General features: G+C 57.6%; 51 protein-coding genes (1 of these 51 running past the window's edge). 23 read left to right on the top strand and 28 right to left on the bottom strand.

Annotation, left to right across the window (positions count from 1 at the left end; translation table 11 throughout):
* Window positions 1–331: 331 nt before the first annotated feature.
* A complete protein-coding gene (locus Q675_RS19535) occupies window positions 332–1,813 on the top strand; it encodes a Fic family protein (RefSeq protein ID WP_023010215.1) in 1,482 nt (493 codons plus the stop codon).
* A gap of 127 nt (window positions 1,814–1,940) precedes the next feature.
* A complete protein-coding gene (locus Q675_RS19540) occupies window positions 1,941–2,588 on the top strand; it encodes a metallophosphatase domain-containing protein (RefSeq protein WP_023010216.1) in 648 nt (215 codons plus the stop codon).
* A gap of 32 nt (window positions 2,589–2,620) precedes the next feature.
* On the opposite strand, the gene Q675_RS19545 is transcribed toward Q675_RS19540, so the two are convergent.
* Complete coding sequence (locus tag Q675_RS19545; protein WP_031210902.1) at window positions 2,621–4,348, bottom strand: putative bifunctional diguanylate cyclase/phosphodiesterase; 1,728 nt, start codon at window positions 4,346–4,348, stop codon at window positions 2,621–2,623.
* Between the two features lie 150 nt (window positions 4,349–4,498).
* Here Q675_RS19545 and Q675_RS19550 point away from each other — a divergent pair, with 150 nt between their 5' ends.
* On the top strand, window positions 4,499–5,350 hold the full coding sequence (locus tag Q675_RS19550) for a putative RNA methyltransferase (RefSeq protein WP_023010218.1): 852 nt from the start codon (window positions 4,499–4,501) through the stop codon (window positions 5,348–5,350).
* Here Q675_RS19550 and Q675_RS19555 read toward each other — a convergent pair.
* From Q675_RS19555 to Q675_RS19565, 3 genes are all read right to left on the bottom strand, one after another.
* Entirely contained in the window at window positions 5,332–6,078 is a 747-nt protein-coding gene (locus Q675_RS19555) for a DUF3581 family protein (RefSeq protein WP_014421662.1), read from the bottom strand. The two genes, Q675_RS19550 and Q675_RS19555, sit on opposite strands and share 19 nt — an antisense overlap.
* A 193-nt stretch (window positions 6,079–6,271) precedes the next feature.
* Entirely contained in the window at window positions 6,272–6,478 is a 207-nt protein-coding gene (locus Q675_RS19560; protein WP_011784828.1) for a cold-shock protein, read from the bottom strand.
* Window positions 6,479–6,724: 246 nt separating this feature from the next.
* Window positions 6,725–7,597, bottom strand: coding sequence for a LysR family transcriptional regulator ArgP (locus Q675_RS19565; protein ID WP_014421661.1), 873 nt, complete (start codon window positions 7,595–7,597; stop codon window positions 6,725–6,727).
* A gap of 89 nt (window positions 7,598–7,686) precedes the next feature.
* Here Q675_RS19565 and Q675_RS19570 point away from each other — a divergent pair, with 89 nt between their 5' ends.
* The 4 genes from Q675_RS19570 to Q675_RS19585 all read left to right on the top strand — a co-directional run bounded on the left by Q675_RS19570 (window position 7,687) and on the right by Q675_RS19585 (window position 12,941).
* Window positions 7,687–8,292: a LysE/ArgO family amino acid transporter gene (locus Q675_RS19570; RefSeq protein ID WP_014421660.1), complete on the top strand. Its 606-nt coding sequence runs from the start codon at window positions 7,687–7,689 to the stop codon at window positions 8,290–8,292.
* A gap of 125 nt (window positions 8,293–8,417) precedes the next feature.
* A complete protein-coding gene (locus tag Q675_RS19575) occupies window positions 8,418–9,572 on the top strand; it encodes an efflux RND transporter periplasmic adaptor subunit (protein WP_014421659.1) in 1,155 nt (384 codons plus the stop codon).
* Window positions 9,569–11,503 carry a MacB family efflux pump subunit gene (locus Q675_RS19580; protein WP_014421658.1) on the top strand — a complete coding sequence of 645 codons (1,935 nt, stop codon included), beginning with the start codon at window positions 9,569–9,571 and terminating at the stop codon, window positions 11,501–11,503. Before Q675_RS19575 ends, Q675_RS19580 begins: the two co-directional genes overlap by 4 nt.
* Window positions 11,504–11,507: 4 nt before the next feature.
* On the top strand, window positions 11,508–12,941 hold the full coding sequence (locus tag Q675_RS19585) for an efflux transporter outer membrane subunit (protein ID WP_023010219.1): 1,434 nt from the start codon (window positions 11,508–11,510) through the stop codon (window positions 12,939–12,941).
* On the opposite strand, the gene Q675_RS19590 is transcribed toward Q675_RS19585, so the two are convergent.
* From Q675_RS19590 to Q675_RS19620, 7 genes are all read right to left on the bottom strand, one after another.
* Window positions 12,889–13,683 carry an RES family NAD+ phosphorylase gene (locus Q675_RS19590; RefSeq protein ID WP_014421656.1) on the bottom strand — a complete coding sequence of 265 codons (795 nt, stop codon included), beginning with the start codon at window positions 13,681–13,683 and terminating at the stop codon, window positions 12,889–12,891. The two genes, Q675_RS19585 and Q675_RS19590, sit on opposite strands and share 53 nt — an antisense overlap.
* Window positions 13,680–14,045 carry an MbcA/ParS/Xre antitoxin family protein gene (locus Q675_RS19595; RefSeq protein ID WP_014421655.1) on the bottom strand — a complete coding sequence of 122 codons (366 nt, stop codon included), beginning with the start codon at window positions 14,043–14,045 and terminating at the stop codon, window positions 13,680–13,682. The genes Q675_RS19590 and Q675_RS19595 overlap by 4 nt, the downstream gene beginning before the upstream one ends.
* Window positions 14,046–14,111: 66 nt before the next feature.
* Complete coding sequence (locus Q675_RS19600; RefSeq protein ID WP_014421654.1) at window positions 14,112–15,671, bottom strand: FGGY-family carbohydrate kinase; 1,560 nt, start codon at window positions 15,669–15,671, stop codon at window positions 14,112–14,114.
* Entirely contained in the window at window positions 15,664–17,262 is a 1,599-nt protein-coding gene (locus Q675_RS19605) for a glycerol-3-phosphate dehydrogenase/oxidase (RefSeq protein ID WP_014421653.1), read from the bottom strand. The genes Q675_RS19600 and Q675_RS19605 overlap by 8 nt, the downstream gene beginning before the upstream one ends.
* A gap of 7 nt (window positions 17,263–17,269) precedes the next feature.
* Entirely contained in the window at window positions 17,270–18,874 is a 1,605-nt protein-coding gene (locus Q675_RS19610; RefSeq protein ID WP_023010220.1) for an FAD-binding oxidoreductase, read from the bottom strand.
* A gap of 123 nt (window positions 18,875–18,997) precedes the next feature.
* The gene (locus tag Q675_RS19615; RefSeq protein ID WP_023010221.1) at window positions 18,998–19,657 is read right to left on the bottom strand and encodes a transglutaminase-like cysteine peptidase; all 660 of its coding nucleotides are present in this window, start codon (window positions 19,655–19,657) and stop codon (window positions 18,998–19,000) included.
* Window positions 19,658–19,665: 8 nt separating this feature from the next.
* The gene (locus Q675_RS19620) at window positions 19,666–20,322 is read right to left on the bottom strand and encodes a type II secretion system protein N (RefSeq protein WP_023010222.1); all 657 of its coding nucleotides are present in this window, start codon (window positions 20,320–20,322) and stop codon (window positions 19,666–19,668) included.
* Between the two features lie 206 nt (window positions 20,323–20,528).
* Here Q675_RS19620 and gspE point away from each other — a divergent pair, with 206 nt between their 5' ends.
* From gspE to gorA, 11 genes are all read left to right on the top strand, one after another.
* Window positions 20,529–22,037 carry a type II secretion system ATPase GspE gene (gspE, locus tag Q675_RS19625; protein ID WP_023010223.1) on the top strand — a complete coding sequence of 503 codons (1,509 nt, stop codon included), beginning with the start codon at window positions 20,529–20,531 and terminating at the stop codon, window positions 22,035–22,037.
* Window positions 22,038–22,040: 3 nt separating this feature from the next.
* Window positions 22,041–23,252: a type II secretion system inner membrane protein GspF gene (gspF, locus tag Q675_RS19630; protein ID WP_014421648.1), complete on the top strand. Its 1,212-nt coding sequence runs from the start codon at window positions 22,041–22,043 to the stop codon at window positions 23,250–23,252.
* 88 nt (window positions 23,253–23,340) lie between these two features.
* The gene (gspG, locus tag Q675_RS19635) at window positions 23,341–23,787 is read left to right on the top strand and encodes a type II secretion system major pseudopilin GspG (protein ID WP_031210904.1); all 447 of its coding nucleotides are present in this window, start codon (window positions 23,341–23,343) and stop codon (window positions 23,785–23,787) included.
* Window positions 23,788–23,793: 6 nt separating this feature from the next.
* The gene (gene gspH, locus Q675_RS19640) at window positions 23,794–24,321 is read left to right on the top strand and encodes a type II secretion system minor pseudopilin GspH (RefSeq protein WP_014421646.1); all 528 of its coding nucleotides are present in this window, start codon (window positions 23,794–23,796) and stop codon (window positions 24,319–24,321) included.
* The gene (gene gspI / locus Q675_RS19645) at window positions 24,318–24,695 is read left to right on the top strand and encodes a type II secretion system minor pseudopilin GspI (RefSeq protein WP_011784845.1); all 378 of its coding nucleotides are present in this window, start codon (window positions 24,318–24,320) and stop codon (window positions 24,693–24,695) included. The genes gspH and gspI overlap by 4 nt, the downstream gene beginning before the upstream one ends.
* On the top strand, window positions 24,695–25,459 hold the full coding sequence (gspJ, locus tag Q675_RS19650; RefSeq protein ID WP_014421645.1) for a type II secretion system minor pseudopilin GspJ: 765 nt from the start codon (window positions 24,695–24,697) through the stop codon (window positions 25,457–25,459). Before gspI ends, gspJ begins: the two co-directional genes overlap by 1 nt.
* Complete coding sequence (gene gspK / locus Q675_RS19655; protein WP_014421644.1) at window positions 25,452–26,450, top strand: type II secretion system minor pseudopilin GspK; 999 nt, start codon at window positions 25,452–25,454, stop codon at window positions 26,448–26,450. Before gspJ ends, gspK begins: the two co-directional genes overlap by 8 nt.
* Before the next feature lie 2 nt (window positions 26,451–26,452).
* Complete coding sequence (gene gspL, locus Q675_RS19660) at window positions 26,453–27,760, top strand: type II secretion system protein GspL (RefSeq protein ID WP_014421643.1); 1,308 nt, start codon at window positions 26,453–26,455, stop codon at window positions 27,758–27,760.
* Between the two features lie 4 nt (window positions 27,761–27,764).
* A complete protein-coding gene (gene gspM, locus Q675_RS19665) occupies window positions 27,765–28,298 on the top strand; it encodes a type II secretion system protein GspM (RefSeq protein ID WP_011784849.1) in 534 nt (177 codons plus the stop codon).
* A gap of 39 nt (window positions 28,299–28,337) precedes the next feature.
* Window positions 28,338–29,009, top strand: a complete 672-nt coding sequence (locus tag Q675_RS19670) for a GNAT family N-acetyltransferase (RefSeq protein ID WP_023010224.1) — start codon at window positions 28,338–28,340, stop codon at window positions 29,007–29,009.
* 17 nt (window positions 29,010–29,026) lie between these two features.
* The gene (gene gorA, locus Q675_RS19675) at window positions 29,027–30,388 is read left to right on the top strand and encodes a glutathione-disulfide reductase (RefSeq protein ID WP_023010225.1); all 1,362 of its coding nucleotides are present in this window, start codon (window positions 29,027–29,029) and stop codon (window positions 30,386–30,388) included.
* 50 nt (window positions 30,389–30,438) lie between these two features.
* On the opposite strand, the gene Q675_RS19680 is transcribed toward gorA, so the two are convergent.
* The 3 genes from Q675_RS19680 to Q675_RS19690 all read right to left on the bottom strand — a co-directional run bounded on the left by Q675_RS19680 (window position 30,439) and on the right by Q675_RS19690 (window position 35,615).
* Complete coding sequence (locus Q675_RS19680; protein WP_023010226.1) at window positions 30,439–32,373, bottom strand: ATP-binding protein; 1,935 nt, start codon at window positions 32,371–32,373, stop codon at window positions 30,439–30,441.
* Window positions 32,370–33,284, bottom strand: coding sequence for an ABC transporter substrate-binding protein (locus Q675_RS19685; RefSeq protein WP_023010227.1), 915 nt, complete (start codon window positions 33,282–33,284; stop codon window positions 32,370–32,372). Before Q675_RS19685 ends, Q675_RS19680 begins: the two co-directional genes overlap by 4 nt.
* Before the next feature lie 117 nt (window positions 33,285–33,401).
* Window positions 33,402–35,615: a TonB-dependent receptor plug domain-containing protein gene (locus tag Q675_RS19690; protein WP_023010228.1), complete on the bottom strand. Its 2,214-nt coding sequence runs from the start codon at window positions 35,613–35,615 to the stop codon at window positions 33,402–33,404.
* Between the two features lie 123 nt (window positions 35,616–35,738).
* Here Q675_RS19690 and Q675_RS19695 point away from each other — a divergent pair, with 123 nt between their 5' ends.
* Entirely contained in the window at window positions 35,739–36,431 is a 693-nt protein-coding gene (locus Q675_RS19695) for a J domain-containing protein (protein WP_023010229.1), read from the top strand.
* On the opposite strand, the gene Q675_RS19700 is transcribed toward Q675_RS19695, so the two are convergent.
* From Q675_RS19700 to Q675_RS19715, 4 genes are all read right to left on the bottom strand, one after another.
* Window positions 36,387–37,409, bottom strand: a complete 1,023-nt coding sequence (locus tag Q675_RS19700) for a bile acid:sodium symporter family protein (protein ID WP_023010230.1) — start codon at window positions 37,407–37,409, stop codon at window positions 36,387–36,389. The two genes, Q675_RS19695 and Q675_RS19700, sit on opposite strands and share 45 nt — an antisense overlap.
* Window positions 37,410–37,412: 3 nt before the next feature.
* The gene (locus Q675_RS19705; RefSeq protein ID WP_023010231.1) at window positions 37,413–38,087 is read right to left on the bottom strand and encodes a FadR/GntR family transcriptional regulator; all 675 of its coding nucleotides are present in this window, start codon (window positions 38,085–38,087) and stop codon (window positions 37,413–37,415) included.
* Between the two features lie 113 nt (window positions 38,088–38,200).
* Entirely contained in the window at window positions 38,201–39,682 is a 1,482-nt protein-coding gene (locus tag Q675_RS19710) for a flavin-containing monooxygenase (protein ID WP_023010232.1), read from the bottom strand.
* A gap of 67 nt (window positions 39,683–39,749) precedes the next feature.
* Window positions 39,750–40,658: a LysR family transcriptional regulator gene (locus Q675_RS19715; RefSeq protein ID WP_011784859.1), complete on the bottom strand. Its 909-nt coding sequence runs from the start codon at window positions 40,656–40,658 to the stop codon at window positions 39,750–39,752.
* A gap of 107 nt (window positions 40,659–40,765) precedes the next feature.
* Here Q675_RS19715 and Q675_RS19720 point away from each other — a divergent pair, with 107 nt between their 5' ends.
* Window positions 40,766–42,379, top strand: coding sequence for an NADH-quinone oxidoreductase subunit L (locus tag Q675_RS19720; RefSeq protein ID WP_023010233.1), 1,614 nt, complete (start codon window positions 40,766–40,768; stop codon window positions 42,377–42,379).
* The gene (locus Q675_RS19725; protein WP_023010234.1) at window positions 42,376–44,781 is read left to right on the top strand and encodes a YbcC family protein; all 2,406 of its coding nucleotides are present in this window, start codon (window positions 42,376–42,378) and stop codon (window positions 44,779–44,781) included. Before Q675_RS19720 ends, Q675_RS19725 begins: the two co-directional genes overlap by 4 nt.
* 7 nt (window positions 44,782–44,788) lie before the next feature.
* Here the strand turns inward: Q675_RS19725 and Q675_RS19730 are convergent, their stop codons facing one another.
* The 6 genes from Q675_RS19730 to Q675_RS19755 all read right to left on the bottom strand — a co-directional run bounded on the left by Q675_RS19730 (window position 44,789) and on the right by Q675_RS19755 (window position 50,926).
* Window positions 44,789–45,910 (bottom strand): sulfate/molybdate ABC transporter ATP-binding protein, encoded by a 1,122-nt coding sequence (locus Q675_RS19730; RefSeq protein ID WP_023010235.1) that lies wholly within the window; start codon window positions 45,908–45,910, stop codon window positions 44,789–44,791.
* A gap of 1 nt (window position 45,911) precedes the next feature.
* Window positions 45,912–46,769 carry a sulfate ABC transporter permease subunit CysW gene (gene cysW / locus Q675_RS19735; RefSeq protein WP_023010236.1) on the bottom strand — a complete coding sequence of 286 codons (858 nt, stop codon included), beginning with the start codon at window positions 46,767–46,769 and terminating at the stop codon, window positions 45,912–45,914.
* Complete coding sequence (gene cysT / locus Q675_RS19740; protein WP_011784864.1) at window positions 46,770–47,642, bottom strand: sulfate/thiosulfate ABC transporter permease CysT; 873 nt, start codon at window positions 47,640–47,642, stop codon at window positions 46,770–46,772.
* Window positions 47,643–47,651: 9 nt separating this feature from the next.
* Window positions 47,652–48,656, bottom strand: coding sequence for a thiosulfate ABC transporter substrate-binding protein CysP (gene cysP, locus Q675_RS19745; RefSeq protein ID WP_014421628.1), 1,005 nt, complete (start codon window positions 48,654–48,656; stop codon window positions 47,652–47,654).
* Between the two features lie 117 nt (window positions 48,657–48,773).
* Window positions 48,774–49,742 carry a beta-ketoacyl-ACP synthase III gene (locus Q675_RS19750; RefSeq protein ID WP_014421627.1) on the bottom strand — a complete coding sequence of 323 codons (969 nt, stop codon included), beginning with the start codon at window positions 49,740–49,742 and terminating at the stop codon, window positions 48,774–48,776.
* Window positions 49,743–49,870: 128 nt separating this feature from the next.
* Window positions 49,871–50,926, bottom strand: a complete 1,056-nt coding sequence (locus tag Q675_RS19755; RefSeq protein WP_023010237.1) for an NAD(P)-dependent alcohol dehydrogenase — start codon at window positions 50,924–50,926, stop codon at window positions 49,871–49,873.
* Window positions 50,927–51,049: 123 nt separating this feature from the next.
* On the opposite strand from Q675_RS19755, the gene Q675_RS19760 reads away from it, so the two are divergent.
* Window positions 51,050–51,631 carry a hypothetical protein gene (locus tag Q675_RS19760; RefSeq protein ID WP_014421625.1) on the top strand — a complete coding sequence of 194 codons (582 nt, stop codon included), beginning with the start codon at window positions 51,050–51,052 and terminating at the stop codon, window positions 51,629–51,631.
* Window positions 51,632–51,648: 17 nt separating this feature from the next.
* On the opposite strand, the gene Q675_RS19765 is transcribed toward Q675_RS19760, so the two are convergent.
* Window positions 51,649–52,557 (bottom strand): peptidoglycan-binding domain-containing protein, encoded by a 909-nt coding sequence (locus tag Q675_RS19765; protein WP_031210908.1) that lies wholly within the window; start codon window positions 52,555–52,557, stop codon window positions 51,649–51,651.
* Between the two features lie 209 nt (window positions 52,558–52,766).
* Here Q675_RS19765 and Q675_RS19770 point away from each other — a divergent pair, with 209 nt between their 5' ends.
* Window positions 52,767–53,756 carry an XdhC family protein gene (locus tag Q675_RS19770; protein ID WP_023010239.1) on the top strand — a complete coding sequence of 330 codons (990 nt, stop codon included), beginning with the start codon at window positions 52,767–52,769 and terminating at the stop codon, window positions 53,754–53,756.
* Here the strand turns inward: Q675_RS19770 and Q675_RS19775 are convergent.
* The 3 genes in view from Q675_RS19775 to Q675_RS19785 are tightly spaced (at most 26 nt apart) and all read right to left on the bottom strand, a layout consistent with a single transcriptional unit that may run on beyond the window.
* Window positions 53,749–55,590 carry a protein kinase domain-containing protein gene (locus Q675_RS19775; protein WP_023010240.1) on the bottom strand — a complete coding sequence of 614 codons (1,842 nt, stop codon included), beginning with the start codon at window positions 55,588–55,590 and terminating at the stop codon, window positions 53,749–53,751. The genes Q675_RS19770 and Q675_RS19775 overlap by 8 nt on opposite strands.
* Before the next feature lie 9 nt (window positions 55,591–55,599).
* Complete coding sequence (locus Q675_RS19780) at window positions 55,600–57,186, bottom strand: dihydrolipoyllysine-residue acetyltransferase (RefSeq protein WP_023010241.1); 1,587 nt, start codon at window positions 57,184–57,186, stop codon at window positions 55,600–55,602.
* A 26-nt stretch (window positions 57,187–57,212) separates the two neighbouring features.
* Window positions 57,213–57,671: the final stretch of an alpha-ketoacid dehydrogenase subunit beta gene (locus tag Q675_RS19785; protein ID WP_022992373.1), read on the bottom strand. The gene runs 519 nt beyond the window's last position; only the last 459 of its 978 coding nucleotides appear in the window; its start codon lies off the right edge, out of view; it ends in the stop codon at window positions 57,213–57,215.

Consider the following 57,671-nt stretch of genomic DNA (forward strand, 5'->3'; position numbering starts at 1 on the left):
CATTTTAATTGGCCATTAACAGCGATCATTGTAAAAGTCTCTACTCAAAACCTCGATTATTTTCTGGGGGGATTACAGTTGAACTCATAACAATCGTTGGAGAATGGGTATGCAGAGCGGCGCGCGGACGGCCGCAGCCGTCCGGCTATGATTCGAATACCTTCAATTGGTTACATTTAAATATAAAATTTATGGGTTTGGACATACTGATGGTTCAGTCAATGTGAGCGCCCGGACCTTGCGTGTAAAAAATGTTGCCTATATTATCAAAAGTGTAAAAAAAGGGAGTTTCGTGTAAATAAAGTTCTGGCGAGGGGAAGAAAGGGAAAACATGCAGTACGCAGGTTATGCGCATCTCATCAATCAGGACAGTATCACGGCCATAGCGCCGGCAATAATTGTGGAAGTGCGCTCGGTCACCCGCAAGGAAACCATAGGCCAGACCATCGCCGTGCCCGCAAAGCTGGTCCCGGCCCCGGACGATCGACTGGGGCACGTCCTTTTCGCCATCAAACACGAAGGCATCAACCTGCAGGTATTAGCCCAGGCACTACCGGCTATCCCAGAACCTGAGATCCGGCAGGCCTTTGATGCCGCTCCAAACAGCCAATACCTGCGCAAGGCCTGTTTCCTGTGGGAGCACTTTACCGGTGAGACGATTCAACGCGCCACGGAGAACATCCGGCAGGCTTACGTGCCCTTGTTTAACACCAAAGCCTACATCACCGGCCAGGGACAAAAGAATCCCCGTTGGCGAGTGATATTTAATGGCCTGGGCACACTGGATTATTGCATCACAGTGCGGCGAACTGGAGAGCTTCAGGCGTTACTTGATGAGGATTTGCTGCAAAAAGCCACGGAGTTCACCGAGTCGCTGCCGAAAGACATTCTCAACCGCACGCTGGCTTGGGCCTACCTGCACGAAACCCGGGATTCCTACGCCATTGAAAACGAAGCGCCGTCGGAAGACAAAGCAACTCGCTTCGTAAATTTGCTGAAGCAGGCCCACAGCCCCCGTAAACTGGATGAAGACTACCTTGTAGATCTGCAAAACGCCGTTATCAGCAATGCGTTCTCCCAGGCGGTGTCTTTCCGAACGGAGCAGAACTATCTCAGTAACGGCCTGCGCGGTGCGCTGGGTGTTAGCTATGTGCCGCCGGCCCCGGAACTCTCGCGTTCCTTGATGGAGCATCTGATGGTGTTGGCAAACCAGCAGCCGGAAGATACGGACCCACTGGTATTGGCCAGCATCGTATCTTTTGGTTTTGTTTTTGTTCATCCCTTTATGGACGGCAATGGCCGCCTGTCCCGGTTTTTGTTTCACCAGATACTGTGCCAGCGTGGAGCCCTTCAGAATGGCCTGGTGCTTCCTGTATCCATAGTGTTACGCCAGAATGAATCCGAGTATCTAGGTGTGCTGCAAGCGTTTTCGGAACAAGCGAGGCAGTACTGGGATGTTACTTACATCGACGAAAACCAGTTTCAGTTCGAATTTAAGGGCCATGAAGCCCTCTACCGATACTGGGATGGCACCCACTGCGCAGAATTTATGGCCCGTGCAACCAAACAGGCTATTGAACAACACCTGAAAGAAGAAACCGTGTTCCTCACGCGGTACGACGAAATCTACCGCCGCATAGACCAGTCCTTCGATATACCCAACACCGATCTCTCCAGGCTGGTGATGTTCTGCCTGGACCAGAACGGCCGCATTTCGAATCACCGACGCAAGCAATATCAGTACAAGGTTCCAGAAGAGATCTTCGATGCGCTGGAACAGGCATATCGAATCCTGGTAAATGAAGACATCTAGCCTATGTAGCAGCGAGGTTTTCTACGCCTGATTGTCGAAAAAGGCTTACCGAAATTGCCAGCAGCTTGCTGTTATCTTGTATTCAGTGGAGTGAAATCTCTAACCCATTAAACACAGATTGAATGAAATGAAATTGGTCTGCATTTCCGACACCCACAGCCTGCATAGGCGCATTCCAGACATCCCGGACGGCGATGTGCTGATTCATGCCGGGGACTGCCTGGGGCAGGGTACGTTAGAAAACGTCAGAGATTTCAACGACTGGCTTGGGACTCTACCCCACAGGCACAAGATCGTTGTTGCCGGTAACCATGACTGGGCTTTCCAGGAAACGCCGGAACTCGCGCGGGAGGCATTAACCGAAGCCATTTACTTGGAAGACAGCGGTGTTGAGATCGAGGGAGTTCGATTCTGGGGCTCGCCCTGGACGCCTGCGTTCATGAATTGGGCGTTTATGTTGGACAGAGGTGAGCCGCTGTACAAAAAGTGGCTGCTCATCCCGGACAATACCGATGTGTTGATCACCCATGGACCGCCTAAAGGGATTGGTGATGAGGTTATGCTGGGATCCAATGCCTTGAATGTTGGCTGTGAGCAGCTGTTAGATCGAATCCAGCAACTTCTATTGAAGGCTCATGTCTTCGGGCACATTCATGAGGGCTATGGTGAGTACCTGCAGGGCGAAACCCGTCTCATTAATGCCAGTACCTGCAACGAACGTTATATGCCTGAGAATACTCCGGTGGTGTTAGATCTACCCCTTCAAAGAGGCTGAGCTTAAAAACGCCATGCTATGTTTGTTGCTCATTAACTGCGCGAAGCCAAGGGCGTCATAAACGCCTCAGCCACTTTCGCCGGCATCGGTTTGGCGTAAAGAAAGCCCTGGGCGAAATCGCATCCGAGATCCCGTATCAGCTTTGCCTGTTGCTCCGTCTCTACACCTTCTACAAGAATGCTCAAGCCGAGACTCTGGCCGACCGTAACCATGGCTTTCATGATGGCCATGTCGCTTTCGTTTTCCATGGCATAGTGAAGGAAGCTTCGATCGATCTTGATGCTGCATACTGGCAGCTTCCGAAGATAAACCAGGGAGGAGTATCCGGTGCCGAAGTCGTCAATGGATATATGGAGCCCGGCAGCCTTGAGGCGCTCCAGTTGCCTGGTTTGGCTTTCTTCACTGCCAAACACCTCGTTCTCCGTGAGCTCCACCCCGAGTTGCTCAGGTTTCAAGCCATAGTGTTGGATGGTTTCCAGGATCTGGTCAGCCAGGCGCGGATTGGTCAGTTGGCGACCGGACAAATTGACGTCAATGCGTACGCCAGCGAGCTCAGTTCCCTGCCAGGCTTTGAGCTGTTTGCATGCGGCATCGATCACCCAGTCACCGATACGGTTTATAAGTCCGGATTTTTCAGCGACCGGGATAAATGTCGCCGGGGAGACAAGGTTTGATGCCTTGTCGAAACACCGCAACAGCGCCTCGCATGAGGTGGTCCCGCCAGTTCTCAGATCTATCTGTGGCTGGTAGTAAAGTTCCAATCCACCATTCGTCAGGGCTTGGCGCAGCAGGGCGGTTATCTGTTGGTATTCGACTAGCCGATCGTTGATGTCCGAGGTGTAGAAGCAGACCGTATTTTTTCCGATCTCCTTTGCGCGGTACATGGCCGCGTCTGCGTTGCCCATGAGTTCCGTTGCGGTGCCGCCATTGTGTGGGTACAGGCTGACGCCAAAGCTTGCCGATACCTGATAGCAATCACCGTGAAGCTGCACCTTGCTTTCGAGTGCCTTGACCAGCCGTTGAAGTAATTCATGAATGCCTTCAGGGCCATGGAAATCGAACAGTAACAGAACGAATTCGTCTCCTCCGAAACGGCAGAGCAGATCGCTGTGTCGCAATTCCTGCTTTAAGGTGTCGGCAACCGATTTGAGGAGGGAGTCGCCCTGATAGTGGCCGAGGGTATCGTTAATCAGTTTGAAGTTGTCCAGATCCATGAAGATCACCGCAACTTCGCGATTGCAACGATCTGCCTCGGCCAGCCGGCTTTCAAGTTCAGACTCCATCAGGCGTCGGTTGGGTAACCCGGTAAGATCATCAAAACTGGCGCGGCGAACCAGTTCTGCCTTGGCTTGCGTTTGTTCTTCCAGGCTGATGTCGATACAGAACATTTCGCACTCGCCGGTATCCTGTTTGATCATGACATGACTGGAGTAAACGGGAACCAGGTGGCCATCCTTGTGTTTCAGTGCCAGTTCTTCTGCGGGAATGCTGATGTTGTGATCGAGCCAGTTGGTGTGGGCCTCAATGACGGCTTCGCGCATGGCTTCCGGAATAATCAGGTCCTCCAGCCGTTTTCCCTGAGCCTCATTTCTGGAGTACCCGTATAGTCTTGTGCTGGCTTCATTCCAGTAGATGACCCTCCGATTCCGGTCGTAGCCCTGAACGGCAACCATCGGAAGGCTCTCAATCAACTCATGGAACTTTTGTTCACTTTGCTCCGATTGTGACGATGACGACGATCTGTCCTTCTTCTTATCCATGACGGACGAGACTCCTCCCGGTTGGGTGAGAACGCATCTATGCGCTTTCCAGTCGTTCACAACAAGAATAGGAAGCCATTCCTCCGTTTGCGAGCCTGATGGGATATTCCTTGTTAGAATACGCCGGCATTTCCAACGTTTGGACGCTCAGTGAACACCACTTCCTTTGAATCCTTCGCCTGTCCGCTCGACGGCAATCCGCTACAGCGGGAAAACAAAGTCTGGCGCTGTCCGCAGGGCCATAGCTTCGATATTGCCCGCCAGGGCTACGTAAATTTGCTGCCAGTTCAGAAAAAGCGCTCGAAAGAACCTGGTGACAGCAAAGCCATGGTGGCCGCGCGCCAGCGCTTTCTGGAGGCGGGATACTATCGCCCGATTGCGGATGCCGTGTCGGCTGCAATCCTGAACGGCGCTGCGACGGGCAGCGAGCTCAGTTGTCTGGATGCCGGCTGTGGTGAGGGCTATTATCTGCGCCAACTAGCGTCCCAGGAGGACGAAATCTCACTATCGTTGCTCGGACTGGACATTTCCAAGTGGGCGGTGCTGGCGGCGGCGCGCATGGAAAAACGCGCAGGTTGGGTGGTTGGCAGCAATGCCAATCTGCCGGTGTTACCAGCTTCAGTCGACCGTGTGCTTTGCCTTTTCGGGTTCCCGGTGTATCCGGAGTTCGCGCGGGTTTTACGGCCAGGCGGGCGACTGGTACAGGTAGACGCCGGCCAGGATCATCTGAGGGAGTTGCGGGAGATTGTCTATCCGGAAGTTCGCGCAGACTCTCGTAAAGTGGCTCTGGTGCCAGAAGGATTTCGGCGAATCGGCACCCAGGATTTACGCTTCACAGTGCATCTCGAAGGCGCTGAGCCTATTGCCGATTTATTGGCAATGACCCCGCACCTCTACCGGGCGAGTGCGGAAGGCAGGGCACGGGCTGCGGCGCTGAAAACGTTATCGGTAACCGTGGATGTCTGCCTGCAAACGTTTGAGCGTTATAATCCTGCCGGCTGATCAGCGCTTTCCATCCCCCAGCGGGTGCCTCTCGCCTTGAGCCGGTAAAATTCCTCGATGATGCCGGCCATGGCCTCAGGGCAGTACTCCCGAAGGCCGCCCAGTACCAGCCGCTTGGCAACCTCGCCAACGGTTTTGCCGGAAGACTGCAGGTTGTATTCAAGCGTTACGTTGCCGCGTTTACCCGCAACTTCCAGATCTGCGTTGTTCAGTTCGAGGTCTGGGTGAGGGTTCTCCAGCTGTGTGAGAGCCAGGCTCATGCTCTCATACATCACCATTGGCCGGTCGGGATTGAACATCACCCCGTGTGATTCCATCAAGGGCTTGAGCGTGTGCGGAAAGTTTTTCCCGGACGCCGCAACATAGCACCGACTGAACTCTTCAATCACTTTTTCATCCCGGGTTACCGCGCCTTTACGGGTAACTTCCAGGTAGACCTTACCGGCTTCGTCGACAACGTTGATGGCTTCGCCATTTTCGCTTTCGCGGAACTCAAGCGGAACCTCGGCACCAAGCAGGTTACGGAACTTGAAGGTCATATTTTCTGAGAGCCCGAAACGGGACACCACAATGGTGAACAGCAGGTCGCCGGGCACGCAAAAACGACGGGCGTCCGGATCGTGGATCGGATTGAAGTCCCCGGCGATCTCTTTGGCAAAGTAGCTGGCCTGGGGTGCGGAAATCACAATACGTCCGTCCTGGACGGAATAGAACTGTTCAGAAAACATGGTGGGCCTTTTCTGGTTTGCTGAGCCTCGAGGGCCTGGGGAGTGAATTCACCCGAGCAGGCATTATAGGCCTTAGCGTGGCTCAAGGTGAGCCCGACCATGGTACTAATAAGGACGAATACGGACGAACAGGGAAATTCAGGCAACAAAAAAGGCAGCCGAAGCTGCCTTTTTGATCGTACTGGGCTGTTAATTACAGACCAACTACGTTTTCCGCCTGAGGACCTTTCTGGCCCTGAGTCACGGTGAATTCAACCTGCTGGCCTTCTGCCAGAGTCTTGAAGCCGCCGCCCTGAATGGCGCTGTAGTGAACGAAAACGTCCGGGCCGCCTTCACGAGTGATAAAGCCGAAGCCTTTGGATTCGTTGAAGAACTTAACAGTACCGGTAACAGTCGACATATTTTACTATCCTGAATTCAATCATTTAATGTGCTGCCTGGTCTCGTTGTGAGGGCAGGTCAGCGGTGTGCGGAAACATAAAAACTGGCGTGATCAAAAACAGGACGAACACTACTTATAACAACAGGGATGCGTCTTATTGATGAATGCTTTGCTAAATCTTTCCAACGACCGCCACTGTACTCCTGTCTGGATGGTTTGCATAGCTATTTTTTCTAGGCAGATACCCTGATCACCGGAAACCGCTCAAACCAACTCGCTCGAATCCTGCAGTTTGCGCGTTAACCGGGACATCAACTCACCACCGTGCCGCCAGAAGTGCCAGTAAAGAGGAACTTCCAGGCCGCTGCCGGGGGCGATACTAACCAGTCGATTTGCCTCGATATGCTCCCGGGCCTGAATTTCCGGAATCATTCCATAACCCATGCCGGTCAGCGCAAGCTTTACGAAGCCCTCGGATGAAGGGCATAGGTGGTGCGGAAATTTGCCCTGATAGCCCACCCGGGCCAGGAACCGATGCTGGAGTTGATCGTTGGGCCCAAACACAATGGCGGGCGCGGATTGCAGGCTCCCGTTGTTCAGCCCGTCTGGAAAATAGCGGCGGGTATACTCCGGTGTGGCCAATGGCAGATACGTCATCACTCCCAGCGGTATGCACCGGGCGCCGGCAACCGGCTGAGGGCTGCTGCAAAGGCAGGCGGCTACGTCGCCCTCGCGCATGCGCCGCAGTCCTACGTCCTGGTCTTCTACCACCATGTCCAGAAGTATTCCTTCTTCGGTACAGAAGTCGCCGACGGCAGAGGCCCACCAGGTTGCGAGGCTGTCCGCATTGAGCGCGACGCGAAATCGAGTGGCTGGTTCGGCCAGAGAGGGAATGGAACTGGTCAGGTCGCGTTCCAGCAGGCGCACCTGATGAACATGATTGAGCAATCTCTGGCCTGCGGGCGTTGCTCTTGGGTTCTGGCTACGCACCAGCACAGGTTGGCCAAGCCTGACTTCAAGCGTACGAATTCGCTGAGAAATGGCGGACTGGCTGATGCCCAGCATGTCGCCGGCTTTATCAAAACCACCGGCGTCGACCACGGCGGCAAGGGCTTCCAGCAATTTGTAGTCAAGCATAAGAAAAACTTATCAGGCATTAACAGGATGAATTTCAAGTATAGCGGTAACGGGGTAGGCTTTCGCCATTAATCATAAGGAGTGCAGTGGTGTTTGAGAGTTATCTGACAGGCCTGGTTGTGTGTGGTGGAATTATCGTGGCTATTGGTGCCCAGAATGCCTACGTTCTCAGCCAGGCGATTCGTCGTGAACACCATTGGTGGTCAGCAGGTTTGTGTATGACCTCGGATATCCTGCTGTTCACCCTGGGCATGTTTGGCGTGAGTGCGGCACTGATGGCCATGCCCGAGGCGCTGGATGTGCTCAGATGGCTGGGCGTTGGGTTTCTTGGTTTGCTGGCAGGACAGGCGTTCTATCGGGTTCTCAAGGGGAGAGCGTCGCTGGCGGCAGGGGAAGCTCGGCGCAGCACCGTCAAAGGCGTGATCCTGACAACCTTGGCGGTCACCTTGCTGAACCCCCAGGTTTACCTGGATACGTTACTGTTAATTCCAGCAGTGGGGGCCCAGCAATCGGATCCGGCCACGTTTGTGGCGGGTGCCAGTAGCGCGTCGGTGCTTTGGTTCGGCGCGCTGGCCTGGGCCGGTTCCCGGCTGGCGCCCTGGTTGGCCAGGCCTGCGGCGTGGCGTGTGATTGACGGTGTTATCGGCCTGATGATGGCTGCGATTGCTATCCAGCTCGCTTCAGGAGGGCTGTAACCCTATAGCCTCTTTGCGCCTGACATCGTTCGTGTAAAGGTTTCGCAAAACCCTGATCCCCGGCTTCTTTTTCCCGTATCAGTTCTCTATGGTTCGGTCTGATTTGAACTCTTGGAGATATCTGAATGGCCTCTGCTACCCGTGCCGGGCATCGCTGGCTGAAGTGGGTTGGATTTCTGTGTGTGCTGTGCGCGATAGCCTTCGCTGTCGTTTGGTACGCCCGCAATGCTAACGGCAATGAACCGGCTTTGAATACCGTGGCGGTGAGCCGAGGCGACATCCAGAACCTGGTTTCGGCCACCGGCGTGCTTGAGCCGAGTGATTATGTGGATGTGGGTGCACAGGTTTCCGGCCAGCTGGAGCTGATTCACGTACGAGTGGGCCAACCCGTTAGCACCGGCGATCTGCTGGCGGAAATCGACCCTACCGTGTATGTGGCGAAAGTGGATGCCACCCGCGCCCAGTTGAAGAACCAGCAGGCCCAGCTAGCCGATCGCAAGGCCCAGCTGCGGCTCGCCGAGATCCAGTTCCAGCGCCAGCAGAACCTGTGGCGTGAAGATGCGACCACACGGGAATCCCTGCAGACTGCCGAAGCATCTTTAGCGTCCGCCCGGGCGCAGTTGGCCATGCTTGAGGCACAGATAGAACAGACCTCCTCCACCCTGAGGGCTGAAGAAGCCAATCTGGGTTATGCCCGCATCTATGCGCCGATGGATGGCACTGTGGTATCCATCGAAGCCCGCCAGGGGCAAACCCTGAACGCGAGCCAGACCGCGCCGTTGCTTATGCGCATTGCCAATCTGAGCACCATGCGGGTGCGGGCCCAGGTGTCTGAGGCCGACGTCGGCAAGCTGCAACCGGGCATGCGGGTGTACTTCACCACACTTGGCGATTCGGAGCATAAGCTCTACGGCGAGTTGCAGTACATTGAGCCAACCCCCGAAGTAACCAACAACGTGGTGCTCTACAACGCGCTGTTTACGGTGGATAACCAGGAGGGGCGGCTGTTGCCCCAGATGACCGCCCAGGTGTTCTTTATTCAGGATGAGGCGCTGAATGTATTGCGGGTGCCAGTCAGTGCGGTGGTGAGAAACCAGGTCAAGGTCCTGGATGCGAAGGGGCAGCCACAGATTCGGGCCATCGAAACCGGCATCAGCAACCGCGTATACGTGGAGGTTCGGTCCGGATTGAATGAGGGTGATCAGGTGGTTCTTGCAAACCGGGATCCGCGGGCCGGGCAGGGTGAGAGCCGGGCTGCCTTTCGGGGTATGCTGAGATGAGCCCGCGACCGTTGATTGAGCTTCAAGACATTACCCGATCCTTTGGCGAGGGCGAACTGGCGGTTCCTGTGCTCAAGGGCATTGATCTGAAAATCTGGCCCGGTGAGTTTGTGGCCATCATGGGGCCATCGGGCTCCGGCAAATCTACCCTGATGAACATCCTCGGCTGTCTGGATCAGCCCAGCGCTGGCCAGTACCGGTTCAATGGCAGGGACGTGTCTTCCCTGGACCGGGACGAACTGGCACGGCTTCGGCGCGATGCCTTTGGTTTTGTGTTCCAGAGCTATAACCTGTTGCCTGGAATGACTGCCCGGGAGAATGTTGAGATTCCGGCAATTTATGCCGGTATGGCGCCGGCCGAGCGGCATGCAAGGGCGGAACGGTTACTCACCGGGCTCGGGCTGGGCGAGCGCCTGTCGCACAGGCCGGCACAGCTATCGGGTGGTCAGCAACAGCGAGTGTCTATTGCCCGGGCCCTGATGAACGGCGGCCAGTTGATCTTCGCAGACGAACCGACCGGTGCTTTGGACAGCAAAAGCAGCCAGGAAGTGATCCGGCTGTTAACCGATCTTTCTGAGCAGGGCCACACCATTATCCTGATCACCCACGACCCCGATGTGGCAACAGTGGCTCGTCGGCAAATTCGCATTGCCGATGGTGAGATTGTTGAGGACACCGGCGCAGAAGTGCCCTCGGTCCCGATGCCAGCAACCGACCAGAATGGCCGTCGCCGTTCCCGCCTTGGCGACTGGCAGGAAGCCCTGAAAAGCGCGGTGCGTTCCCTGCACAGTAACCTGTTTCGGACGGCGTTGACCCTGCTTGGCATCGTAATCGGGGTTGCCTCAGTGATCACCATGCTGGCGATCGGGGAGGGGGCCCGAAAGGATGTGGTCGACAGAATCAGCACCATGGGCAGTGATCTGCTGCTGGTGCGCCCCGGTGGGCCCGATCAGCGGGGTGGGCGCTGGAGCGTGACCACGCTGGTACCATCTGACTTCAAAGCAATCAATGAGATAGAGGGTGTTCTTGCAGCAATACCTGAACTGACTGGCGGACAGACGCTGCGATATTCCAACCGGGATCACTCGGCTGAGATCAATGCCACCTCCTTCCGGTTCCCGGTGGCCCGCCAGTGGCCTGTTGTTGAGGGCACCTTCTTCAGCGCCCAGGATGAAGCCAGTTACGCAGCCGTAGCAGTATTGGGCAAAACCACCGCCAACGCTCTGTTTCCTGACGAAAGCCCCCTTGGTAAACACCTGATGGTTAACAACGTGCTGTTTCAGGTGATTGGCGTGATGGATGAAAAAGGCGCCTCTCCCATGGGACAGGACCAGGACGATGTGGTGTTTGTTCCCTACACCACGGGCAGCCTGCGCATTTTCGGGCAAACGCACCTGCGCAACATCACCGTGGCTGTGGCCGACATCGACCGTATGGATGAGATCGAAGCCCTCATTCACGACACTCTGATGGCCCGCCATGGCATTGAGGACTTTACTATCCGCAACATGGCTTCATTGATTGAAACCATTTCGGAAACCCAGAATACACTCACCTGGCTGCTGGGCTCTATTGCTGCAATTTCCCTCCTTGTGGGTGGCATCGGGGTGATGAATATCATGCTGGTGAGCGTCACTGAACGTACCCGCGAAATCGGTATTCGCATGGCCACCGGTGCCCGGGCGTGGAATATCCTGCAGCAGTTTCTGACCGAGGCCTGGCTGGTATCGGCCATAGGCGGGTTGATTGGTGTTGTCATCGGCATTGCCGCAACCCGGATTATTGGCTCTCTGGGCACACCCATTCACATGACGCTGCTACCCATGGCTCTGGCCTTTGGTTGCGCTTTTGCCACAGGCCTGCTGTTCGGGTTTCTGCCCGCCCGTAAGGCCGCCCATCTGGACCCTGTTCATGCACTGGCCTCGGAGTAATGTTATGAGCGTTCGCCATATCGCACTGGTGTCGGTGTTGTTGACCGGGTGTGCCGGCTTTCAGCCACAACCCATCGAGCGGCCGGTGAATCCGCCGGCCCAATGGCACATCGGGGCTGGCGCCAGCGAAGCGGTTAGTGCGCGTTGGTGGTATTCCTTCGATGATGAAGAACTCAACCGTTTAATAGACCGCGCACTTTCGAATAATCCGGATCTTGCTGCCACCGCTCAGGCAGTGATTCAGGCAGATTTGCAGTTGCGCAACGCCGGAGCTGCCTTGCTGCCGACCCTTGGTGCATCGGGAAGCACGGGTAAACAGGCAAGCGAGGCCTCCGGCCAGGATCGTGTCACGAGTGGTTCTAGTAGCCTCGGGCTGTCGGTTGACTACGAGCTGGATCTCTGGGGTCGCCTGTCCGCCGCGGAAGCCGGGGCTCTCGCTGGTTTCCAGGCTTCGGAGTATGACTATGACGCCGCCCGAATGACGCTGGTGGCCTCGGTAGCCAGTACCTGGTTCGAATGGCAGGAGTTGCAGCAGCGCGTGGATATTGCGCGTCGGAATCTGGAACTGGGCGAAAAAACACTGGCCCTCGTCGAGGCCCGGTATCGTAACGGTGTGGCCGATCGCTCGGAATTGTCCCGCCAGCAAACCTCCGTACTGAACCTGAAGAATGCGGTGCCGCCACTGGAGTATCAGGCCCGGCAACGGTTAGCGGCCTTGCGGCTACTGACCGGGGATTATCCGTTTACGGAAGAGATTCCGGAGGCTGGGCTACTTGCGGTTCAAGTGCCGGAGATCAACCCTGAAACACCGGCCAGCCTGGTTACCCGAAGACCGGACCTGGCGGCTGAGGAGGCTCGGCTGTTGGCCGCCAGTGCGGACGTCGAGCAGGCCAGGGCGGCCTTGATGCCATCGGTGTCGCTCAGCGGCGCGGTTCGCTTCTCTACCAACAGCTTTGTAAGCCTGGCCGACCCATTGCAAACCGCCAATGGCCTGCTTGCCCTCAGCCAGACTTTGTTTGACGGAGGCCAGCGTCAAAACAATGTGGCCATTTCGGAATCCCGGCGGGTGGCTTTGTTGGCGAGTTACCGTGCCAGCCTGCTCTTGGCATTCCAGGAAGTAGGGGATGCACTCGACAGAGAAGCGCTGTACCTGGATCAGGAGCAGCGGTTACAGAGTATTCTCGCCCAGGCGGAAGAGACCTTACGGTTGACCGAAGTGCGCTATCGGGAAGGGGCAGATGACCTGCTCACCTTGCTGGAAAGCCAGCGAACCGTATTTGATGCCCGGCAGCAGCTCAGTCAGGTACGACTGAACCGACTGATTGCAGCGGTGGATCTTTACAAGGCGCTGGGAGGCGGCTGGCAGGCAGAGCCTCAAGGGCGTGCTATGGCGCCGGCTGAGGTAGTTCGCCTTCGATCAGAAACTGGTCCAGGCTGAATTCGTAAACCTGTTTACTGCCATCCGGTTCCGACAGGCTCATGGACACCTGGCTGGGCGACGTCACGGCAATCAGTTTTTGATAACTTCTGGGTGCGGCGTCCCGGAACACGCTGGCGTTAAACAAGGCCACATTGACGCCCTCAACGCCGTTGTCTGGATGGTACGGAAGAGCGTAAAGGCCGGCTTGCAGGGCGCGGGCTGAGAGAAACTGGAAGGCGCCCACTTGCAGGCTACGCATGTCGGTACCCACAGCCTGGCTTTCCCGGTAGCTGACTGGATCTGTCAGCGTATGATGAAGATCCTGCCAGCGTTCAGACTGCAGCCGAACACCTCGTTCCGTTCGGAATCGCGCGCTGAACACCGTGTGCAAGGTGGTTAACGGGCGCTTGAACGGGGTTTTCAGGTGGCTCATGAACACAAACCGGTAAAACGCGGTTTCCGCCAGGGCAGCGGGAATGGCCATGGCTCCGTAGAACAGGCTTGGCTCGAAATTGCGGCCAAAACGTGAGCCGTATTTCAGGGGCGGATAGCGGAACGGTGTGGTCAGCAGGTAATGGCGTTTTCGTGCCGTGCCGGGTACCGGTGGCTTGTTGCTTTCCAGCAGTTCCTCCAGTCGATTCTGTTCCTGCATACTGTCGACAATGCGCGCCGTCGCGATGTCTTCCTGGCTTTCCACTACCCGGAACAGGCTGCCTTGCAGCGGTGCGATGGACTGGGCAATCCGTTCCCGATAATTCAAATCCGCCCCCGCATGGCGTCCAGGTAGTGAACCACCCGAACCAGGCCTTCCGTGCTCTGGATCATCTCTCTGGGTGTATCCTCAAAATAGTGGTTGGGCGTGTTCAGCCAATGGGTCATGGCCTCCCTTTCACCGCCGGTCAATGCATAGACGCTGCGGTAAAGCCGGATAAACAACAATGCCAGTTCACCGGACTTGCTGGCCGGATCGATGCCGTCGCGGGTCAGACCTGTGCGGTTTCGGCCAACCACGGCTGCGATTTCCGCTTGTGGCAGACCAAAGGCTTTCGCCGCGTTCAGCAGAGCCTTGGACAGCAGAGCTTTATCGCTGGATTCCGGTGCTACGCGAACCGCTTCTGACATGCCTCGACCTCCCGTGATGAATTTTCATCAGTATAGGTTATATTGAATAAAATGTCACCATCGGGGTTAGCGCGGGTAGCCAGTAATCTCCCGGATCTTTTTGTACAGTGGTTGCAGGCGGGGATACATATCCTGATAAACCTCCCGGTAGAGACGTTGATAAAGCGCAGATGCTTCCGGGTTGGGCTCGAATACCCGGCCGGTCCTGGTCATAGCCCGTACCGCCGTGTCGAAATCCGGGTGTAATCCCAGCCCCACGGCGGCATCAATAGCCGCTCCCAGTCCGGAGGTTTCATAGGTATGCGGGCGTTCCGCCGGCAATCCAAATATATCAGCCGTCAATTGCATGGCCGCATCACTCTGGGACCCGCCGCCTGCCACTCGAAGCCGCTTGATAGCCTGGCCGCTGCGCTTCTCGATGCGTTCCTTGCCTTCCTTCAAGGCGTAGGCCAACCCCTCAAGAATGGCCCGGTAAACGTGAGCTCGGGTGTGTACGTCGCCAAAGCCGATAATGGACCCCTTGGCTTCCGGGCCAGGTTGGCGCACGCCGGGGCTCCAGTAGGGCTGTAGCATCAAACCCATGGAGCCTGGCGGTACGGCGTTCACCAGTTCGTCAAACAGGGCTTCGGGTTCAATGCCTTTCTGTTCTGCCAGCTTTTGCTCACGCAGCCCGAATTCCCGCTTGAACCAGCTCACCATCCAGAAACCCCGATAGATCATGACTTCAGTGGAGTAGTGGCCGGGCAGGGCAGACGGATACGGCGGCATGAACCGGGTGGGTTCCACATAGCGGGCATTGGTGGTGTTGATGGTGGCCGTGGTGCCATAGCTCATGCAGCCGGTCTCCGGAGACAGGCCGCCGGAGCCGAGAATTTCGCAGGCTTTGTCCGATGCCGCGGCGATGACGGGCAGTCCACCCGGCAGGCCAAGGTGCGCCGCCGCCTCAGGCAGCAGGGTTCCGATCTGTTCACCAGGCGGTATCAGTTCAGGCAGCATACCCGGGGTCACCGGCATCACCTGCCATTTGAAATCCCGGGGCCCCGCCCAACGCTGGCGTTTATAATCAAAGGGCAGGTAGCCCACCTGACTGCCGGTGGAATCGCGGTATTCACCGGTCAATCGGTAATTCAGATAGCCTGATAACAGCAGGTACTTGTGGGTTTTCGCCCAGATGTCCGGCTGATTCTGCGCGATCCAGTTCGCCTGGGTTTTTTCCCGGAAGCGGCCAATGGTCTCCTCCAGGCGGGCAAGCTTGAACAGCCAGCCCCAGGGGCCTTTCACCGCCCCGTCTACCCGTGCATGCCGCTGATCCAGCCAGATGATGGCGGGCCGCAGGGGCTTGCCCCCACGATCGAGGTTGACCACCGTGCCGCGTTGCGTGGTGACGGTCACGCCCACCACCTGCTCCGGGCGGGCGCTGGTGGTTTGCCAGAGTTGCTGGCAAGCAATGCCAAGGTTGTCCCAGAAGTACTCCGGGTGCTGTTCTGCCCAGCCGGGTTGCTCGGAAAAGTAAGGCTCGATTTCCTGCTTGCCCTTACCCAACAAGTTACCCTGGGTGTCAAACAGCAGGGCGCGGATGCTCTGGGTGCCGTTGTCGATCGCCAGTATCAGTGGGGTCTCAGGCATCCCGGGCATCCTCGCCCATCGGCAGTTGATAGCCCTTACGGTAGGTTGCCAGATATCGCTCTTGCTCCTGATGCCAGCGGGCATCATCCCAGCCAAGCAGGCTCTGGCATCGGTTACGGATTTCAGGAAGCAAACTGGCCGCCCCGTCAGGCAGGATCAGCCCCAGGCGGGTACGCCGCAGCATCAGATCATCCAGATGCTGAACCTGTTCATGGCGACAGGCCCATTCCAGTTCGGCCCAGAGCACACCGGTGTCCGGGATTCCGGTGGCGTCACCGTTTTTCAGGATAGACTGGCGGTGCGGGCCGTAATAGCCGCCCAGCCGATGCCAGGCCAGCGCCGGAATATCATCGGGTTTACGGTCGTTTGGCGTGGCCGTGAATACCCGTTGCTCGTCGCTACGAAGCCGATCTTCATGCTGATCACCCAGGGCCATGGCCAACGCCTGTCGTGCCATCTGGCGGAAGGTGGTGAGCTTCCCGCCGGCGATGCTGATCAGGCCCTTGTCGTGCCGAATGGCGTGTTCCCGATTCTCCCGGGACGGAGCTCTACCTCCGCCGTCGGTGACCACAGGTCGAACGCCCGCCCAGGTGGACAGCACGTCGGCCCGTTCAATGGTCGCACCGGGGAATAAACGGGTGGCAATTTGCAGCAGATAATTTACTTCCCCACCGGTGATGGCCGGCTCCTCGTTCAGATCTTTGGCGTGTTCGAGATCGGTAGTTCCCAGAACCGTGGCACCTGCCCAGGGGAAGGCAAATACAGGCCTTCGGTCATCCGGGTGCATCAGGGATACAGCGCAGGTCACCGGCAGCTTGTGCCACGGAATGACCAGGTGACTGCCTCTCAGCGGTCGGATGGTGAGCGGGTGATCTGTCGCTGATTGTTTCTGCAACCGATCGGCCCAGGCGCCGGTAGCGTTAATAACGCATCGGGTATTGACCGTGATGGCGCTCTGCTCTGCATTTTCTTCGGCAGTCAGTCTTAATCCGCAGACAGTTCCGTTATCATCCCGGTCGACGGCGGTCGCGGCGACGTAGTTCAGGCACATGGCGCCGTCGTGGGAGGCTTCGGCAATCAGCCTTTGGACCAGGCGGGCATCGTCTGTCACCGCATCGGTAAAACGACTGGTGGCGCGCAGGTTGGTAGTATCGAGCCCCGGGGCCCAGTTCAGGGTTTCCTCTGGCGTATATTTCTGATGGCTGCGGGTGCCGGCCAGGCGGTCGTACATGGCCAGCAGCATCTGGAACAGCCCGGGGCCCGGGAAACTGCCTTTGTAGTGGGGCATCAGGAAAGGCAGTGGATCGACCAGTCCAGGCGCTTCCAGCAACATGCGTTCGCGTTCCCGGACAGCATCGCGGGTTAACCCGATGTGTCCACTGGCCAGATAGCGAAGTCCGCCATGGACCATCTTGGAAGAGCGGCTGGAGGTGCCCCAGGCGAAATCTTTCTGCTCCACCAGCAACGTCTTCAATCCGCTGCCCGCGGCTTCGCGGGCAACTCCGGCGCCGGTAATGCCGCCGCCCACCACTACCACATCGAAGGTCTGCGTTTCGCCCTTCAGGTTTTCCAGTATCTGTTGTCGATCCATGATCACTTCAATCCAGCAGAGTTTTGGGATTCAGGCGCTGGTCCGGATCAAAGCTCTGGGTCAGCGAACGAATTGCACGCATACCCAGCTCTCCCTTTTCGACAGGGAGGAAGGGGGCATGGTCCTTGCCTACGCCATGCTGATGGCTGATGGTGCCCCTGTTCCGCACGATCAGGTCTGAGGTGGTGTTCTTCAGAAGTCGCCAGCGGCTCAGGGTCTCGTCATAGCTATCCGCAACCCGGAAAACATAGGTTGTGTAGATGGAACAACCCTGGCCGTAAAAGTGAGACAGGTGGGTAAATACGTGGGTTCGCTCGTTCCTGTCTGCCAGACCTTCCCTGAGATTGGTTTCAATCCGGTTCATCAGGGTATCAACGTTGTCCCAGTCGGTGGCGGTTTCCAGGGTGTCCACGGCGTAGCCCATTTGCCACAGGGCTTCGCGCAGGTAGGGCATGGTGAAGCGTTTCTCCGCCCACTTGGCGCCAAGTTTTGTGCCGGTATAGACCCCTTTGTGGTCACTGCAGAGTTTGCGGGCCTCCGCAAGTGCTCCCCGGCACTGGGCTTTGCTGCCGGTTACGCCAAAGGTCATCATGCATTTGCCGTCTTCCGCACCGCGGAAAGCCAGAAAACGTTCCAGTAGCCCGATCAGTTTCGGATGCCCGGCCAGTGCCAGCTGGGTTTCGGTTTCAATGGCGTTGCTCAGTCGTAGCATGGAAAGCTGAACCCGGTTCTGAACCAGCTTGCGAGCGGCGGTTCGGGCCTTGTCCCAGTCCGGGAAGAACACCACATGAAAGCTTTCCTGTTCAGGCAGACGGCTGATCCGGGCTTTGACCTCGGTAATCAGGCCCAGCCGGCCCTCGGAACCGAGGATCATTTCCCTGACATCCGGGCCGGCGCTGGAGGCCGGAATGGTGGGGATTGTCAGGGTGCCTTGCAGGGTTTCAATCCGGCCGCCGGCAAACAGCTGTTCTATGCGGCCGTAACGCAGTGACTGCTGGCCACTGGAGCGGGATGCCACCCAGCCGCCAATCGTGGAGAGCTCGAACGACTGAGGGAAGTGTCCCAGGGTATAGCCATGGGCTCTTAACTGGGATTCCACCAGCGGGCCGGGGGTGCCTGCTCCGAAGGTGGCGATCTGGCTCTCCCGATCCAGATCCATCAGGCGGTTAAGATTCGCAAGGCTGACGGTCAGAACCGGTTTGCCCTGGTCTACCGGGTTGATGTGCCCAGCCACGCTGGTGCCACCCCCGTAGGGGATCAGGTGAATATCCTTGTCGTTGGCGTAATGGAGCAGGGCGCGTACATCGGTACTGGTGTTCGGGAAGGCCACGCCGTCCGGGAACTCGCCAATATCACCGCTGCGCATGGCCAGCCAGTCTGGCAGGCTTTGGCCCCGGGCGTGTCGGACCCGGGTTTCCGGGCTTCGGTCGATCAGGTCATCAACCTGTGGGTCTGAGGGCAACCGGGATTCCGGAACCTGCTCACAGGCTGCATGCAGGGTGATATCCGCCAGCGGGGAGCCGCCTCCCACACGATCTGTGAGAAAGGCCTGACCTTGCTCCGGTAATTCCAGTGAGAACTGTTCGTCACCCCATCCATTCCAGCGTCGCATTCTGTACTGCTCCATCGTTTATCGAATTGCGGGCATTCTAACGGCTGGCCGGCCGTTACCAGTGTCAGAGAGCGACAAGCTCACTGTCATTTGCCGACAATTGGTATTCACAGCGCGTTCTTCTCAAGGGCGGAGGGCTTCGGTCAGCCTTTCGTTAAGATCCCGCCAATGCTCCAGCTTCCGGGCATCGCCAATTCTGGCATTGTCGCCGGATGTGCGATTCAGCCACAGGCCTTCACCGTTGAAGCTGTATACCGGTTCCAGATCGTTTCTCTGGGAAGCAGGTTTGATGTCATTGATCAGGTTGTCGAGAATCAACGGGTCGGAGCCCGGCGTTTTATACCAGGCCAGAACCATATGGGCCTGGTTCAACTCCAGTGCCTTGACGTAGATAATCCGGAGTTGGTCATCCGGGACGCCCATCGCCCTCAAGGTGAGGTACTTGGCGATGGAGAAATCTTCACAGTCACCGCCGTTGGTGGTGAGCAACTCCACCGGCGTGGCCCAGTAGTCTTCCTGGCCCCAGTGGCGGATGTCGCTGACAAACGTCACCCGGTTGAAGAAGGAATTAACCAGCCGAAGCTGGCGATCTGTCGGAGCGTTGGCAGCCAGCGCGTGCAGGCGTTGCCAGTTCTCAAGCCGCTGGTGCGCGGCCTCGCCGAACTCCTCCAGCACATAGGTCATCAGGCGGCTGCTTAATTCAAGTGCGCTGACAACAGACACGGTAAGGATGAGGGGAAGCAACAGGGACTGGCGACGTGTGAGTCTGCTTGCCGCTTCCATGGCGGACCTCAGTTGTTGTTCTGAAGCCGCTGGCGTAACTGTTCCAGCCGTTGACGGATTTCCTCTCGCCGCTGTTGCTGGTCGGCCGACGAGGCGCTGGTTTGGGGGCGTGCTCTTTGCACCTGAACCTCTTGCTGTGGGGGAGCTTCGTAGGCAGGCTCGTCATTGCTTGCGAAATCGACCCCGGAGCGATCTTCGGTCTCCGGGAAGTAGAGGTTTTCCAGTTTGCCGGATCTTTCAATGATGACCCGATTGGCAAACACAGTACGAAGCCTGGCATTTCCGGGCAGTTCATCACCCACCAGAAAGGCCTCGGTTTTGCCTTTGTCGTCTTCGATCAGGGCGCTGCCGGGGAAGTCACCGTCTGCTGCCAGCACACCGCGCAAGGACAGGCGAAGGTTGGTTTCCGGCAGGTTCTCTGTGTTGGTGTCTTCATTTTGCGGGGTGGCAGTCGCCGAGCCGAACACTTCCAGATCCGACAACTGAACATCAGGCACGGTTCTGGCCTGATCTGCACCTGTTGAAGCTTCCCGGGTCAGTTGCGGCAGGGTACGTTGGGTTTCATTCTGCCAGAACTGATAGCCTTGCCAGCCGGTCAGCGCCAGCATGGCCGTTGCTGCTGCTATGGCCAGAAGCAGCGGAGTCCTTCGATCAATTGCAAGCATTGTCGTTCCTGAATGCATTGGGAAATCGTAAAAAGCTCACAGGTTATCAGACTGCAATGAATTAGTGGCAGTATAGTGTATAGAGTTGTTCAGTGGTTCCCATTCCTGTGGTAGCCTTTTTGCTTACGCTGACAACATGGAGGGCCGTCGCAACGGGTGGCCCCATAAGAACAATCAGTGACCAGACGGATTTAACGAGGACGAGCTTGACCACCCAAACCGACATTCAGCCGCAGGATGCGCCGCTGGGCAGACTTCCCTTTACCTTCGCCAAGCGTAATGGAGTCATCCTTACCCGCAACGAAGAGGGCGAGCCGGTCATTCTCGTGCGCCCGGGGGCTTCCCACACCGCACTGGCCGAGGCAAACCGCGTGAGCGGTGGCCGGGCGAAGTTCTCTACCGTCGAGCCGGACCGCTTCGACCAGGCCCTGAATGCCGCCTATCAGAACGATTCGGCGGAAGCCATGCAAATGGTGGAGGGGATCGGTGACGACATGGATCTGGCCTCTCTGGCCGATTCGGTTCCGGAAACGGAGGATCTGCTGGAGCAGGAGGACGACGCTCCCATTATCCGCCTCATTAACGCCATTCTTACCGAGGCGGTCAAAACCAACGCCTCGGACGTTCACATCGAAACCTATGAGAAACAGCTGATTGTCCGGTTCCGGATTGACGGCGTGTTGCGGGAAGTGGTCCAGCCCAAACGGGCGCTGGCACCATTATTGGTCTCGCGGATCAAGGTTATGGCAAAACTCGATATTGCAGAAAAACGGGTACCCCAGGACGGCCGCATTTCTTTGAGGGTGGCCGGCCGGGAAGTCGATATCCGGGTGTCGACCATGCCCTCGTCCAGTGGTGAACGGGTGGTGTTGCGCCTGCTCGACAAACAGGCGGGCACCATTCGGCTGGAATCCCTTGGCATGGCCGGGCAGGATCTGAAAACCCTGCGCAAGCTGATCTATCGTCCGTACGGTATTCTGCTGGTGACAGGCCCCACAGGTTCCGGTAAATCCACCACGCTTTACGCCTCGCTGCAGGAAATCAATGATCGCAGCCGCAATATACTGACGGTCGAGGATCCGATCGAGTACAACCTGCCGGGCATTGGTCAGACCCAGGTGAACCCGAAAGTGGATATGACCTTTGCTCGGGGCCTGCGAGCCATTCTGCGCCAGGATCCGGATGTGGTGATGATCGGGGAAATCCGGGATCTGGAAACCGCGGAGATTGCCGTTCAGGCGAGTCTGACCGGGCACCTGGTGTTGTCTACCCTGCACACAAATACCGCCGTGGGTGCCATTACCCGTTTGATGGACATGGGTATCGAGCCTTTCCTGATCTCCTCCAGTCTTGTCGGTATCGTTGCGCAACGGCTGGTGCGGGTGCTCTGTACCCACTGCCGCGAGCCCTATATGCCTACCGAAGAGCATTGTGAGTTCCTCCAGCAGGACCCGGCCAACCCGCCCACCATCTTCCGCGCCAAAGGCTGTGAGCATTGTAACCAGTTGGGCTATCGAGGCCGGATTGGTATCTACGAGGTGGTCGAGATCACGGAAGAAATCAGCACCCTTATTCATAAACGCGCAGGGGAGCTGGATCTGGAACGGGAGGCCCGCCTGCACAGCCCGAGTATTCATGCCGATGGCGTTCAGAAGATTCTGGATGGCGTAACCACGGTGGAAGAAGTACTGCGTGTGACCCACCGGAGCCAGTAATCCATGCCGGCCTACGAATACAAAGCTCTGGATGCCAGAGGCAAGCAGAAACAGGGCGTGCTGGAAGCCGACGCGCCCAGAGCGGTGCGCCAGCAACTCAGGGAAAAGGGGCTGACCCCGCTGGCAGTGGAAGCGGCCGTAGAAAAACAGGCCCGTAGCAACCCACTGAGCAGCCGCGGTTCTCTGAGCGCAGCCGATCTCGCCCTGGTCACCCGGCAGCTGGCCACGCTCATCCAGTCCGGGATTCCGGTCGAGCAGGCACTGAGTGCGGCCGCCCAGCAATCCACCAAGCCGCGGATTCGCAGCATGCTGATTGCTATCCGCGCCAAGGTGATGGAAGGCTACACACTGGCGGACAGCTTCGGTGAATTCCCCAAGGCCTTTCCCCGGCTCTACCGCTCCACGGTCGCGGCCGGTGAACATGCCGGGCATCTGGACCTGGTGCTGAACCGGCTGGCGGACTACACGGAAAGCCGCCAGGAAGCCCGCCAGAAGATTCAGTTGGCTGCGATTTACCCGATTATCCTGAGTGTCGTAGCTATTGCCATTGTGGTGTTCCTGCTCACCTATGTGGTGCCCGACATTATCGAAGTCTTTCTCAAGCAGGGGCAGGAGCTGCCCGCGCTGACGGTAGCTATGCTCTCGGTGTCGGAATTTCTCGGCAGTTTCGGAGTCTACCTTCTAGTGTTGCTGGTGGTGGCGATCATCGGGTTCCGTTTCGCGTTGACCAAGCCGGCGGTGCGTCTGAAGTTTCACAAGCGGCTACTTCACCTGCCGCTGTTTGCAGGCATGGTACGAGGCGTGAATACGGCTCGCTACGCCAGTACCCTGAGCATTCTGACCACCAGTGGTGTACCACTGGTTGAAGCCATGCGCATTGCCGGGGAGGTGCTTTCCAACGATTACCTCCGGCAGGAACTGCGGGAGGCTGCCCGGAAGGTCAGTGAAGGGGGATCGTTGCACCGTTCACTGGACCAGACCGGTTACTTCCCGCCAATGATGCTGCATATGATTGCCAGTGGCGAGGCCAGTGGCGAGCTGGACAGTATGCTTGAACGCACGGCCCGCATGCAGGAAAACACCCTGCAATCCAAGATCGCCGCTATTGTGGGATTGTTTGAACCCATGATGCTGCTGTTCATGGGGGCGGTGGTGCTGATTATTGTTCTGGCGATCATGCTGCCGATTCTGAACATGAGCAACCTGGTGGGATGATGGCCCGCCGTCGGGCCAGCAAGGAAGCCAGAAAACTTTTCTGAAAGCGACGAGAAACAACGGACCCAAGATGAGTGAAACTATGAGCATGAACCAACCGAAAGCGCTGGCCCGGACCAAGGGCTTCACCCTGATCGAAATCATGGTAGTGATGGTCATTCTCGGCCTGTTGGTGGCAATTGTGGCGCCCAACATCATGGGGCGCAGTGATCAGGCCAAAGTAACGGTGGCCGAAACCCAGATCAGTAACATCGCCAACGCACTGGACCTGTATCGCCTGGACAACAGCCATTATCCCTCTACCCAGCAGGGCCTTGAAGCACTGGTCAACAAGCCCAGCGGCAGCCCTGAGCCGAAGAACTGGAACCCGGATGGCTACCTGAAAAATGTTCCCGAAGACCCCTGGGGTAACAACTACCAGTATGTCAGCCCTGGTGTAGACGGGCCGTACGATCTGTATTCCTATGGTTCTGACGGCCAGGAAGGCGGGGATGGCGATGCCGCTGATATCAGTGTCTGGGACAGCGGGAACTGATTGATTGTGGGCCGCAGGGCTGACCAAAACGGCTTTACGCTGATCGAGATTCTGGTAGTCCTGATCATCGTCGGACTGCTGGCGGCACTGGCGGTGTTCAATATGGCCGGCAGCTCCCAGCAGCGCGAGCTGGAAAGCCAGGTTCGGGAGCTCTACCTCCTGATGCAAACGGCACAGGAACAGGCGGTTCTCAATAACCTGGAAATGGGCTTGCTGCTGGAAGAAGACGGTTATCGGTTCGTGGCGTTTCAGGATAAGACAGGCGAGTGGAAATCCTCAGGTGAGCGCATATTCCACAAGAGAACCCTCCCGGAATGGTTGACCGTTACCCAGTATATCGAAAGTGACGCTCCGCGACTGGCCTCGGCCGAGGATCGGCTCAGGCCAGACGTGGTGTTCTTCTCCAGTGGTGAAACCACACCGTTTGAAATCGAATTCACCCTGGGCCGGGACACTGACCTGATGCACGTGGTTGCTTCAGATGGCGTCTCGCCGTTGGAATGGCGCAAACCTGGTTCCGGGGATGAGTCATGAGTCGGCCTCAGCGTGGTTTCACCCTGATTGAAGTCCTCGTCGCATTGCTTGTGTTCGGTCTGATTGCAACGGCCGCCGCCGAAGTGGGCGGGAATTACATCACCAGTTTTGAGCGCATACGTGACAAGACGCTGGCAGGCTGGGTGGCGGAAAACCGGATTAACGAACTACGGCTTCAGGATGAGCTGCCAGGGATTTCGGAGAATTCGGAAGATACCGACTTCGGAAATTTCCGCTGGCGGGTCACCACCGTTGTTGAGGCTACGGCAGAGCCCACGATGCGGCGGATTGAGGTAACCGTAGCCAAATACTCCGGGGCGCAATCAGAACCGTTTGCCGTTCATACCCTGGCTGCCTTCCTGGGAGAAACCTGATGGGCATGCCCGCGCGCAAGGTCAGGTTAGCCGGGGAGTCCGGTTTTACGCTGATGGAGGTACTGATTGCCGTCACTATCACAGCCGTGATCGGGCTGGGTGTTTGGCAGGTGGTGAGCAGTGTAATGAACTCCCGGGACCGGGTGGATGAGGTTGCCCAGGCGTTCGACGGCTTGCAGAAAACCATGTTGCTGCTGGAACGTGACATCACCCAGATCATCAACCGGCCCGCCCGGGATGTTTATGGTGATTATTCACCGTCCTTAACCTCAAGGGATGATGCGTTTGCGTTGATGCTGACCCGCCAGGGTTGGCGCAATCCGCTTGGTCTCCGGCGTAGCGGTCTGCAGCGCGTCGGCTGGGAATATACCGGAACTGAACTGCGCCGTCGGTATTGGCCTGTGGTGGATCAGGGGCAGGAAGACGAAAGCCTGGACATTCTGATGCTGGACGAGGTTCTGGAGTTTGAAATCCGGTTTCTGGATGAGAACGGTAACTGGCAGGAGCAATGGCCGGAAGATGACGCTTTGGCGCAGATGACGCCGGGTACCCGACCCGACATCTCCTTGCCTCGTGGGATTGAGATTACACTGGAACATGAACGCTTTGGTGAGTTGGTCCGCACATTCAGCTTGCCGGATTTTGAACCGTCGCAGGCCCAGGCGGTGATCAATCAGCAACAGGAGACTCAGACCGAGTCGGAAGATGACGCGGCTGAAGACGGATCTGGCCAGGCCGCGGGCGGGGTGACCGGCAATGATTAAGTTTGCCGGGAGCAGGCAGCAGGGCGTCGCCCTGATCATGGTGCTGTTGGCGATGGCCCTGGTGGTGTTGATGGCATCGGGCATGACCCGCCAGCAAAGCCTGCGGGTGTTCAAGGCTGGCCATTACCTGGCCCAGCAACAAGGCCAGAGTATTGCTCTGGGTGCCGAGGAATTTGCCAAGCGTATTCTGGTTCGGGACTACGAAGAGGATAAGGAAAACAGTGTGATGGTCGACAGTCCGGATGAGTTCTGGGCCATGCACGCTGCCATTCTGCCTCTGGACGACAGTGGTGTTGCCGAGGTCCAGATCGATGATCTTGGAGGCAGAATCAACCTGAACGATCTGGTTACCGCGAGCGGAGAAGTGGACCCCATCACCAAAGACCGGCTCACCCGGTTATTTCGTGCTCTGGGTATCACTGGCCTCACCGTAGACCCGCTCATTGACTGGATGGACGCCGACGACCAGGCCATCAGCGCTTATGGTGCCGAAGACGGCCAGTATCTGATGGCAGACCCTCCGTATCGCACTGGCAACCAGCCCTTTGTTTCCATTACCGAGTTGCGTCTGATTGAGGGCATGACCGAGGAAATCTATGCTGCGCTGCGGCCTCATCTGGTGGCGCTGCCAGTCTCCGGCGTCGGCATTAACGTGAATACCGCGACGGCCCAGGTTCTGATGAGTCTGCACGAGGATATGAATGAGGCTCAGGCGGAATCGATTATTGCCAAGCGCGAAGAAGAACGATTCGAAAACCTTCAGGATTTCCTGGCACTGCCGGAGTTCTCGGGGATGGGGCTGAAAGCCAACGGGTTAACGCTTCAGACCCGTTTTTTTGAAGTTGTCTCACGGATTACCTACGATAATCGTGTCGTCAATATGGTCAGCACCGTGTATAGAAACCCGGAGGGCGAAGTCCGGACGGTTCACAGGGATACCGGGCAGAAGAATCGCATTACCAAGGAACCTTACACTTTCTCAGAAGGATAACCATGTCTTACCGCCTTTTTGTCCGGCCGGTGCCTCCGTATGCGGACCCGGACCAGAGCCCCGATGCCCAGCTGTTCAGCTGGGTGCTCCAGGATGCCAGTGGCGATGCTCAGGCCAGAGGCACGGCTGATACACGGGAGCATATCGAGCAAACGCTGGCACAGAATGCGCTGGAGAAAGTGCTGCTGATCGGACTGATTCCCGGTGATGAGGCGGTTTTCTGTCTGGCGGATATACCGGCGAAACAGACCCGTTTTATTCAGCAGGCCTTGCCGTATGCCGTTGAGGAGCAGATAGCCCAGGACATTGACTCGGTTCATCTCGCGCTGGGGCCGCACACGCCTGAGGGCTACCGGGTTGCTGCCATCGATCGCGAGCAGATGGCTCGCTGGCGCCAACTGTTTTCTGGCTGGTACCACGCCCGTCTGGAGGCCGTCTATCCAGACGCTTCACTGTTGCCAGCGGCGGAATCCGGATGGGTCATCTGCCTGGATGCAGAGTCGGCACTTCTGCAGAGCCAGCGGGGAGAGTGGCTGCGCATGCAGGCAGATAATCTTCCGCTGCTTGCAGTGACACTTGCTGCGCCTTCGTCTGACGAAGTGGTGGCCGAAATTCCGGTGCAGCTATATGGCACCGAGGCAGATCTGGACGCGAGCCAGGCCCTGGTGAGTGAGCTTTCGGGAACCACCGGTCTTCTTCGTATCGAAAAGAAGCCGTTGGAATTTTCGGTAACCGAGTTCCTGGCCTGGTCGTACCACCATCACCTGAGCCAGCCCATTAATCTGTGCCAGGGGGCGTTCGCGTTCAAGGCGGAGGGCAGCAGCCCCCTGAAACCCTGGAAGCCGCTTATCGCCGTGGCATCACTCTGGTTCGTGATCCAGATGGGGCTGGAGATCGGTATGGGAATCTACCAGCAGCAGCAGGCGGAGCAGCTTGAAAGCCAGGCTATGGCGGTTTACCGGAATGCCTTTCCCTCGGACCGCCGAACCCATGCCGGAAACGTACGACGTGTTATCGAAGGCCAGTTACGGGTTGCTGGCTCCCAGGGCCCTGACGTGGATTTTATCACCCTGATGAAATACACCGGCGATCAGTACGGCCGCCTGCAGAATCCCGGAGCTGTTACCTTTAACTCGATTAACTACAGCCGGAGCCGGGGCGAACTCGTGGTGGATATCCGGGCCGACAGTTATGATCGGTTAAGCCGTCTGCGTAACGGACTCGCCAGCGAAGGGCTGCAGGCCCAGATCGGTTCCGTGGTCAACGAATCCAGCGGCGCCCGAGGCCGCCTCACGGTTTCAGGAGGATAAGCCCATGTGGTCACGCATCAAGGATCAACCGGCCGTGGGCAAACTGATTGCTCGCTATGATCAGTTACCCACCCGCGACCGTCAGGCATTGACTGCTCTGGGTATAGCCCTGTTGCTGGCATTGATTTATCTGCTGATCTGGCAGCCGGTGACTCAGTTTCATGACCGGGCTGCCTCGAGTCGTGAGAATGCCGCAGAACTCCTGGCCTGGATGCGGGCCAACGAGACGACCATTCAGCGCCTGGGCTCGGCTGGTGGCGCAGCGACAACTGCGGCAGGGGCTGACAAGCCTGAAGACGGGCGGGCATTGATGGCCCTGGTGACTCGTTCAGCCGGAGAGGCGGGGCTTTCTTTGCAACGCTTCGAGCCCAGCGGTGAGGGTGCCATCCGGGTCTGGCTTGAAAACGCCGCCTATGCGGATGTGGCAGCCTGGCTTGAGCGTTTGCACAGTAATCATGGCGTGGTGATTGACCAGGCCGCACTTGATCGGGGCAATGGGCCCGGGCAGGTATCCGTGAGGCTTACGCTGGCGATCTGACCGGCAAGCGTGACCCCACACTAGCGAGGGAGCAACACGATGGCAGACAACAACAATAATGCTGAAGCTGTTCTGGTTCGCCTGGACGAGACGGCACGAAACGAGGCCCAGTCGGTGCTTTTTCATGCCTATCGGGAGGAGCCGACATTCCAGTACCTGTTCGATCACCGGAAACCCGGTTACAGCCAGAGGGTGAGGGCGACCATCCGGGAATTGATCGACCTTTATCTGGAGCTGAATCAGGATGCCATCGGTGTGATGGTGGACGAAACACTGGTTGCTGTTGCGTTTGTGGGTGAGCCGGAACTCAGGCTGAATCTGGCAGACCAGCTTGGCTGGCGGGTGCGTATGGTTCTGACGGCGGGCTTTTCATCTACGCGCCGGTATCTGGAGTATCATCGCAGGATTCGCGACCTTTTGCCGCAGAGGCAGGCGCATCAGTTGCCGTTGATGGGAGTCAACCCAAAATACCAGCACAAGGGGTATGGTCGGATGTTGCTGCAGGCAGTGGAGCGCCTGTGTGAGGAAAACCCCCGGGGCAGTGGATTGGTGCTCGATACCGGGAACAGCCGTTACCTGCCGTTTTATGAATCCGAGGGGTTCCGAAGCCTGGGCAAGATCCGGCTTGGTGATTTTGAAGACCACGTGTTGTTCCGGGAAGTGCTCGCAGACGATGATCAGTCGAGTGAGCCCCGGCAACAGCAATCTTGAAGTAAACAGGAGAAACAGTGTCTGAGAGCCATGATTTTGATCTGATCGTTATCGGGGCCGGTTCCGGCGGTGTCCGGCTCGCCCGCATGTCGGCCCAGCGCGGTGCCCGGGTGGCGGTGGTGGAATCCCGTTACCTGGGAGGAACCTGCGTTAACGTGGGTTGTGTTCCGAAAAAACTCTTTGTCTATGGAGCGCACGTCAGGGAAGAGCTCGAAGATGCACACGGATATGGCTGGTCTGTGCCAACAGACGATGTCTCGTTTGACTGGCCAACGCTGGTCGCCAACAAGAATGCCGAGATAGAGCGCTTGAATGGCATTTATGGCCGATTGCTCGAGAATGCCGGCGTCACCATCATTGAGGGTACGGCCAGTCTCCGCGACCCTCACACGGTGATCGTTGGTGATAGAGCTTTTTCGGCAGCGCACATCACAGTTGCCACGGGCAGCTGGCCAGTGGTTCCGGATGTTCCCGGCAAGGAATTTCTGCTCACCTCCAATGAGATGTTTTACCTGCCACAGTTACCGCGCCACGCCGTTGTCTGGGGCGGTGGTTACATTGCCGTCGAGTTCGCCGGCATTCTCGCGGGTCTTGGTGTGGAGACCACGCTGCTGTACCGGGGCGAGCTGTTCCTGCGAGGGTTTGACGAGGATATCCGCAAGTTCACGGAACAGGAGATGCGCAAGAAAGGCGTGGATCTCCGGTTCAATGTCACGATTGAATCTGTCGAGCAGTTGAATGCTCACTACCAGGTGAATCTGAGCGATGGCAGCAGCATGGAGACCGGGCTGGTTATGGCTGCGACAGGTCGCCGCGCGCTCGTAGACGGACTCGGGCTGACCGATCTGGGAGTGGAACTCAATGCTTCGGGTCATGTTGAGGTGAACGATCATTTCCAGACGGCGGTACCGTCCATCTCCGCCCTTGGTGATGTCATCGGAACGCCGCAGCTAACGCCGGTTGCGCTGGCGCAGGCCATGGTGCTGTCCCGGCGGCTGTTTGGTGATGGCCAGGGTGATATGGACTACAGCGCAATACCGACCGCTGTCTTCTGTCAGCCTAATATCGGAACGGTCGGGTTGACCGAGAAAGAAGCGCGGGACGCGGGGCATTCGCTGCGGATTTACCGTTCCGAGTTTCGCCCCATGAAGTACACCCTGAGCGGCCGTGATGAGCGCTGTCTGATGAAGCTGATTGTGGATGATAGTTCAGACAAGGTTCTGGGCGCCCATATGGTTGGGCCCGATGCCGGTGAAATCATCCAGGGACTGGCGGTGGCTATTAAAGCCGGTGCCACCAAGGCCCAGTTTGACGCTACGATGGGCATTCACCCGACATCCGCTGAAGAGTTTGTCACCATGCGAGAGCCGGTGGCCTGACAGGGTGGATAGCGCCGGAGTGAAAAACCTGCCAACTCCGGCGCTCGTTGTTACACGCGAATCCAGCGAGAGAGTACCTCCCGGAGCGTATCCCTGCGCACGGGCTTGGTTAGATAGTCGTTCATACCTGCTTCTTTGCAGGCTTTCTCAGTATCCTCAGACACATCTGCGGTCAGTGCGATAATGGGTACGCCGCTCTGACCATTTCCCTGTTCCCAGTCGCGGATCATGCGGGTGGCATCATAGCCATCCATCACTGGCATCTGGCAGTCCATCAGAATGACATCATAACCTTCGTGGTCATTTTTGATCCGTCTAACAGCATCGGTGCCATTGGTCACGCATTCGGTCTGGAACCCGAACTTCCGCAACAGCGCTTCCGTTACTTTCTGGTTCACCAGATTATCCTCGACCACGAGGGCCCGGGCGGTACCGGTGACCTGTTCCCGTGGCTCATCGGTTGGAGGGTTCTGATAGGCTAGTTCGAATGGCAGCTCGAACCGGAATGAGGACCCCTGGCCGATGTCGGACTCCACCTGCACATGCCCGCCCATCAATTCGACCAGGCGCTGAACCAGCGACAGCCCGAGCCCTGTGCCACCGTGAGCCCGGTTATCGCCGGTGTCGAGCTGCTCAAAGCTGTTGAAGACACTTTGCAGTCGTTCCGCAGGAATACCAGAGCCTGAATCCTTAACCGAGCATTGGACGAGTACGCAGTGGTTTTCAAGCTCAAGCCAGTTCACCCGGATACCGACGAACCCTTCGCTGGTGAACTTCAGTGAGTTGTCGATCAGCCCGGCAAGGATCTGTCTCACTCGCGGCGCATCCCCCAGCACGGCAGGATGCCGTGGCCATTCACCGAGGAATTGGAGATCCAGGCTCAGCCCCTGCTTTTCTGCGGCGTGACGGTATGAGGCGACGCAATTGGTGAACAGGCTCTGAAGATCGAAGGCCCGTTGGTCCAATACCAGATTGCCATTGTCCATTCTGGCGTAGTCCAGGATATCGGAGATCACGGTCAGCAGGTCTTCCGTGGATTGCCGCGCCGTGGTCAGGTAGTCGCTCTGACGCTTGGTCAACGGCTCTTCATGAATCAGGTCAACCATGCCGAGCACGCCGTTCAGAGGAGTCCGAAGTTCGTGACTCATGGTAGCGAGAAACTCTGACTTGGCCTGGCTGGCGTGTTCCGCTTTCTCCCGGGCACTTTCAGAAATCGCCAGTGTCTGGTCTCGGGCAGATCGAAGTTGTTCCAGGTGAACTGCGAGTTCGTTCAATTGTTGCTGTATCTCCGCAATTTCCCGGGCACTGCCCTTGCTCGAGACCGGTTGCGTGGTGTAGTCACCAACAATCAGCTTGCCAACGCGGCTGGATAGTTGTCGCATGGGCTGAAGGATATTGTTCAGGAAATGGTTTGCCAGCAGCAGGCTGAACACCAGCAAGGCAAAGCCCACGGTCAGTGAGCTCCAGAGAATATCCTGCCTTCGGGTTTCCAGAACGTCGGGGTTCACCCCGACTTGCACCAGTCCTACCCGAAGCGATCCGGAATTGAAGTTCCAGCCGCCGGTAAACCAGTCACCCGCTCCTCCGGAACCGATCTCCAGCGGTTCCTGAAGAATCTCGGCCTCATAGATGTCGAAGATCCTGGTTGCTGTGTGTTCCGATTCAACACCTCGGCTGACAAAACCGAGCTCTTCACCAACAACGTCGGTCACGCGAATCCAGTCTGCTTTGCTGCGTTTCAGGGACTGCCCGAGGACCTGCTCCAGAGCCGTTGAGTTACCGGAGACCACGGCATACTCAAGTGCTGGGGCGAGGCTGTCAGCAAGCATCTGACTGCTCTGGGCCAGGTCCAGACGGGCATCTTCGAGACGGGCTGAGGTAAAGAAAACCATCAATGCCACAAAAATCACAACCGCGGGCAGGGCGCCAAGCAGGAGAAGACGCCGCGAGAGCGACATGCCGGGAGTGTTGGCTGTGGTGTTCATTGGCCTGCCTCCTGGTTGTTCTCGCTAATCATGTTTTGTTCCGCCTGGGCAATCCACTCCCGTTCTGGCAGCGGGATGTTCAGGGATCGCGCAACCTGCTGGTTTACTTCAACCCGATATTCGTCAGGGTAGGTTGGCGCCGGGAAGGTGCCTGAGTCGAAATAGGTTGTCAGGTGACTGGCTGCAAGCTCAGCCATCTCAATGAATGGCGCATAACTGGAGGCGAGGGCGCCGGCCTTGACATAGGCCTGGCTCGGGCCGATCAGGATCTTGTTCCTGCGATAGGCGGTCAGCAGAATGTGTTTGATATTGCGTGGGTTGTAAATGGCATCATCCTGCCCGGCAAGCAGAAAATCACCGAAGCTGAGGGCTCGAATCAGGCTTGGGATAAGTTGATCCTCGGTATCGGCAATAAAGACCTTGGCTTCCAGGCCGTAGGGTGCCAGTTGATCGATGAGGGGTTCGTAAAGTTCTACGCTTTCGGTCGTGGCAAGTAAGGCGACGCGGGTTGCCTGGGGCAGGATGACCTTGCCCGTCAAGGCTTGCCGTAATAAGGGCGCATCGTAATAGACGGCAGACACCTGGCCGGAAAAGCGTGTGGTATAACCCTCGATGAAATCCTTATCAACCAGTAATGCCAAAACCGGAAGATCCCTGTTGGCCTGGCGCACCCGTGAGAATGCGGCAGGCCCTATTGCGATCACAGGTTCATTCTCGAGAACAGCGAGCTGGCTTTCGATCAGTGGCTCCAGTGTGACCTGGTCGCCAAGCTGTTCTGTCAGCAGGCGGGCAACATGGTCATCCAGAGCGGCATTTCCAGATCCGGCGATATAGGCTGATCTGGTCCCCGATTCCTGGCCCAGGGCGAGACCAGAATCAACGAACAACAAAGCCATCAGCCAGACCAACATAGAGGTGACTCTGGCAAGTCTGGATGTACGGCCCGTTGTAACGTTACCGTTTGCGTTGAGCATCGTCTGACAGTTGGTCCATTCCATTGACTGTTTAGTTTCCTGCCCTGCACACCGTCAAAAGCGAATACCGGCTTCAACAAAAAACTGATTATGATCTTCGATGTTGTTGTCTGAGCTTAGCTCAGGTTCCCGGTTCAGGTAATGTTGCATGGATAGCGCGATTTCAGCCGTATAACGGGGCTGGAATATCTGTTTCACCAACCGGGTATCAAAGCGCTCAAACCGGGTGTTGAATTCGTCGGCCCAGTAAAATGCACCAGACCACTTAAAGCCTGCGGGAAGATCCTGAATAACCGCCAGGCTGCCCGAGTGCCGGACAGACATCCGCTCCAGCAGTTCGGTCATGTAGCGCTGCTCGTTTTCGTTTACCGTGCCGTCAGATTCCAGAATCGGCGCGCCGGTATACCAGGTCTCCTGATCAAGATAGCCGTAGCTTGCTCGAAGCAGGGTGCCGGGAAAATCGAGGCTGGCCTCTATCTCAAAACCCTTCTGGTCAACGGCCACGTTGTTTTCCAGCGTCCATTCCTTGAGCTGGATAACGCCACTGATCATGTCTCTGAGCTCATCGCGAAAGCCTCTGACTTCCAGCGAGAACAGCGCTTGATCCAGAGGAAACTGCCCGAAGTAGCTGATTTCGTGCGAGGTAATGGTCTCCTCCTCAAGATCGTTACCCAGTGTGAGGATACCTGTTTCCTGGGCGGCGTCCTCAATGGTGACGCGGCGACCTTCAAGGTCAGAATAGATTGCCGGTCTGACATTACGTAGGGTGTATCCCCAGTCAGGGCTTTGTTCAAATCCATCAGGCGTTCTGACAGCCTGGGAGAACACAAACCTCAGGGCATGGTTATTGTTTACCACGAAGTTTGCGGCTGCGCGGGGAGAGAAATAGCTGTCGCCTGTGGTGCTGGTTCGCTCCCAGTTGCCGCCGGCATTAAAGGTGACCCATTGCCAGGGACTGTATTCCAGGTTGCCGAACAAGCGGGACTGATAGTTGTTTCCGCGCCCGTTGAAGTAGGTTTCTGAACGGAAGATATCTTTACGGAAACCCGCGCCGGAAACCAGTTTCAGGCGGTCGCTGACAATCAGCGTATCCTGAGCTTCCAGTTCAATCCGGGTATCTTCGGAATCTGCATCCACTACTGCAAAAGCGTCGGGACCGCCCTGGGATATGAAACAGCGCCGTTCCCGCCCGCCGGCCGTGTACGTGTACTCGTACAATGGAGTGTTGTTTCGGAGGCATTCCACCGTGCTGTCCGGGAAACTGATGGCATATTCCTGGCGCCGGTCAAAGTTCTCAACGCTGGCCTGCAAGTGGATGAAATGCTCGCTTGAGAAACTATGGTTGAGCTTGCTTTGCAGATAGTAGTCCCGCACGTCGATGTCCGGATGGTCCAGCGGATTGAGTTCGCCGCTTTTGTCCTTGTCCTGGTATTTGGTGCCATCGACCACGCCGCCCTGAAGTTCCAGGTTAGTCCCCGGCGTAAATGTCAGTCGAGAATCGTAGATAAAAGAGTTGATGTCGTGGCCATCATTGAACGGGAAACGTTCATCGTCATCGATCTGATAATCAAATCCGTCGAACTTGCGTTTCTCGAAACTCAGGCGCCAGTCGTAGCTCGAATCCGCATTTCCGGTGGAGGCAAAAGTGCGCAGGTAGCCCCTGGAGCCACTGGTGACCGTCGTTTCCAGGTTGGCGCTGTCCGCAGGATCCCGAGTAATGATGTTGATAGTGCCCAGAAATGCATTGATACCATAGGCGGCCGAATTCGGTCCTCTGGCTACCTCAATGCGCTCGATCAGCTCGAGGGGCACAGGCATGGTTTCCCAGTCCATGTCGGACAGAGTGGCCCGGTGAGCCGTCCGGCCGTCTACCAGAACCTGCATTCTCCGCTGTTCGTAGTGGACTGTGCCGTGGTAGGTAACTACGGGTTGATGGCTGCCAACAAAGTTCACCACCATGCCTGGCACCAGGCGGAAGACTTCATACAGGCTTCTGATACCCAGATCCCGAATCAGGTCTCCGGCAATCACCGTCGTACTGCCGGGTACTCGGGTTTTGGGCTGCCGCAGTCTGGTGGTGGTCAGCACTTCCGGTATCGTGGCGTTCAAGCCGGGAATACTGTCCTCGAAACCGGAATCGAGAGTTTGTGCGGTGCCGGGTAATGCCGTCCCGCTCAGCGCTGCAGAGAGGGAAACCGACAGCCATATGCGTCCTTGCAAGCGATGAAGAGAGCGTTGCTTTGCAAACCGGTAATTCGTAATGGCCATGTGTGTCGTTCTATAATTTGCCGAGATGAAAATATTGTTATGGTTCTCAACTAATCCTAAGTGAGAGAGCCCCGTTTGTCTCCATAAAGAATACAGATTTTCCATTATCGGAGTTGCTGTTGTATGAACTGTTGGGATCTTCTCGGAATCGAGCCGACTGGCGACCAGGATCGGATACGCCAGGCCTACGAGCGTCAGTTGAAGTTTGCGTCAGGCGATGAGGCCCAGGCCCTGGAGCGGGCCTACCGTGAAGCGACCGGTGGCGCGGAGCCCCAATCGACGGCCAATGCGCCGGACGGAGTCCCGTCATCAAGCCCGACAGACAATGATTCCGGACAACTCCGCTATGAAGACGCTGATTCCCGGGCGTTTACGTCCGAAGAGGCCCAGGTTACCCGGGAAGTCATTATCCAGATCAGGGCGTTGATGAACGATAATTACCGCCAGCAGGACGTTGCTATCTGGAAGGCCATCCTGTGTGAACCCCCGGCAGATCGTGTTGATATTCGCCGGGAGATTGGTCGCCAGTTGGAGCCCCAGGTTCGCCCGCTGGCAGAAAACGGCGCGCTTCCGGCTCCGGTCGCGCGCTTTCTGGGGGACTGGTTCGAGTGGTTCAGCCTGAAAGATGTTGTTGAAGAGTCGGATCCACGGACTTACCCGGAGTCGGATATGCTATCTGGCCGAGGCATGGGGGAGGGGGAAAGCGATTCCGCCGACCAGCCTCCACAGATGGTCAATTTCTGGCCGGCGGTTATTGGCTGGATTGTGGGTTTAGCGATTCTGGCAACCATTTTCGGAGGCATGGGCGGGGGCTGATTTTGCCTGTTGAATTTTCTCACGATACTTCTGCGCAAGAATGGCCCCGACAATCACCTGGATCTGGTTGTAGCACATAATCGGCAACACGATCATGCCAAACCCCGGATGGCCAGAGAACAGCACTTTGGCCATCGGCAATCCAGATGCCAGGCTCTTCTTCGAACCACAGAAAACCACCGCGGCTTCATCCTCCAGACTGAACCCCAGCTTTCTCACCATCAATCGAGCGATCAGCATAAACAGCCCCAACAAGCCGAAGCAGATCAGAATCGCCAGGACGATGGCCTGTACCGGAAGGTTCTGCCACAACCCGCTAACCACGGAGTGAGAGAAGGCGGAGTATACGATGATCCAGATCACACACTGGTCATAGCGCGCCATCAGTGACTCATTGCGTGACAGGTAGCCGCCGAGCCAGGGGCGCAGGGCATGGCCAACCGCAAATGGCAGCAGTAGCTGAAGCACGATGTCTTTCAGTGCCTCGGCAACCGAGAACTCTCCGGCGCCCGAGGTGGATACCAGGAGCAGCAACAGAAACGGTGTCAGCATCATGCCGAACACATTGGATGCGGCCGCACTGCAGATGGCAGCCGGTACGTTGCCCCGGGCCATGGCGGTGTAGGCAATCGAAGAAGATACAGCGGATGGAAGTACGCCCAGATACAGAAAACCCAGCCCCAGGTCTTTGGGCATCCACTCGGGCGCAATAGTGCTCAGCTCATTGACCGGCAGTACGGCAAGGGGGAAAAACACGAAGGTGAGGGCGGTAATCAGGATGTGCAGCCGCCAATGGGTGGCGCCGTCGATGATCTGCTGTCTGGACAGGGCTGCGCCATGAAAGAAAAACAGTAAGGCCACTGCGATGGTGCCTGCGGTGCCGAGCGCTTCTGCCGCCTGTCCCGTCACCGGCAGGAACGAGGCGAGAACAATGGCGCCAAGTAACAGCAGGGTAAAGGTGTCTATCCGGAATTTCACAGCTTACTCCTTACCACTGAGGGCATTGAGGCTTGGTGTCAGAAGCGCCCTCGACAGTGCCTCCGCTTTATCGGCATCTTTCCGGCGAATGGCTGCCAACAGCAGTTCGTGGGCTTCCTGGCTGGGTTCCGGGAGGTCTGAATCCATTTCGGTTCGCTCGATGGTCTGGCTGACCGCGTGAGAGAAATAGTCGTAGAGCTCAATCAGGGCAGAATTGTGAGATGCACGCACCAATGAGTGATGAAACCGCTCGTCGTGCTGTATACGGTCCGTAATGACTTCTCCGGCCGCCGCTCGCGCATCCAGGGCCTCGGTCATGGCTTTAAGATCCGCTTCGTTGCGGCGCCTTGCTGCCAGGCGCGCCGCTTCCGTCTCCAGCGTAATCCGGACCTCAATCTGCTCTGCCAGTCGGCTCCGGGCAATTCTCCTAAGTGTTTCTCCGGCGTCCCTGTTTGCGCGCACGTAGGTCCCGTCTCCCTGTCGGGTTTCCAGCATGCCAACGTGCACCAGAACCCTTACGGCTTCGCGGATTGTATTGCGACTGATCCCTAAAGCCTCCGAGAGCTCTGCCTCGACGGGTAAGCGAGTACCTACCGGCCATTCCCCGCTCTCAATCGTTTTCCGGAGACTGTCGATGGCGGTTTCGACCAGCGAACCTTTGCGGATTGGTGTCAGCATAATGGATCATCCCTCTATATGGTGATCCAATCATCCTATGTTTAAGAGCGCGGTTCAACCCTGGCGTTGAAATTCATGAGAGACCTCGGCGGGGCGGTTCCGTGCTGCCGGGCTCAGGCGTTCACCGGGTCAAGAAACTGGTAGTCGGCGGTATCCACTGACCGGGTCGCAAACCGGTAACTGAAGGTGAAGCCGGGCCAGTTCACGGTGTTTCGCCCATGCTCGTCCAGATACCAGGAGCTGCAGCCAGCATCCCATACACTGCCTTCCAGGCCGCGCTGAACCACCTGGCAGTATCGACTCTGGCGATCCTCCCGTACATCCATGGCCGCGCCGGGATAGCGGGAGAGGGCGTCCAGGGCACTTAACACGTACCGGTACTGAGATTCGAGCATGAACAGAATCGAATTGTGTGCCAGGTTGGTATTCGGGCCATAGAGCATGAAGAGATTGGGGAATCCGCTGACTGAGATGCCTTTGAAAGCTTTGCTGCCGTTGGACCATGCGTCATTCAGCGCCAGACCCTCACGGCCGGCAATGTGGATGGGCGAGAGAAACTCGCTGGCCCGGAAGCCAGTACCGAAGATGATGATGTCGGCAGGCCGGTGCTCGCCTGTTTCAGGCACGATCCCGGTCTCATCTATTCGGGCGATGCCGTCTGTGAGCAGGTTGACGTGGGGCTGATTGACCGCTCGGTACCAGTCGTTGGAGATCAGGATTCGCTTGCAGCCAATGCGGTAATCGGGGATCAAATGGTGGAGTTTATCCGGGTCTGTTACCCAGCGGCGGGCTTCTTTTCGGGCCTGATGGGCGAACAGATCCAGAATCCACGAGAAACGGGTAAATGCCAGAGCCCGGGATTCGTTCTTCCAGTAAATGAGGCCCCGGTAGAGGCGGTCCCACAGTGGCAGCTTTTTAAACAGTGTTTGCTCAAACTGGTGAAACGGCCGGTCCGGCTTGGGCAATACCCAGGCGGCTGAACGCTGGTAAAGGTCCAGTTGCCCGACCAGTGGCGTAATTTCCGGCACAAACTGAATCGCGCTGGCGCCGGTTCCTATCACCGCAACGCGCTTGTTGTGAAGCTCGGTATGGTGCTGCCATTGGGCGGAATGAAAGCAGGTGCCCCGGAAGGTCTCGAGCCCCGGAATATTCGGCATGGCTGGCCGGTTCAACTGGCCAGTGGCGGTGATTAACACGTCGGCGCTGAAAGTGTCGCCGGTTTCGGTCAAGACGTGCCACTGGTTGCCGTGATCGTCAAATGTTGCGGATGTTACCACCTGATTGAACTGGATGTGAGGCTCCAGTTGGTATTTGTGAACACAGGATTCCATGTATTCGAGGATTTCAGGCTGAGCTCCGAATTTCCGGCTCCAGTCGTGTTTGGGCTCGAACGAGTAGGAGTAGAGGTGGGACTGAACATCGCAGGCTGCGCCGGGGTAGGTGTTGTCACGCCAGGTTCCGCCCACACCGCCGGCCTTTTCCAGCAGAGTCAGGTCCGTAAATCCTGCCTGTTTGAGTTTGATGGCCATACCGATTCCGCCGAATCCGGTACCGATAATGAGAACAGAGGGTTTTCGGGTGCGAGCGTGGGCCATGGATAATCCTTGTTATTGTTGTACACCAGCGACTATAACGGCCTGTTTGTTTAATACATAGGCCGAATTAACCGGATTGATTGTCCGAAAAGGTCAGTAACTCCTCGGCTTTCTGAGCCATCAACTCCCGCAATACCGGCGACTCAAACTGGCGCCGGATACGAATGGCGTAAAACTCCTCGAATACGCCGGGCAGGGCGCCGTAGTCTTTCAACTCGCCGTTTCTCAACTCATCCCGGACCACCACCGGCGGCAGTATGGCGTAGTGCCCGCTGTCCCGGGTCAGCAAACGCATCATGGCCATGTCGTCAACTTCAGCGATGATTACAGGGTGAATGTGGTGGTGATCACAGAGCTGATCGAAGGCCTGCCGGATGTTGTTGTCAGGCCCGGGCAGAATCAGAGGTCGGTCGCGCAGAATATCGGGAAACCCGGGGGCATCCTGGCTGCCCGGTGGCCCGATTACGCTGACCGACTGGCGGGCTATACGACGTGAGCGCCAGGGCGTTTCTTCGTCACCTTGTACTGGCTGATTCGACAGAATCAGATCGAGTCGGTGCGCTGATAAACGGCGAAGAAGGTCGTCAAGGCTCCCGCTTTGCAGCTTGAGCTCCAGATCTTTTCGTCCCAGCAGGGGCCGCAGGAAGCCTTCCTGAAAGTTTCTGGAGAGGGTTGCGACCGCACCGACTTTCAGAGTTTCCCGGTTGGCCTGACGCCCGGTACGAAACAGCGCCTCCAGTTCCTCCCCCTGGCGGAAAATCTCCTCAGCGTAGGTAAAGGCTACCCGCCCGGCCTCCGATAGTCGCAGTCGCCGCCCCTCCCGGACAAAAAGATCGTAGCCAAGGCTTTCCTCCAGCTTTCGTATCTGGCCGGACAATGCGGACTGTGAGATATGCAGTGATTCGGCTGCCCGGGTGAGGTGTCCGGTTCGAGCCACAGTCCAGAAATAGTAGAGGTGATGGTAGTTCAGACGCATGGTGGTCTCTTGTCTGTTCTTTAAAAGTGAACGATTTAATCTTTATAAACCATTTTATGTATGAGTGCATTAACGGCAAAGTAGGCGTGAACCTGAAGGAGCCCAACATGACAACACTTACCACGACTGCTTCGCTCGTGCTGTTGATGGCCTGGCTGGCCCTGCCTGTTGCCCTGCTGGCGCTGGCTGGATTCGCCAACTGGACGAAAAACCCTCTCAAACTGGCTCATTGCTGGCGCCTGGCGGAAAGCGGTTTCAGGCTGTTGCTGCTGGCAACTGCCACCATTGGTGCAGTCCTGTTGTTTGACCGGCTGGTGTTTGATACCGGTCTGCCGGAGCTCGGCATTCGACTGGGGTTGTACCCGGACGGTCTGGCGGTATGGATGGCTCTGATGGTCTGTTTCATTGCCTGGGTCATTCTTCGTTATACCCGGGACTACCTGCGTGGCGACCCGGCTTATAATGCGTTTTTGCCCTGGTTCCTCACTACAGTGGTCAGTGTACTGGTGCTGGTGTTTACCGATCACCTGCTGGTGCTGGCTGGCGCCTGGGTGGGTGTAAGCCTCTCATTGCACCAGCTCCTGACGCTGTACGCGGAACGGCCACAGGCTCGCCTTGCGGCAGCTCAGAAGTTTATTGCCAGCCGGCTTGGTGATGCCGCCATTCTGGCAGCGGTACTGTTAATCTGGAATCACTACGGCAGCTTCCGCATCCCTGAAATCTATGCTTTGGGCGAACACCTGGGCCGTGAATCGCAGTCGCTGACCATCGCTTCTGTGTTGCTGGCGGTGGCTGCTGCGCTCAAATGTGCCCAGCTACCGTTCCACGGTTGGCTGATCCGGGTGATGGAAGCTCCCACCCCTGTGTCAGCACTTCTGCACGCGGGCGTAGTCAACCTGGGCGGTTTCCTTTGGCTGCGACTGTTCCCGGTGTTTGAAGGCTTCACGGCAGGGCACATGATCCTGCTGGTTGTTGGCGGGGCAACCGCCATCGTCGCCGTGTTCACCATGATGACCCAGAATTCAGCGAAACATGGCCTGGTCTGGTCCACCAATGCCCAGATGGGCTTCATGCTGTTCGAGATTGCGCTGGGCGCCTACACGCTGGCACTACTGCACCTGCTGGCTCACTCCCTGTACAAGGCGCACTCGTTCCTGGCCGTTGGCCGTACCGTCAAAGTCTCCCGGATTGCGTTTTCAGAGCAAATCAGCAAGTCGCAAGCCGGTCTCGCATTGCTGGCCTCTGGCCTGGCCGCCGCCCTGCTGTGGCAGGCCCCGCAACTGGTGGCCCACAAGTCGGTACTGGCGGCCTTGCTGGTGTTCGCGGTTGGCGCTGCCGTTCTGGGTACACCGGGAGCAAGCCAAAAAGGCGCCCGTGTCGTCGTGTTGCTGCTGGCCGTTGCTCTGGTCCCCCTGTACGGGGTGCTTAACTGGCTGCTGAGCACCGCTTTGCCTCAGACCGCGCACACAGCCTTGCCGGTTGGTGCTGAGTGGTTCGCCTGGGTAATTCTGGCCGTGCTGTTTATGTTGTCGCTGGTGCTATTCGCCCGCCCGCAGGGCGTGGTGGCGCAGAAGCTCCACTGGCACTTCAGCCAAGGACTCTATCTCGACAAGCCTTTCGAAAAGCTTACCCGCCGCTGGGCACAAACCTGGCTCAATGCCCACGGTAAACCGGCCGACATCCGATTGCGGCACGGGGCTCTGACTGGAGAAAGATCATGAACGCACCTGTTACGTATTCTGCTTCCTGTGAACAGGTTATTCCGGAGCTTGTTAATGAAGCCTGCGAACGAATTGCGCCCATCTGGCCGTTAGATCGCTGGATCGCAGTTAACCCCTGGTGGGGCAGCAGGACTGGACCTGTCGAAAAGGTTTCCCGAGAACTGGACAACCTGTTCGGGGCAGGGTTGTTGATGCCTCCGGCTTTCTACCGGAAAGCCTGGGATGGCGGCCGTATTCAGCGTCCCCACCTTGAGGAAGCTGCCCGCGAAGCGGGCTTGAAAGATGATAGCCAGGCGCTCCTGGCCCAGCTTTCCGGGGCAGCATCAAATCAGCCAGGGTTTGTGTCGGCTCTTGGTTACACCCGCCGTGGTCAACAGGAACCGTCCCTCGAGGAGGTCCGGGAAGAGATCGGACGCGCCTGTGCGCGCTACTTCGACCTGCGTCAGAATCGCTGGCAGGTTTCTGGTACAAAACAGGATCTGTATCAGTTCTGGCTTAGTCAGTCCGGACGCTCTCTGGCCCGGAAAGCCAGCGTGGAAATGTTGCTGAAGCCTGACTGGCAGGAAGCGGCTGCAACGGTAGCCCGTGAGTTGCCTTACAGCAGCCGCCAACTGCCCCTGGTGATCCACCACCTGCTCGGCCATTTGCTGGGCTGGGCATCCTGGTGCAGAGGTGTGGACTGGCGAGCAGCACTGGGCGATCCTCATGAAAGCGGTACCGAACACTTCTGCGCGCAATTGGCGACCATCTGGCTCATTCATGAGGCCCATGCGCTGATCAATATGACTGAGGCAGAGCGTGAGAGCTGGCAGAATCGTTACGTCAATGCGTTCGATCTGGCGCCGGCCTCCGCTAATGAACAGGCACTCTGGATATGGCATCGGGCCTATGAGCTGGCCTGGCAGTCCCGTTTCCTTGACGATATCCGCTCCAGTGAGCGGAGCTCGCTGGCGGAACCGGATCCTGTGGCGGAAGTGCAGGCCGCCTTCTGCATAGACGTAAGGTCCGAAGTCATTCGTCGACAGCTGGAGAAGGTATACCCTGAAATCAGAACGCTTGGCGTGGCGGGCTTTTTCGGCATGCCCATTGTTCACCACAGGCATGGTCCAACCGATGACGAAGCCCGGCTGCCGGGACTGCTGGCGCCGGTGTATCGGTACTCGGAAACCCTGGGCAGTCCGTCAGAAGACCGGGAGCTGGCCCGGAAACTGGACAGCCGCGAACAGGTTCGGGAGTCCGTACGCCGGGCCAAATACTCCAGCCTGTCTACATTCACACTGGTGGAAACCACTGGCCTTGCCTGGGCCTGGAAGCTGGTTCGCGACAGCCTGAACAGAAACTCTACAAAAGCAGAGGCGGTGGAACCCGGCAGGCTCCACCACTGCGTGGACGGCTATCCTTTGTCAGATCCTGAGCGGGTAAATCTGGCGGAAGGGCTTTTGCGGGCGATGTCCCTGACCAAAGGCTTCGCCAGCGTGTTGTTGCTGGTGGGCCATGGTGCCCATACGGACAACAACCCCAACGAAGCTGGTCTGGCCTGCGGAGCCTGTGGCGGCAAAAATGGAGGGGTAAATGCCAGAGTGGCTGCCGAGCTGCTGAATGACCGGCAGGTGAGGGCGGGCCTGGCAGAGCGTGGCATTGTTATGCCCGAGAGCACCATTGCCCTGGCGGCTGAGCATTGCACGATCACGGACAGAATAACCATTTACGGGCGGGACCAGGTGCCCGACAGCCATCAGCGGGTATTTAATACGCTGGTTGAGAAGCTTGAGGCTGCTGGCCAGGCCTGTCGCAGAGAAAGAGCCACCAGTCTTGGGCTTAATGGCAAGAGCGATGATGACCTGCTTGCCGAACTCAAACGCCGGACTCGCAACTGGGCGGAAGTGCGGCCTGAGTGGGGCCTGGCCAACAATGCCGGGATGGTGATCGGCCCGCGTTCACTTACTCGCTCACTGGATCTCGGAGGGCGCTGCTTCCTGCACGACTATGATCCGTCGCAGGACCCGTCCGGAGAGGTTCTGACCCTGCTGATGTCTGCGCCCATGGTGGTGGCAAACTGGATTAATCTGCAGTATTTCGGTTCCGTTGCGAGGCCGGATATCTTCGGCGCCGGCAACAAACTGCTGCACTCGGTGGTTGGCGGCAACCTGGGTGTCATCGAGGGCAATGGTGTCGATCTCAAGATCGGACTTCCGTTGCAGTCAGTATTCGACGGTGAGCACTGGCGCCACGAGCCAATGCGCCTTGCGGTGGTGATCGATGCACCGGCGGAACGCATTGAAGCGGTGATCCAGGGTAACGCGGATGTCCGGGCTCTGGTGGAAAACCGCTGGCTCTGGCTGCACCGAGTGGAGGGCGACCAAACGCTGCGTTACGAAGACGGCAGGTGGGTAACCACCTGACCGCCGATCACATATTGCTGGCGTTGGCTGCCTCGGTGTATTGCCAGTCGATCGTTCTCGGTTGAACGCTGTCGGCGACAAAGAGGTGGCCAACGTCGGGTACCGCGTACCAGAGTTCACCGCGGGTGGGGTTCTGGCGCGCAAACTCCGCATGGCTCATGCCGATTTCCCAGATTTCATCGCTCTGCCAGCCTTCCGGGGCAAGTTCAATACGCACTTCCGAGCCGATCAGGCTGATGGCTTCAATGCGCAGGGGCAGGCGGGCCTTGGCCGCGGGGGATCGGGACAGCTGAACTTCGTGGGGGCGCAGGTAGAGCTGGGCTTCCTGATCCTGGCGAATCCCCGGCAGGGATACCCAGGCATCGCCCTGAACCAGTTTCTGACCTTTCACCATACCCGACAACACGTTGACGTGGCCCAGGAAGTCGAAGACGAACCGGCTTTCTGGCCGGGCATACAGTCCGGTCGGTGAATTCACCTGTTCCACCTGACCCTGGCTCATAACCACCACCTGGTCTGACAGCTCCAGCGCTTCTTCCTGATCGTGGGTCACGAAAATACTGGTGAAGTGGTACTCGTCATGCAACGCTCGCAGCCAGCGGCGCAAATCCTTTCTTACTTTGGCATCCAGGGCGCCGAAGGGCTCATCCAGCAGCAGAATACGAGGCTGAGTTGCCAGCGCGCGAGCCAGAGCAACACGCTGTTTCTGCCCACCAGACAGCTGTGCCGGATAGCGTTTGGCCAGTTCGGGCAACTGAATCATCTCCAGCAGCTTGGCCACCCGTTGGCGGATTTCCGGCTTTGAGGGGCGCTGCTTTTTGGGGAGCGACTCCAGACCGAACGCGATGTTCTCGGCAACGGTCAGGTGCCGGAACAGGGCGTAATGCTGAAACACAAACCCGATGTTGCGGTCGCGAACGTGTAACTGGCTGACATCGTCACCACCGCACAGGATGCGGCCGGAATCCGAAGACTCCAGTCCGGCAATAATCCGGAGTAAGGTGGTTTTGCCGGAGCCAGAGGGGCCGAGAAGGGCGGTGAGCTGGCCTTCGGGAATATCCAGAGAGACATTCTTCAGCGCCTGAAAGCCGCCGAAGTGCTTGTTGATCTGGTCAATGGTGATACTCATGTCACGCACCTCCTTCTTCGGGCGTCGCGTGTTCAGCGCGGGACTGACGCCATTCGACAAATGCTTTTGCAATCAGTGTCAGGATGGCGATACCGGCCAGCAGTGAAGCACTGGCAAAGGCCCCGACAATGTTGTAATCCTGATAAAGCAGTTCAACATGCAGCGGTAAGGTATTGGTTTCTCCGCGAACATTGCCGGATACCACCGAGACCGCACCGAATTCACCTACGGCCCGGGCGTTGGTCAGCACCACACCGTAGATCAATGCCCACTTGATATTTGGCAGTGTGATCTTGCGAAAAATCCGCCAGCCGGAAGCGCCCAGCACCACGCCGGCTTCTTCCTCCTCGCTGCCTTGTTGCTGCATCAAGGGGATCAGCTCCCTGGCCACAAACGGACAGGTTACGAATACGGTGACCATCAGGATGCCGGGCCAGGAGAACATCAACTGAACGTCGTAGTTGCTCAGCCAACTGCCCAGCCAGCCGTTCCGGCCATAGAGCAGCAGGTACAGCAGACCGGCAACAACCGGTGATACCGCAAATGGAATATCGATCAGGGTGATCAACAGCTTGCGCCCGGGAAAGCGGAACCGAGTAACCGACCAGGCGAGGGCTGTCCCGAAAACCAGGTTAAGCGGCACCGTGAGTGCGGCCACAAACAAAGTCAGGCCGATGGCATCCAGGGTGTATTCATCCAGGACATTGCCGGCAAAAGCGCTCCAGCCTGTGCTCAGCGCCTGCGTAAAGATCACCACTACGGGAATCACCAGCATGATCAGAGTAATTGCGAGGGCCAGCCCGATCAGGCTGCGGCGCACCCAGGGTTGGTCACCAATACGGCGGTTTTGCGCAGCCATCTATCGACCCTCCAGCCTGCGCAGGTAGCGACCCTGCCAGAGGTTGATGGAGAACAGCAGAATCAGCGACGCCAGCAATACCAGCGAGGCAATGGCACTGGCGGCCGCGTAGTCATACTCCTGCAGACGGATGAAGATCATCAGGCTGGTGACTTCGCTGACGTAGGGCGTGTTGCCGGCGATAAAGATAATCGCACCAAATTCGCCCAGGCTGCGGGTGAAAGACAGGGCGATTCCGGTCACCAGGGCTGGCCACAGCGAAGGAAAGATAACTTTGCGGAACACACGCCCGTCAGATGCCCCCAGGCTAACAGCGGCTTCTTCATCGGCTGGCGACAGCTCCTCAAGCACTGGCTGCACCGTACGCACCACAAACGGGATGCTGGTAAATGCCATGGCTACAACGATGCCCAGGGGTGTAAATGCAACCTCCACACCGATTTTGGCCAGCCATTGGCCGTACCAGCCATTCTGGGAAAACAGCGTTGCCAGGGTGATGCCGGCGACAGCAGTTGGCAAGGCAAAGGGCAGGTCGACCACGGCGTCGACAATGCGCTTGCCCGGAAACTCATAGCGAACCAGCACCCAGGCCAACAGCAACCCGAACAGGCCATTGAATAGTGAAGCTGCCAGGGCCGTCCATAACGTAACCTTGTAGGACTCCACCACGCGCGGATCGGTGATGGTGAACCAGAACTGGTCCCAGGTCATGCCGGAGGTTTCAACGACCAGCCCGGTCATCGGCAGCAGCAAAACCAGGCTGACAAAAAACAGCGAAATGCCGAGGCTCAGACCGAATCCCGGCAATACCCGTTTGTTTCGACGACCAAGGCGCCGCACGGGGGCGACGCCTGCTTGAGCGGAGGTGGGCATGGCTTGTTCTTACCGGCGCCGCTGCAACTGGTCCAGTTTGCCGCCACTGCTGAAATGGGTACTCATGGCGTTTTCCCAGCCACCGGCAATCTCTTCGATGGACAGCAGTTTCAGTTCCGGGAAGCGATCGGCATTCTCGGCTTTCACGGCGTCGTTGTGAACACGGTAGTTGAAGCCTGCCAGCAGGCGCTGGGAGTCTTCGGTATAGAGGTGCTCCAGGTACTCCTTGGCCAGCTCGGCGGTGCCATTCTGTTCAACGTAGTCGTCAATCCACGTCACCGGGAATTCAGCCAAGAAGCTTACCTTCGGCGTGACAGCCACGTATTCACCGTTCTCGAAACGGTCTGCAATGTTCAGAACCTCCGACTCGAAGGTCAGCAGGACATCGCCAATGCCGCGCTCAACGAATGTGGTGGTGGCACCACGACCGCCGCTGTCAAAAACGCGTACCTGACCGAGCAGGTCCGCCATGAACTGATCAATTTTTTCCTGATCGTCGCCAAACTGGTCCTGGGCGTAGCCCAGAGCGGCAAGGTAGGTGTAACGGCCGTTTCCAGAGGTCTTAGGGTTCGGCATCACCAGTTGAACGTCTTCGCGAACAAGATCGTCCCAGTTCTCGATATTCTTTGGGTTACCCTCGCGTACCAGGAACGCCATGGTTGAGTAATAAGGCGAGCTGTTGTTCGGCAGGCGATCGGCCCAGTCTTCAGGAATCAGACGACCGCGCTGGTGCAGGATGTCGATGTCGGTCACCTGGTTAAACGTTGCAACATCGGCTTTCAGGCCCTGGATAATGGCCTGCGCCTGCTTGGATGAACCTGCGTGGGACTGTTTGATTTCGACCGTTTCACCGGTCTTTTCCTTCCAGTGCTTTTTAAACTCTTCGTTGTAGGCAGCGAACAGTTCGCGGGCGATGTCGTAAGAGGTGTTGAGCAGCTCCCGGTCTGCAGCCAGTACCGGTTGGGCGGAGAGCAGGGCGGCGCCGAGCGCGATTCCCTTGAACAGTTGCTTCATAACGAGCTCCTCAGAATGATGGTTCTAATCTGAGGAGCAATCTAACAAAAGGTTTTAAGAACGAAAAATATTAAAAATAAATATTGAAAGGCTTGTTTGGCATATAAGCGTCAGCAATTAATAGCGTAGCAGTGCCGAGCCCCAGGTGAAGCCGCCGCCAAAGGCCTCCAGCAGAACAACCTGCCCACGCTGGATTCGCCCATCGCGGACAGCTTCATCAAGCGCCAACGGGATGGAGGCCGCCGAGGTGTTGCCGTGGCGGTTGACGGTTACCACCACCTGATCCATCGGCATGTCCAGTTTGCGGGCCGTGGCTGCGATAATTCGCAGGTTGGCCTGATGCGGAACCAGCCAGTCGATATCGGATTTCTGCATCTGGTTCGCTTCCAGGGTTTCATCGACAATCCGGCCGAGGGTATTCACTGCCACCTTGAAGACTTCGTTGCCTTTCATCTCCACAAACGCCTGGCCGGCTTTTACAGCCTCAAAATCGTTGGCGATGCCACAGGGGACGTGCAGCAACTCTTCATACCGTCCATCGGCGTGCAGGTGTGTAGACAGAATGCCGGTCTCCTCACTGGCCTCCAGCACGACGGCGCCGGCGCCGTCGCCAAAAAGCACGCAGGTGGTACGATCTTCCCAGTTAAGGATGCGGGAGAATACCTCCGCGCCGATCACCAGCGCTTTTTTGCTCGAACCGGTACGGATGAACTTCTCGGCAGTGGCCAGCGCATAGACGAAACCGCTGCACACGGCCTGAATATCAAAGGCGGGGCAGCCCTGAATACCGAGCCGGGCCTGCAGGATACAGGCGCAACTGGGGAACACCTTGTCCGGCGTGGTGGTGGCAAAAACAATCAGATCAATATCGGTGGTTTCAATGCCGGCGGCCTCAATGGCGTTCAGGGCCGCCTGTTCAGCAAGATCTACCGTGCTTTGTCCGGGCAGGGCAATATGCCGCTGTTCGATACCAGTGCGTTCGCGGATCCACTGATCAGAGGTCTCCACCTTCTGTTCCAGGTCGCGATTGGTAACGATGTTATCCGGCAGATAGGAACCGGTTCCGGCAATGCGTGCAAAGGTCATGGACAATTTCCAGGGGTTTATAGGGTAACGATAGACCCATGCTAAACCTTTGCAACCGGATTGGTTATTAGCGGATTGTCAAAGACTGCCCGGGCGACACATTGGGCGCCCGGGCAAGGGGTGGGATATTAGCCTTCTTTCAACGTTTTCATATCAATGACGAAGCGGTACTTCACATCGCCTTTCTTCATGCGCACGTAGGCTTCGTTGATGTTCCGGATATCCAGCATCTCGATATCACAGGTGATGTCGTGCTCCGCACAGAAGTCCAGAACCTCCTGCGTTTCCGGCATTCCGCCAATGAGAGAGCCGGCTACCACGCGGCGCTTGGTCACCAGCAGGCCAGCCTGAAGGGCGGGTTCAATTGGGGTGAGCAAACCCACGAGAATATGTGTGCCGTCGTACTTCAGACACTTCAGGTACGGGTTGAGGTCGTGGGCTACAGGAATGGTGTCGAGCAGAAAATCGAAGGAATCTGCGGCGGCTTTCATCTGCTCCTTGTCGGTGGAGATGATAACGTGGTCCGCACCCTGCTTCTTCGCTTCCGCCACCTTCGCTTCTGAGCGAGTGAAAATAGTGACTTCGGCGCCCAGCGCTTTGGCAAATTTAACGCCCATGTGGCCGAGGCCACCCATACCGAGCACGCCAACCTTGTGGCCTTTGCCGACCTTGAAGTGCTTGAGTGGAGAATAGGTGGTGATGCCCGCGCACAGAATGGGAGCCGCACTGGCGGGGTCGAGTTTTTCCGGAACCCGGACCACAAAGCGTTCGCTGACAACAATGCGCTCGGAATAGCCGCCGTGGGTGACCGAGCCATCGTGGCGGTCCAGGCTGCCGTAGGTCATGGTGGAGCCTTCAATGCAGTACTGCTCCAGTCCGGAGTCGCAGGCGGAGCAACTGCGACAGCTGTCTACCATGCAGCCCACGCCCACCAGGTCGCCGGCTTTGAAGTGACTGACCTCTGGCCCAACGGCGGTGACCCGTCCAACAATTTCGTGGCCCGGAATGACCGGATATTTTGATCCCCCCCAATCATTTTCAACGGTGTGGAGGTCACTGTGGCAGACACCGCAGTAGTCGATCTCGATCGCTACATCGTCTGCACGGAGCTCCCGGCGATCAATGGCGTAGGGGGCCAGGCCGGAATCCGGGGCAGTGGCGGCGTATGCTTTGGTAGTGGCCATTCGTTCACTCCTTTTCAGTTTTAGAACAAGGATCACGGTTCTGTCGCAGCAGGACAGTTACCTTGTGTTACTCAGTACATTTCAATTGTAACCTACGTATTCCACACCATCAGGGATGACCAGATGACAAACACGCAATCTCTCAAAGCTGTGTGGCTGGCGGGCGCAATCGCGCTGGGCGCGGGCCTGGTCAGCGGTTGTATGCCGGGTACCATTGCCACCGGCGTTGGCACCGGTTTTGTGTATGAGCAGAAACAGGACCACAAGCACCGCCATGAAGTGGAGCGGGCGGTGGATCAGTACGTCGAAGACCACGCCAACTCTCCGTGCAGGCACGGGGAAGACCGGGTAATGGAGTCTGCGGCAGAGATTCTCAAGGAATACCGGTTAACCGGTTTGAACGAAGTGCTGGGCCGACTGGACAAGATCTATCAGGATGAAAGTCAGCCGGATCATATCCGGGCCGGTGCCCTGTACAACATGGCGGTGTTGCAGTCGCGCCGCAAGGAACCCAACAAGGTGCTCGCGCGGGAGTACTTCAAGCGCCTGTATGTAGAATTTCCCAACGAGTATCGTTGCATCTTTGAAGAATCAGACTGGCGGGATTCAATGATTGAACAGCAGTTGCTGCTGCCCGGCGAGACGGTTGAATCCTTCCTGAGAGATGCGAAAGCCGATGTGGAGCGCATGAAGCGGCAGGACTGAGCCTGCCGCCTTCAATATCAGGCTATCCAGCCGAAGAAGAAATCAAACAGCCAGGAGAAGAAGCCGCCGCTGCTCTGTGGGCGCGGTTCGGCCTTTGCTTCCTGGTTAGCAACCGGCTTGCTGGCGTTTGCCACTGGCGCATCAACAATCACGGGTTCCGGTTCTTCTTCAACAACGAGCGGCTCGTCCGGGCCCGCTGCGGTGGGCTCGGTGGGCTCGGTGGGCAGTTGGGCGATCAGTTCTTCGTTATCGCCAGTGACCACCTCGACGACTTCTGCCGGCTCCTGGTCTTCGGTGACTGGCGTTTGACCACTTTCGGAAACGGATGAAGAAAGATCTGTAACACGCTGTTCTTTCAGGTTTTCATTCGGGCCGAGTTCAGAGTCTTCTGCTGGGACGGATTGCACTGCCGGCTCCACGGCCGCCACCTGATTTTCTCGCGGTTCCGTAGTATCCACGACCTCCGGCTCGACTGTTTCCGGTTCAGGCTCCTGAACTTCGGGGGCCGGTTCCGGCTTGGGCTTTGGTGCAATAGCGGCAACGGAATGGGCGGGTGACGGGACCTTTGCGGCAAGACCGAGCTGATCGCGAGCGGCAGACCGGGAAGCCACAGAATTGCTCTGGATCGTCAGGGTCGGAGCCGCCGCCACACCAAGGGATTTGAGGGTGGCTGAATCCAGATTTCCACTTGCTGAAAGTTCTGGGCGATCGGACTGGTACTGACGAATGGCCGTGCGCAGCTTGTCGTCTATCCAACCGTCAGCCGTACCGATATCGTAGCCGGACCCATAGAGCGCATTTTCAGCAGCAAAGACGGTGTGAACTGGAGAATTAGCCTGGGCCCAGCCACAGATGGCTATGCTTGAGAAAAGGGCCATGCCTTGCGCGGTAGTCTTGCAGCGTCCCTGCAACGGTGAGCGTTTCATGGCGAATCCCTCCAATGGCTCATTGGTATTGTTGTTTACATATTGTTACTGAGTATCTTCACCGTATCAGGGATTAATAGTTGCGCCTATGAAGTGGTTAACAAGTTGGCGCAAGGTGCCCGTAGGATGTTGTGGAGGTTGCTGGTATTGTCACAATCCATCAGACACAGAACGGGCAGAGCGCCCCCGGTAGTTTTGGCAGGCCAAGCATGCAGAATCTCGATTATCGCGTTATACAGCAGGCCATTGACTGGCTGGAGCAAGGGCAGACGATCTGGCTGTGCACCGTGCTGTCCACGTTCGGCTCTTCCCCCCGGGAACCCGGAGCGATGATGGTAGCGAAAGCCGACGGAGCGCATGTGGGGTCATTGTCCGGCGGCTGTGTTGAAGAGGATTTCCTGGATCGACTGGTGCAGGGGGAATATACCTTGCCATCCGTTGTCATGAGATATGGTGGCGACAGCGAGGAAAACCGCAATCCAAAGGTGAAGCTGCCCTGTGGGGGCGAATTGGAAGTACTGGTGGAAAAGCGATCTCCGGAGTCACATTTTGTCGATCAGCTGCGGACGCTGCTGCAAGGGCTTTCAACTGGTGAAGCCCTGGAGCGGGAAGTAGGCCTAGCTGGTGGCAACGTCAGTCTCCACCCTGTCGATGATCACGGTAGCCGGGTCATTTGGGAGCAGGGAAGCGAGACCATAAAGATTGTTGTCGCACCCGTCGCACGATTGATTCTGGCCGGATATTCAACGGTAGCGGATGCCTGCGCCCGGTTTGCTCTGGGCCTGGGTTATGAGGTGGTGCTTTGCGATCCACGGGAAGACATTGCAGGCACCCACAATTTGCCCGAAGGTGTCGAGTTTATTGCTCAACTGCCCTCCGTATACCTCGGCAAAGACGGTGCCTGTGCCCCCTCGACGGCCGTAGTGGCCACTACGCACGATCCAAAGATTGATGACCTGGCGATGATGGCCGCGGTCAAAACGCCAGCGGGCTATATTGGTGTCATGGGCTCAATGCGCACTTCAAAAGCCCGGGCGGAACGGTTGAAACGCAGTGGCGGGCTCACTGAGGCCGAGATTCAGCGTATTCATATGCCGGTGGGGCTGGATATCGGCAGCAAGACACCGGCCGAGATTGCCTTGTCGATTATGGCAGATGTGGTTCGTGCCCGGCGCCAGCTTTTCCGGGCGGTCAGTTAACGCTCTCGGCTCGCGGGTTTCGAGGGTAGTACCGGTCGGGCAGCCGCTCGATGTGCGGAAAGAACCGGGTGTCTTTGTAGGGCATTTTCATATACCCGGACACGCCAAGCCCGGCGATCTGCTCCACCGCAGACAGGATCTCGTCCAGCAGTTCCCGGAATTCCGGTTCCCGCTCGGGGTCCAGCAGTCGGTAATGGCTGTGGATCTTCAGGTGCCGGGGCAGGGCTTCGAAGATGATCATGCCGGTGTGGTGGATGTCGTTCAGACGTTCCAGTGCCCGGATAATCGTCTCGGGCAATACCAGGAATTCTTCCGGGTCTGGTCCATCCTCAAAATAGGAATGCACGCGGCTTTCATCTTCCACTTCCGGTGCTGCGCTCACTTCGTAGTGCAGATTCATGCCGGGGGAGACGAGAAACGGCTTGCCCGGATCTTCACGATCAATGTGCAGGGTGTTACGGGCGTTGAACAGGCAGCTTTTGAAGATACCTTTGCGGTAGATGGCCTGGGCCAGGTACACCATGTTATTGACGGCCTGGACAAAGGCCGATTTCAACGTCGGATCATGCAGGTTCAGAGAGGTATCGATATAGATACCGTCGGTTTCCCAGCGTACCGCCAGGCCTCCTTCCACAGGGTAGCGCCCGAGCCGACTGACCGCCGCCAGAAACGCTTTCTCGGTTTCCCCCATGCCTTGCATGAAGTTCTTGTAGTAGCGGTCGAGTTGGACGTCGTTCACATCACTCAGGGTCTCCGGGGCACCTTCCTCCCGCAAAAACGACTTCCGGGAACTGTATACCACGGTATCAATTTCCTGCCCGGACGCCCGCACCCATACCGGCACCTGCGGAGTGGTCGGCCGTGCCGGCAGGTCAATCATCACCGTGCGGGCCATTCGGGGCATTTCCCGCAAGTAGTAATCACCAGCCTTGCGGCGAGTCTCCGGGTCAGGCGACAGCATGCCATCAAGCATTCGGGCAAATTCCATGGGAAGCCCCAGAGACGCAGCTGGAATCGCCCGGTGCCCAAACCGACAGGATTGGGCAGAGGCGAGGGCATACAGGGTTCCGGCAGCCCCCTGTTCGTCAAAGCGGGGCGAGGAGAGCCCGCCGTTCAGCTGCTCCTCGCCGATAAAATAGACATCGCCCAGTCTGGCATTGGTTTGCTGCAGGTTATCCGACATCAGTTCCATCACATTGGCGGTGACGAACTGTTGATTGGCATCCAGCTGGGCGAACACCGAGGACCCCCAGTCAATCAAGGCAATGTTCTCGGTGCGGGCGTCAAACACCAGGTTGGACGGTTTGATGTCACCATGAACAATCGGACGGCCGGCGGGCCCGGTTTCCCGGCGCAGGCAGCGCAGAATATCCGCCAACTGGTCCGCTATCCGAATAATAAGCCGGGGCTTCAGACGGCCTTCCTGCAGCGAGACTTCCTCCAGATTGAGCCCTGCGGCTCGTTCCATGACCAGGATAGGTTGGTTGTTGGCGCGCTGGAAGGCGATCAGTCGCGGCACTCTGGGGTGATGCACCTGCTCCAGAATGAAGGCTTCGTCTTCCAGGCGATCCTGTAGGTGCTGGGGCAGGTTGATGCGAGTGAATTTGAACACATGCTCCGGGCCTGGTGTGTCCAGGCCGGGAAAACGGCCGGCAAACACAAACCCATAGGCGCCCTTGCCAATCAGTTCAACATCCCGGTAACCCAGTTGGCGGAGCTGGGCAACGCAAAGCGCCACCCAGTCCTTGAGCTTCTTGGCATCATCGTGGCTGAGCAGGTAGATCGACTGCTCTTCCGGTATATAGAATTGCTGAAGATGCTTTTCCTGCTCCATCACAGCCCGTCAGCCCATATGCAACAGCATGGTCTGGGGCGACTCCAGATAGCTCTTCCATAGATTGCAGAACCGCGCGATGGTGCCGCCATCAATAATGCGGTGATCGCCGGCCCAGCTGATCGTCATGATCGCCCGCTCAACCACCTGACCATTGGCGTCGAAACGCGGTAGTTTCTGGGTGCGGCCCAGTGCCACAATCGCCACTTCCGGTGCGTTGATGATGGGCGCTGCGTAGGTGCCGCCCAATGCGCCGATATTGGAAATGGTGATGGTGCCGCCTTTGAGATCATCCTGGCTGACACGGCCGGAACGGGCGGCCTCAGTCAACCGGGCGATTTCCTCGGCAATACCCAGCAGGGTGAGCTGTTCAACGTGCTTGACGTTGGGTACCACCAGGCCGGCCTTGCCATCTACCGCCATGCCAATGTTGCAGTGGGGCAGGTAGTGGATTTCGGTCACATCCTCGTTCAACTGACTGTTCAATACCGGGTATTCCTGAACAGCCAGGGCCATGGCCTTCATGAAGAATGGCATGAGCGTTAGCCGGGTGCCTTTGGTTTCAGCCTCCGGCTTCAGCTGTTCCCGCAGCCTGAGCAAGTCGGTTACATCAATATCCTCACTGTAGATAAAGTGAGGGATGGTGGTTGCCGACTGAACCATAGTCCGGGCCATGGCCGCTTTCATGCCCTTGATCGGTTCCACACGCACTTGCTGGCCGCCTTCTGCCTGGCGTCGAGGCGGCGTGCTGGGTTCAGCCTGACCTTCGGTGGCGCTGGGCTCTGATTTGGGCTGCTCCAAATGCGCCAGAACATCTGCCTTAAGCACCCGGCCATCCTTGCCGGAACCGGCAATGTCGCCCAGGTTCAGCTCGTGCTCGCGCACCAACCGACGGACCGCCGGGCTTGCCGGAATCCGGGCCCGGTTGCCGGTTGCCACCGGTGTCGCTTTTGTGGGCGCGGCGTCCGCCGAAGGCCTGGATTCACTCTTTGGCTGAGGAGCCTCTTCACGATCCCGCGGGATGAAGGCAAACAGCGGTGAATGCACCCGCGCCATGGATTGCTGCTCGTGGTAGAGCTTGGTGATTCGGCCGGCCTTGGGGGCGGTGATTTCAACCATGGCCTTATCGGTCATCACGTCCACGACCGGCTGATCTTCTTCGATCTCGTCGCCCTCGGCGACGCGCCATTGAACGACCTCGCACTCGACAATCCCTTCACCGATGTCGGGCAAAATAAAGTCTTCAGTCGCATTATCGTCCCCGCCTTGTGCGGGTTCCGCTTTGGCTACAGCTTCCGGGGCAGAATCTACCTGCGACGACTCTTCAGCGCTTGCTGGTGCCGGCGCCCCGGCCTCGCCACTCTCATCCACCAACTCGAACAGTGGCGCATGCACCTTCGCGATATCGCCTTCCTTGTAATAGAGACGGGTAACCCGGCCCTTGTAGGGGGCAGGAATTTCCACCAGCGCCTTGTCAGTCATCACTTCGGCCACCGGCTGGTCTTCCTCGATGACGTCGCCTTCGGCTACCAGCCATTTGACCAGTTCGCATTCCACGATACCTTCGCCGATATCGGGCAGAATAAAATCACTCATGCTTGTTCTCCTGTCCTGATATCCGCCTAGAATTCCACGCTTTCCCTGATGGCCTCGTAGACCTTCAGGTGATTCGGCAAGTGCTCCTTCTCAAGCACCAGCGGGAAGGGGGTGTCCATCCCGGTTACCCGCGCAATGGGAGATTCCAGGTACAGGAAGCAGCGCTCCTGAATGGTCGCTGCAATTTCGCCGGCAAAGCCGCCAGTGAGAGGAGCTTCGTGGGTAATCACAAGGCGCCCGGTTTTGAGCACGGAATTGGCCACGGTTTCCACATCCCAGGGCAGGATCGACCGGAGGTCAATCACCTCGCAGGAAATGCCTTCCTTCTCAGCGCGCTCAACCGCCTGGTCTATCACGTCCATCTGGGCGCCCCAGCCAAGAATGGTCACGTCAGTGCCTTCCTTGGTGATCTCGGCTTCACCCAGAGGCAGGCGGTAATCTTCATCTGGCACCTCGCCCACGGAGGCCCGGTACAGGCGCTTGGG

It is taken from the genome of Marinobacter sp. EN3, from assembly GCF_000475315.1.
GTDB lineage: Bacteria > Pseudomonadota > Gammaproteobacteria > Pseudomonadales > Oleiphilaceae > Marinobacter > Marinobacter nauticus.

Coding starts and splice junctions, on each gene's coding strand:
- Q675_RS19670 (WP_023010224.1), top strand. CDS start 28,338: ATGGCAGACAACAACAATAATGCTGAAGCTGTTCTGGTTCGCCTGGAC.
- Q675_RS19770 (WP_023010239.1), top strand. CDS start 52,767: ATGCAGAATCTCGATTATCGCGTTATACAGCAGGCCATTGACTGGCTG.
- gspG (WP_031210904.1), top strand. CDS start 23,341: ATGAACCAACCGAAAGCGCTGGCCCGGACCAAGGGCTTCACCCTGATC.
- Q675_RS19780 (WP_023010241.1), bottom strand. CDS start 57,186: ATGAGTGATTTTATTCTGCCCGATATCGGCGAAGGTATCGTGGAATGC.
- Q675_RS19755 (WP_023010237.1), bottom strand. CDS start 50,926: ATGGCCACTACCAAAGCATACGCCGCCACTGCCCCGGATTCCGGCCTG.
- Q675_RS19560 (WP_011784828.1), bottom strand. CDS start 6,478: ATGTCGACTGTTACCGGTACTGTTAAGTTCTTCAACGAATCCAAAGGC.
- Q675_RS19690 (WP_023010228.1), bottom strand. CDS start 35,615: ATGGCCATTACGAATTACCGGTTTGCAAAGCAACGCTCTCTTCATCGC.
- Q675_RS19730 (WP_023010235.1), bottom strand. CDS start 45,910: ATGAGTATCACCATTGACCAGATCAACAAGCACTTCGGCGGCTTTCAG.
- Q675_RS19720 (WP_023010233.1), top strand. CDS start 40,766: ATGACAACACTTACCACGACTGCTTCGCTCGTGCTGTTGATGGCCTGG.
- Q675_RS19680 (WP_023010226.1), bottom strand. CDS start 32,373: ATGAACACCACAGCCAACACTCCCGGCATGTCGCTCTCGCGGCGTCTT.
- cysW (WP_023010236.1), bottom strand. CDS start 46,769: ATGGCTGCGCAAAACCGCCGTATTGGTGACCAACCCTGGGTGCGCCGC.
- Q675_RS19705 (WP_023010231.1), bottom strand. CDS start 38,087: ATGCTGACACCAATCCGCAAAGGTTCGCTGGTCGAAACCGCCATCGAC.
- Q675_RS19600 (WP_014421654.1), bottom strand. CDS start 15,671: ATGCCTGAGACCCCACTGATACTGGCGATCGACAACGGCACCCAGAGC.
- gspI (WP_011784845.1), top strand. CDS start 24,318: ATGAGTCGGCCTCAGCGTGGTTTCACCCTGATTGAAGTCCTCGTCGCA.
- Q675_RS19695 (WP_023010229.1), top strand. CDS start 35,739: ATGAACTGTTGGGATCTTCTCGGAATCGAGCCGACTGGCGACCAGGAT.
- Q675_RS19725 (WP_023010234.1), top strand. CDS start 42,376: ATGAACGCACCTGTTACGTATTCTGCTTCCTGTGAACAGGTTATTCCG.
- Q675_RS19545 (WP_031210902.1), bottom strand. CDS start 4,348: ATGGATAAGAAGAAGGACAGATCGTCGTCATCGTCACAATCGGAGCAA.
- Q675_RS19685 (WP_023010227.1), bottom strand. CDS start 33,284: ATGTTGGTCTGGCTGATGGCTTTGTTGTTCGTTGATTCTGGTCTCGCC.
- Q675_RS19540 (WP_023010216.1), top strand. CDS start 1,941: ATGAAATTGGTCTGCATTTCCGACACCCACAGCCTGCATAGGCGCATT.
- Q675_RS19595 (WP_014421655.1), bottom strand. CDS start 14,045: ATGTCAGAAGCGGTTCGCGTAGCACCGGAATCCAGCGATAAAGCTCTG.
- Q675_RS19715 (WP_011784859.1), bottom strand. CDS start 40,658: ATGCGTCTGAACTACCATCACCTCTACTATTTCTGGACTGTGGCTCGA.
- gspF (WP_014421648.1), top strand. CDS start 22,041: ATGCCGGCCTACGAATACAAAGCTCTGGATGCCAGAGGCAAGCAGAAA.
- gspJ (WP_014421645.1), top strand. CDS start 24,695: ATGGGCATGCCCGCGCGCAAGGTCAGGTTAGCCGGGGAGTCCGGTTTT.
- Q675_RS19585 (WP_023010219.1), top strand. CDS start 11,508: ATGAGCGTTCGCCATATCGCACTGGTGTCGGTGTTGTTGACCGGGTGT.
- Q675_RS19555 (WP_014421662.1), bottom strand. CDS start 6,078: ATGTTTTCTGAACAGTTCTATTCCGTCCAGGACGGACGTATTGTGATT.
- cysP (WP_014421628.1), bottom strand. CDS start 48,656: ATGAAGCAACTGTTCAAGGGAATCGCGCTCGGCGCCGCCCTGCTCTCC.
- Q675_RS19760 (WP_014421625.1), top strand. CDS start 51,050: ATGACAAACACGCAATCTCTCAAAGCTGTGTGGCTGGCGGGCGCAATC.
- Q675_RS19710 (WP_023010232.1), bottom strand. CDS start 39,682: ATGGCCCACGCTCGCACCCGAAAACCCTCTGTTCTCATTATCGGTACC.
- Q675_RS19750 (WP_014421627.1), bottom strand. CDS start 49,742: ATGACCTTTGCACGCATTGCCGGAACCGGTTCCTATCTGCCGGATAAC.
- Q675_RS19775 (WP_023010240.1), bottom strand. CDS start 55,590: ATGGAGCAGGAAAAGCATCTTCAGCAATTCTATATACCGGAAGAGCAG.
- Q675_RS19535 (WP_023010215.1), top strand. CDS start 332: ATGCAGTACGCAGGTTATGCGCATCTCATCAATCAGGACAGTATCACG.
- cysT (WP_011784864.1), bottom strand. CDS start 47,642: ATGCCCACCTCCGCTCAAGCAGGCGTCGCCCCCGTGCGGCGCCTTGGT.
- Q675_RS19610 (WP_023010220.1), bottom strand. CDS start 18,874: ATGCGACGCTGGAATGGATGGGGTGACGAACAGTTCTCACTGGAATTA.
- Q675_RS19615 (WP_023010221.1), bottom strand. CDS start 19,657: ATGGAAGCGGCAAGCAGACTCACACGTCGCCAGTCCCTGTTGCTTCCC.
- Q675_RS19765 (WP_031210908.1), bottom strand. CDS start 52,557: ATGAAACGCTCACCGTTGCAGGGACGCTGCAAGACTACCGCGCAAGGC.
- Q675_RS19620 (WP_023010222.1), bottom strand. CDS start 20,322: ATGCTTGCAATTGATCGAAGGACTCCGCTGCTTCTGGCCATAGCAGCA.
- gspL (WP_014421643.1), top strand. CDS start 26,453: ATGTCTTACCGCCTTTTTGTCCGGCCGGTGCCTCCGTATGCGGACCCG.
- gspM (WP_011784849.1), top strand. CDS start 27,765: ATGTGGTCACGCATCAAGGATCAACCGGCCGTGGGCAAACTGATTGCT.
- Q675_RS19605 (WP_014421653.1), bottom strand. CDS start 17,262: ATGGATCGACAACAGATACTGGAAAACCTGAAGGGCGAAACGCAGACC.
- gspK (WP_014421644.1), top strand. CDS start 25,452: ATGATTAAGTTTGCCGGGAGCAGGCAGCAGGGCGTCGCCCTGATCATG.
- Q675_RS19575 (WP_014421659.1), top strand. CDS start 8,418: ATGGCCTCTGCTACCCGTGCCGGGCATCGCTGGCTGAAGTGGGTTGGA.
- Q675_RS19580 (WP_014421658.1), top strand. CDS start 9,569: ATGAGCCCGCGACCGTTGATTGAGCTTCAAGACATTACCCGATCCTTT.
- Q675_RS19565 (WP_014421661.1), bottom strand. CDS start 7,597: ATGCTTGACTACAAATTGCTGGAAGCCCTTGCCGCCGTGGTCGACGCC.